The 46029-nt window shown below is 38.8% G+C and carries 47 protein-coding genes; 13 read left to right on the top strand and 34 right to left on the bottom strand.

Annotated features, from left to right (window positions below):
* From ACWITO_RS10225 to ACWITO_RS10195, 7 genes are all read left to right on the top strand, one after another.
* On the top strand, positions 1-759 hold a 759-nt coding region (locus ACWITO_RS10225; protein ID WP_448529895.1), incomplete at its 5' end, for a PD-(D/E)XK nuclease domain-containing protein.
* Positions 743-1528 (top strand): alpha/beta fold hydrolase, encoded by a 786-nt coding sequence (locus ACWITO_RS10220; protein ID WP_448529894.1) that lies wholly within the window; start codon positions 743-745, stop codon positions 1526-1528. The genes ACWITO_RS10225 and ACWITO_RS10220, both read left to right, overlap by 17 nt.
* A gap of 84 nt (positions 1529-1612) precedes the next feature.
* A complete protein-coding gene (gene yihA, locus ACWITO_RS10215; protein ID WP_448529893.1) occupies positions 1613-2206 on the top strand; it encodes a ribosome biogenesis GTP-binding protein YihA/YsxC in 594 nt (197 codons plus the stop codon).
* Between the two features lie 61 nt (positions 2207-2267).
* Positions 2268-2990 (top strand): DUF5606 family protein, encoded by a 723-nt coding sequence (locus ACWITO_RS10210; RefSeq protein ID WP_448529892.1) that lies wholly within the window; start codon positions 2268-2270, stop codon positions 2988-2990.
* Positions 2991-3041: 51 nt separating this feature from the next.
* Entirely contained in the window at positions 3042-4658 is a 1617-nt protein-coding gene (locus ACWITO_RS10205) for a DEAD/DEAH box helicase (RefSeq protein ID WP_448529891.1), read from the top strand.
* 66 nt (positions 4659-4724) lie between these two features.
* The gene (locus ACWITO_RS10200) at positions 4725-5117 is read left to right on the top strand and encodes a hypothetical protein (RefSeq protein ID WP_448529890.1); all 393 of its coding nucleotides are present in this window, start codon (positions 4725-4727) and stop codon (positions 5115-5117) included.
* A gap of 271 nt (positions 5118-5388) precedes the next feature.
* Positions 5389-9315 carry an ATP-binding protein gene (locus ACWITO_RS10195; RefSeq protein ID WP_448529889.1) on the top strand — a complete coding sequence of 1309 codons (3927 nt, stop codon included), beginning with the start codon at positions 5389-5391 and terminating at the stop codon, positions 9313-9315.
* A 54-nt stretch (positions 9316-9369) separates the two neighbouring features.
* Here ACWITO_RS10195 and ACWITO_RS10190 read toward each other — a convergent pair whose 3' ends face one another.
* Genes ACWITO_RS10190 through ACWITO_RS10180 form a run of 3 tightly spaced genes read right to left on the bottom strand, consistent with a single transcriptional unit; the run spans position 9370 to position 11727 of the window.
* Positions 9370-9996: a class I SAM-dependent methyltransferase gene (locus ACWITO_RS10190; RefSeq protein WP_448529888.1), complete on the bottom strand. Its 627-nt coding sequence runs from the start codon at positions 9994-9996 to the stop codon at positions 9370-9372.
* A gap of 33 nt (positions 9997-10029) precedes the next feature.
* The gene (locus ACWITO_RS10185; protein WP_448529887.1) at positions 10030-10980 is read right to left on the bottom strand and encodes a glycosyltransferase family 2 protein; all 951 of its coding nucleotides are present in this window, start codon (positions 10978-10980) and stop codon (positions 10030-10032) included.
* A gap of 24 nt (positions 10981-11004) precedes the next feature.
* Positions 11005-11727, bottom strand: coding sequence for a WbqC family protein (locus tag ACWITO_RS10180; RefSeq protein ID WP_448529886.1), 723 nt, complete (start codon positions 11725-11727; stop codon positions 11005-11007).
* Positions 11728-11867: 140 nt separating this feature from the next.
* Between ACWITO_RS10180 and ACWITO_RS10175 the strand changes: the two genes are divergently transcribed.
* Entirely contained in the window at positions 11868-13400 is a 1533-nt protein-coding gene (locus tag ACWITO_RS10175; RefSeq protein WP_448529885.1) for a magnesium chelatase, read from the top strand.
* Between the two features lie 109 nt (positions 13401-13509).
* Entirely contained in the window at positions 13510-13722 is a 213-nt protein-coding gene (locus ACWITO_RS10170) for a hypothetical protein (RefSeq protein ID WP_448529884.1), read from the top strand.
* 121 nt (positions 13723-13843) lie between these two features.
* Here ACWITO_RS10170 and galE read toward each other — a convergent pair whose 3' ends face one another.
* The 3 genes from galE to ACWITO_RS10155 form a co-directional block, all read right to left on the bottom strand.
* Positions 13844-14863 (bottom strand): UDP-glucose 4-epimerase GalE, encoded by a 1020-nt coding sequence (gene galE / locus ACWITO_RS10165; RefSeq protein ID WP_448529883.1) that lies wholly within the window; start codon positions 14861-14863, stop codon positions 13844-13846.
* 54 nt (positions 14864-14917) lie between these two features.
* Positions 14918-15643, bottom strand: coding sequence for a YARHG domain-containing protein (locus tag ACWITO_RS10160; protein ID WP_448529882.1), 726 nt, complete (start codon positions 15641-15643; stop codon positions 14918-14920).
* A gap of 150 nt (positions 15644-15793) precedes the next feature.
* A complete protein-coding gene (locus tag ACWITO_RS10155; protein WP_448529881.1) occupies positions 15794-21298 on the bottom strand; it encodes an alpha-2-macroglobulin family protein in 5505 nt (1834 codons plus the stop codon).
* Between the two features lie 324 nt (positions 21299-21622).
* Between ACWITO_RS10155 and ACWITO_RS10150 the strand changes: the two genes are divergently transcribed.
* Positions 21623-22012 (top strand): YidH family protein, encoded by a 390-nt coding sequence (locus tag ACWITO_RS10150; RefSeq protein WP_448529880.1) that lies wholly within the window; start codon positions 21623-21625, stop codon positions 22010-22012.
* Positions 22013-22129: 117 nt separating this feature from the next.
* Here ACWITO_RS10150 and ACWITO_RS10145 read toward each other — a convergent pair whose 3' ends face one another.
* The 22 genes from ACWITO_RS10145 to ACWITO_RS10040 form a co-directional block, all read right to left on the bottom strand.
* Positions 22130-22744 carry a Tll0287-like domain-containing protein gene (locus ACWITO_RS10145; protein ID WP_448529879.1) on the bottom strand — a complete coding sequence of 205 codons (615 nt, stop codon included), beginning with the start codon at positions 22742-22744 and terminating at the stop codon, positions 22130-22132.
* A gap of 7 nt (positions 22745-22751) precedes the next feature.
* Positions 22752-23114 (bottom strand): CZB domain-containing protein, encoded by a 363-nt coding sequence (locus tag ACWITO_RS10140; protein WP_448529878.1) that lies wholly within the window; start codon positions 23112-23114, stop codon positions 22752-22754.
* Between the two features lie 32 nt (positions 23115-23146).
* The gene (locus tag ACWITO_RS10135; protein WP_448529877.1) at positions 23147-23824 is read right to left on the bottom strand and encodes a class I SAM-dependent methyltransferase; all 678 of its coding nucleotides are present in this window, start codon (positions 23822-23824) and stop codon (positions 23147-23149) included.
* Positions 23821-24180 carry a CZB domain-containing protein gene (locus ACWITO_RS10130; RefSeq protein WP_448529876.1) on the bottom strand — a complete coding sequence of 120 codons (360 nt, stop codon included), beginning with the start codon at positions 24178-24180 and terminating at the stop codon, positions 23821-23823. Before ACWITO_RS10130 ends, ACWITO_RS10135 begins: the two co-directional genes overlap by 4 nt.
* Positions 24181-24183: 3 nt before the next feature.
* Positions 24184-24876 (bottom strand): carbonic anhydrase, encoded by a 693-nt coding sequence (locus ACWITO_RS10125; RefSeq protein WP_448529875.1) that lies wholly within the window; start codon positions 24874-24876, stop codon positions 24184-24186.
* Positions 24877-24959: 83 nt separating this feature from the next.
* Positions 24960-25460 carry a DUF6691 family protein gene (locus ACWITO_RS10120; protein WP_448529874.1) on the bottom strand — a complete coding sequence of 167 codons (501 nt, stop codon included), beginning with the start codon at positions 25458-25460 and terminating at the stop codon, positions 24960-24962.
* A gap of 24 nt (positions 25461-25484) precedes the next feature.
* A complete protein-coding gene (locus ACWITO_RS10115; RefSeq protein WP_448529873.1) occupies positions 25485-26051 on the bottom strand; it encodes a YeeE/YedE family protein in 567 nt (188 codons plus the stop codon).
* Positions 26052-26121: 70 nt separating this feature from the next.
* A complete protein-coding gene (locus ACWITO_RS10110) occupies positions 26122-26544 on the bottom strand; it encodes a DsrE family protein (RefSeq protein ID WP_448529872.1) in 423 nt (140 codons plus the stop codon).
* Positions 26545-26557: 13 nt separating this feature from the next.
* Positions 26558-27943 (bottom strand): OprD family outer membrane porin, encoded by a 1386-nt coding sequence (locus ACWITO_RS10105; protein ID WP_448529871.1) that lies wholly within the window; start codon positions 27941-27943, stop codon positions 26558-26560.
* A gap of 7 nt (positions 27944-27950) precedes the next feature.
* Positions 27951-29177, bottom strand: coding sequence for an MFS transporter (locus tag ACWITO_RS10100; protein ID WP_448529870.1), 1227 nt, complete (start codon positions 29175-29177; stop codon positions 27951-27953).
* A gap of 71 nt (positions 29178-29248) precedes the next feature.
* Positions 29249-30319 (bottom strand): c-type cytochrome, encoded by a 1071-nt coding sequence (locus ACWITO_RS10095; protein WP_448529869.1) that lies wholly within the window; start codon positions 30317-30319, stop codon positions 29249-29251.
* A 75-nt stretch (positions 30320-30394) separates the two neighbouring features.
* Entirely contained in the window at positions 30395-32080 is a 1686-nt protein-coding gene (locus tag ACWITO_RS10090; RefSeq protein ID WP_448529868.1) for a bifunctional metallophosphatase/5'-nucleotidase, read from the bottom strand.
* 56 nt (positions 32081-32136) lie between these two features.
* Positions 32137-32844: a DUF2490 domain-containing protein gene (locus tag ACWITO_RS10085; RefSeq protein WP_448529867.1), complete on the bottom strand. Its 708-nt coding sequence runs from the start codon at positions 32842-32844 to the stop codon at positions 32137-32139.
* A gap of 70 nt (positions 32845-32914) precedes the next feature.
* Positions 32915-34111, bottom strand: a complete 1197-nt coding sequence (locus ACWITO_RS10080; RefSeq protein WP_448529866.1) for an FAD-dependent oxidoreductase — start codon at positions 34109-34111, stop codon at positions 32915-32917.
* Between the two features lie 189 nt (positions 34112-34300).
* Positions 34301-34660 (bottom strand): hypothetical protein, encoded by a 360-nt coding sequence (locus ACWITO_RS10075; protein WP_448529865.1) that lies wholly within the window; start codon positions 34658-34660, stop codon positions 34301-34303.
* Positions 34661-34762: 102 nt separating this feature from the next.
* Positions 34763-35056: a thioredoxin gene (gene trxA, locus ACWITO_RS10070; protein WP_448529864.1), complete on the bottom strand. Its 294-nt coding sequence runs from the start codon at positions 35054-35056 to the stop codon at positions 34763-34765.
* Positions 35057-35124: 68 nt separating this feature from the next.
* The gene (locus ACWITO_RS10065) at positions 35125-35301 is read right to left on the bottom strand and encodes a DUF6132 family protein (RefSeq protein ID WP_448529863.1); all 177 of its coding nucleotides are present in this window, start codon (positions 35299-35301) and stop codon (positions 35125-35127) included.
* A gap of 25 nt (positions 35302-35326) precedes the next feature.
* On the bottom strand, positions 35327-35644 hold the full coding sequence (locus ACWITO_RS10060; protein ID WP_448529862.1) for a rhodanese-like domain-containing protein: 318 nt from the start codon (positions 35642-35644) through the stop codon (positions 35327-35329).
* Between the two features lie 13 nt (positions 35645-35657).
* Positions 35658-36071, bottom strand: a complete 414-nt coding sequence (locus ACWITO_RS10055; RefSeq protein ID WP_448529861.1) for a rhodanese-like domain-containing protein — start codon at positions 36069-36071, stop codon at positions 35658-35660.
* 70 nt (positions 36072-36141) lie between these two features.
* Positions 36142-37569, bottom strand: coding sequence for an MBL fold metallo-hydrolase (locus ACWITO_RS10050; protein WP_448529860.1), 1428 nt, complete (start codon positions 37567-37569; stop codon positions 36142-36144).
* A gap of 155 nt (positions 37570-37724) precedes the next feature.
* A complete protein-coding gene (locus ACWITO_RS10045) occupies positions 37725-38534 on the bottom strand; it encodes a sulfite exporter TauE/SafE family protein (RefSeq protein WP_448529859.1) in 810 nt (269 codons plus the stop codon).
* Between the two features lie 82 nt (positions 38535-38616).
* The gene (locus ACWITO_RS10040; protein ID WP_101359393.1) at positions 38617-38919 is read right to left on the bottom strand and encodes an ArsR/SmtB family transcription factor; all 303 of its coding nucleotides are present in this window, start codon (positions 38917-38919) and stop codon (positions 38617-38619) included.
* 189 nt (positions 38920-39108) lie between these two features.
* Between ACWITO_RS10040 and ACWITO_RS10035 the strand changes: the two genes are divergently transcribed.
* Both ACWITO_RS10035 and ACWITO_RS10030 read left to right on the top strand, forming a co-directional pair.
* A complete protein-coding gene (locus tag ACWITO_RS10035) occupies positions 39109-39240 on the top strand; it encodes a hypothetical protein (RefSeq protein ID WP_448529858.1) in 132 nt (43 codons plus the stop codon).
* Between the two features lie 219 nt (positions 39241-39459).
* A complete protein-coding gene (locus ACWITO_RS10030) occupies positions 39460-41241 on the top strand; it encodes a T9SS type A sorting domain-containing protein (RefSeq protein WP_448529857.1) in 1782 nt (593 codons plus the stop codon).
* 83 nt (positions 41242-41324) lie between these two features.
* Here the strand turns inward: ACWITO_RS10030 and ACWITO_RS10025 are convergent, their stop codons facing one another.
* The 6 genes from ACWITO_RS10025 to murI form a co-directional block, all read right to left on the bottom strand.
* Positions 41325-41747, bottom strand: a complete 423-nt coding sequence (locus tag ACWITO_RS10025) for a PaaI family thioesterase (protein WP_448529856.1) — start codon at positions 41745-41747, stop codon at positions 41325-41327.
* 91 nt (positions 41748-41838) lie between these two features.
* Entirely contained in the window at positions 41839-42756 is a 918-nt protein-coding gene (porD, locus tag ACWITO_RS10020) for a type IX secretion system protein PorD (RefSeq protein WP_448529855.1), read from the bottom strand.
* A gap of 38 nt (positions 42757-42794) precedes the next feature.
* Positions 42795-43814 (bottom strand): uroporphyrinogen decarboxylase, encoded by a 1020-nt coding sequence (gene hemE / locus ACWITO_RS10015; RefSeq protein ID WP_448529854.1) that lies wholly within the window; start codon positions 43812-43814, stop codon positions 42795-42797.
* Positions 43815-43839: 25 nt separating this feature from the next.
* Positions 43840-44046, bottom strand: a complete 207-nt coding sequence (locus tag ACWITO_RS10010) for a type II toxin-antitoxin system HicA family toxin (RefSeq protein ID WP_448529853.1) — start codon at positions 44044-44046, stop codon at positions 43840-43842.
* Positions 44043-44273: a type II toxin-antitoxin system HicB family antitoxin gene (locus ACWITO_RS10005; protein ID WP_448529852.1), complete on the bottom strand. Its 231-nt coding sequence runs from the start codon at positions 44271-44273 to the stop codon at positions 44043-44045. The genes ACWITO_RS10010 and ACWITO_RS10005 overlap by 4 nt, the downstream gene beginning before the upstream one ends.
* 48 nt (positions 44274-44321) lie before the next feature.
* Entirely contained in the window at positions 44322-45137 is an 816-nt protein-coding gene (gene murI, locus ACWITO_RS10000; RefSeq protein WP_448529851.1) for a glutamate racemase, read from the bottom strand.
* A gap of 33 nt (positions 45138-45170) precedes the next feature.
* Between murI and ACWITO_RS09995 the strand changes: the two genes are divergently transcribed.
* A complete protein-coding gene (locus ACWITO_RS09995; RefSeq protein WP_448529850.1) occupies positions 45171-45884 on the top strand; it encodes an outer membrane beta-barrel protein in 714 nt (237 codons plus the stop codon).
* The last annotated feature ends 145 nt before the right edge of the window (positions 45885-46029 follow it).

Genomic DNA, 46029 nt, shown 5'->3' with positions numbered 1-46029 from the left:
CTCAAACAGATGTTCAAAGTAGCGAATTTGCAGGCAAACTTGCAGGTTTTGGAGGAAGTTTTAGAAAAAGGCATTGTAGAAAGCGAGCAGATATATCAGTTTCATTTTGAAAAAGACTTCGGCAAGAAGGAATTTGTAAATTTTTTGTTTTACTTAGGAAATCTTACCTTGCAAGAAGTGTATTCTAATGGGATATTGGCTTTCAGAGTTCCCAATAAGGTGATAGAGGAATTATATTGGAAGTTTTATTCGGAAGTTTTGCAAGGGTATGCAGGTTTGAGCTACTTTCAGGACGAAGTACAAATGGCAGTATCGGAAATGGCTCTTACAGGTAATCCTGAAAAGTTTTTTGCTTTGATAGAAAAGTTACTGCAAAAACTTTCAAATCGCGATTTTATTCGTTTTGATGAAAAACATATCAAAATGATTTTTGTGGCTTATTTGGTGCAGTCAAATATTTTTTGGGTGCAAAGCGAAAGAGAAATTGAGGGTGGCAAGTATATTGATTTAGAACTTTTTATTCGTCCCAACAACCCCAATACGCATCATCAGTTTGCATTAGAACTGAAATATTTGAAAAAAGAACAAGAAAATTTGCTGAAAGCTACAATGCAAGAGGCAAAAAAACAATTATGGGCGTATTACACTGATGATGAAGTTTTACAAGGTAAGGAGCTATTGCATTTGTGGGCTATAGTGGTAGTAAAGAATAAAGTATTTTTTGAAAAAATCCCCTTGATAAATGCCTCAAACGGGTGAGTATTTGCAAATAGAAAATCTACAATGCCTGCAAATTGGCACAGGTAAAAAATGTATGCTGGCTTTTCACGGCTTTGGGCAAAACCCGCAGGTATTTGAATACTTGGAAAATACTTTGCCCGAATACACAATTTTTAGCTTTGATTTGCTTTCGTTTGGTAGAGAGCCTTCCAAAAGCCAAGTGTTGAAACTTTTTGAAAAATTTTTCCAAAAACAACAGATAGAAAAATTTAATCTGCTTGCTTTTAGTATTGGGGCAAAGGTGGCTTTGGTTATTCTTGAAAATTTTAGTGAGAAAATTGAGAAAATTACGCTTGTAGCTCCCGATGGCTTCCAGAAGCGTTTTTGGTATAAATTTGCCACTTCTTTGTGGGGAAAACCACTTTTTTGGCAATTTGTACGCCACCCTCAATGGATTTATCCCATTGCTAATTTTCTAAGTAAAATATCTTTGATTTCCAAAGTAAAATATAGACAAATTAAAAACTTTACAGATACGCCTCCCAAACGCTTGCTTTTATGGAAAACTTGGCTTTCACAAAAAAATTTTTCTCCACAACTGAAAAATATTAGTCAGATTTTGGCTCAGAAAACAATGAAAATGCAAATTTTTTTGGCACATCAGGACGAGCTTTGTCCCGAACAGCCTATTATAGCTTTTGCTAATAGCCAAGAATCGGTTTTTTTGCTTTCTACTTTGCACAAACATCACCGAATTTTGCAAGAAGTTTTGAAAGATAGTAGATTTGCAGAATTTATGAATAGCTGAGTTAGGTCTAATTTGTGTTAGAAACGGGAAGCAAGATGTTAGACACTATTCTTTGAATTTATTGAACTCCAATCCTTTGAAATTATGGAAGCAAAATTTGTGAAAAGTAGCGTTAGTTTAGAGCAATGTCCGCCCGCCAATAAACCCGAATATGCTTTTATTGGACGTTCTAATGTGGGCAAATCTTCATTGATAAACGCTTTGGTGGGGCAAAAAAATTTGGCTAAAACTTCCCAAACACCTGGCAAAACACAGCATATCAATCATTTTCTTATAGAAAACGCTTGGTATTTGGTAGATTTGCCTGGATATGGCTATGCCAAAGTGAGCCAAAAAGAACGCGAGCATTGGGAAAAAATGATAAAAAATTACTTGCTAAAACGTGAAAATTTGCTTTGTACGCTTGCACTCATAGATTTACGCTTGCCTCCACAAGCTAATGACATTGAGTTTTTGCTTTGGCTTGGGCAGAATGCTTTGCCTTTCGTTATCGTTTTTACGAAAGCAGATAAACTTTCTCAATTGCAACAAAGCAAACAAGAAAATTTGTACAAAGAAGAACTTTTGCAATATTTTGAAACATTCCCTCGTTATTTTGTTACTTCGGCAGAAAAAAAGCAAGGATTGGAGGAGCTAAAACTCTTTTTGTACGAATTAAATCAAAATTTCAACAGATAAATTTGTCTTTTCGCAAGGAATGTTTTAGCTTTGTAGCCCTTTTTGAAAAAATAGCGTAATTATGGAATTAAAAGAAATCGCCGCAATTTCGGGAAAAGAAGGTTTATTTCGTATCTTAAAGCCTGCTCGTTCAGGGGTAATTGTAGAAACTTTAGACGCTCAAAAACGTAAAATGGCTGTGGGCGTTTCCGAAAAAGTTTCTATCTTGAAAGAAATTTCTATCTACACTACTACCCAAGAAGGCTCTGTTGCATTGGAGGAGGTTTTATTCAAAATACACGAAAAATATCAAGGCTCTTTGCCTATCAATGCCAAAGCCGATAGTGCCGATTTGATGGCTTTCATTGAGGAGGTTTTGCCTGAATACAATAGCGAAAAAGTATATCCCTCTGATGTGAAAAAACTCGTAAAATGGTACGAAATTCTCTTTCGCGAAGCCCCCGACGTATTGGTAAAGAAAGAAGAAACACCCGTAGAAAGTACAGAAACACCCGCAACCGAAACGGAGGTTCAGGTAGTAGATAATACACCCGCTCAAACCACCGAAGTTGAAAATAAAGTAGAGGAGCCTGCAATCGAAGAGAAACCCAAGAAAACACGTTCTACCAAAAAGAAAACAGAAACCACCGAAGTTGAAAATAAAGTAGAGGAGCCTGCAACCGAAGAGAAACCCAAGAAAACACGCTCTACCAAAAAGAAAACTGAAACTACCCAAGAGCAAGAAACTACTTCGGAAACAGAAAAGCCTAAAAAGAAATCTACCAAAACCAAAAAAGAAGCATAACCCTAAAAGCGAGAGTTAGCCTCTCGTTTTTTCATTTAATATAGCAAGATGATGAAATTCACAGAATTAAACCTTTCTGAAAGCCTATTAAAGGCAGTTGCCGATATGGGCTTTACAGAGCCTTCTCCTATTCAGAAGGAAGCTATTCCTTTGGCTTTACAAGGAAAAGATATAGTTGGAATGGCACAGACAGGCACGGGGAAAACCGCCGCTTTCGCTATTCCTTCCTTAGAGAAAATTAACGAAAAAAGTAAAAATCCGCAGGTATTGGTACTTTGTCCTACTCGCGAGCTGGCTTTGCAAGTAAGTGAAGAGTTTGAAAAACTCGCCAAATACAAAAAAATTCGTGTCGTTACGCTGTATGGCGGAGACCCTATCGACCGCCAAATTCGTGCTTTGAAAGCAGGAGTGCAGGTGGTAGTAGGTACGCCCGGGCGTATCATTGACCACTTGGAGAGAGGAACTTTCCAAACCGAGCATATCCATACCGTTGTGTTGGACGAGGCAGACGAGATGTTGGATATGGGTTTTAGAGAAGATATTGAAGCCATTTTGGAAGAAATGCCTTTTGAACGCCAAACTTTGCTTTTTTCGGCTACTATGTCCAAGCCTATTTTGGCTATTGTACAGAAGTTCCAGAATGAGCCACAAATTGTAAAGGTTATTCGCAACGAGCTAACTGCCGAAAATATTGAGCAACTCTTTTATGAAATCAAAGCTACTGCCAAATTGGAGGTGATGTGTCGCTTGATAGATTTTTACAATTTACAGCAAGTGATTGTTTTTTGCAATACCAAGAAAAAATCTGATGAAGTGGCTTTGGAACTGGTAGAGAGGGGCTATAAAACCGAAGCCATACACGGCGATTTGAGCCAAAGACAAAGAGAAAAAGTAATGAAGCAGTTTCGTGATGGAGCTATCAATGTTTTAGTGGCTACTGATGTAGCGGCTCGTGGCATTGATGTTTCGGGGGTTGATGCCGTTTTCAATTATGATATACCCTTAGACCCTGAATATTATGTACATAGAATAGGTAGAACGGGTAGAGCAGGCAAATCGGGGAAGGCTTTTACCTTTGTAGTAGGCAGAGAGTTTTTCCGCTTGCGTGAAATTCAGGATTTTACTAAAAAGCAAATCAAAAGAGGGGTAGTACCTTCTATTGAAGATTTGATAGGTATCAAGCAAGCCCAGTTTGTAGAAAAAGTTGCGTCTATCGCACAAAACGAAGATTTAAGCACTTTTGAACCTTTGCTCACACAACTTCGCCACGCAGGCTTAAAAGACGAAGCCATTATCAAAGCCCTGATACAAATGCAATGGCAACATCAAAAAACAGAGTATCTGGATATAGAAATCCAAGATTTTAAGGCAAGTAAAGAAAATTCAAAAGAAAAAAGTTTTGGCAAAGAAAAAGAAAGACGAACAGCAAACAAAAATATGGTTCGTTTGTTTTTGAATGTAGGCAAAATGGATAGGGTACGCCCTAATGATATTGTTGGGGCTTTTACAGGTGAAACAGGGATAGCTTTCAAAAATATTGGGCAAATTGATATTTTGGAAAAGTTTTCTTTTGTAGAAGTAGCCAAAGAAGATGCTCCCAAAGTTATCAAGAAGATGAAAAATGCAACCATCAAGGGCAAACCTGTAAATATTGAACTGGCAAGATAAAATTGCCTTTTTTGCGGATTTTGTTTTCGTATAAATTTTTTGTAGATTTGCTTCAAAATGTTTAGTATGTTGCGAAAGCTTGGGATTTTCGGTGTTTTGTTCTACATAGTGGTAGCTTGTCAGAAAAAAGAGGAAATAAATGTATGTAGAACTACTCAACCTTTTGTAGTAGAGCGTATTACAGACCCCAGCGGTTTGCCTTTTGTACCCTATGCCATACAAGAATGGTCTTTGTTTTTAGCAGAAAAAGACTATGAATGGAAAGACAAAAATCAAGTAATACAAGAATTTGGGGAGTATAAATTTGATGCAAGTACTCTGGATTTAACTTTTATTCCTGCAACACGCAGTTTTTTCACCGATACCACTAAGGCTTATCGTTTTAAGGCAGAATACAATTGCAACGAATTAGTTTTGCGTTCCGATTCGCTTGCAGTTTTCGTGTATTTGAAAAGATAGAGGAGTGTATTTGCCTCAAAGTCAAATTATTTATATGGAAAGCTGAATGTATTTTGAACGCAAGTTTATTTGTAGGTTCATAAGTTTGAGGTTTTAGGGTATAATAGTTCAAAAATCTCAAACTTGAAAACCTAAACTTTTTCAAATCTGCTTTCATAAATAATTTTGTAATGCTTCTAAATCAAGGCTGAAATATTTTGCAAATTCATTTAGGATTTGTAAATTTCACAAGATTTTTGTTTTCGTTCCACACAAATAAAAATTTATTGTTATGAAACGTTTTAGAACTACATACATTGTAGCTCTTGTGATTGTAGCTGTTTTCGTGATTTTAGCGGAGGTAGCTGTACAACTCGGTTTTACGGCTTCGGAAGAAGATGCAAAACTTATCAACATAGCCAGCAGGCAAAGGGCTTTGGTGCAAAAAATTGCCAAAAGTTCTGTTATTTTATCTCAAACTAGTAGTATAGATACTTTCCAAACCTACAAAAAAGAGCTTTCTGAAAGTTTGGATTTGTGGCAAAAATCTCATCAGGCACTTTTGAAAGGAGATATGGTGATAGGCATCAAAAGCCCCAAAAATTCTCCTGTTACTATGCAAAAGTTTCAAGAGTTGCAACCTTTTTATGAGCAAATCCAAACTGCCGCTACGGCTATTGCCGCCAACGATTATTCTTTGGTAGTAAGTGATGAAACCAAAAAACTTGAAATAAAAAATAATGCAGGAATTATTTTGGAAAATGAAGCCAAGTATTTCCCCATTATGAATGAAATTGTGGGGCAGTACGAAAAAGAAGCCAAAGGACGTACGGATACAACTGCTCTAATAGCTTGGAGTGTGGGAGTTACCATTTTAGGCGTCTTGTTACTTTTGGCAATATTTTATTTTGCTCCTGTAACTCGCAAAATGGAGGAGTTTATTGATGAATTGGAAAGGAAAAACAAGAAAATGCTTCAATCGGAAGAAGAACTGCGTAAGATTACAGAGGAGCAATTGAAACTGAACGAGGATTTGTTTGTAGCTCAAAAGCAAGTACAAGAACAAAACGAAAAGTTGAAAAAGGCAGAAGAGGAAACTCGTTTGGCTCTTGAACGTCAGGAACGTACTAACCAGAAACTTTTAGTTGCTCAAAGAGAATTACAAAAGACATTGATTGAGCAAAATCGCATCAATCAGCAACTTATTGCCGCCCAAGAAGAAGCTCAAAAGAAAGCAAGAGAACTTGAAAAAACGGAGCAAGAAATGAGGCAACTCATTGACGCCCAAATGGAAATGAACGAAAAGTTATTTTTGGCACAAAAACAAGAAGAAAAAACTAAAAATGAACTGGCTACCACGGTTCAGAAGCAAGATGCTCTGAACAGAATATTGCAAAAGTCAATTCTGACGAATAGCTCTAATTTCAACGAATTTTTAGAATTTACCATTGATGTTTTGAGTGAAATCAAGTTTTTGGAGCTTTTGCCTGGGGTAGGTATTTTCTTAGAAAAAGAAGGTGAAAGCGAAACGTATGAGCTCGTAAGGCAAAAAAATATTAGCCCTAAAATCCAAGAACTTTGCCACAACATCAAAACAGGACAATGTTTGTGCGGTTTGGCTATCAAAACCAAAGAAACCCAATATGCTCATTGCGTAGATGAACGCCATACTACTCGTTTTGAAGGCATTAAAGAACACGGACACTACAATATCCCAATTCTCTATCAGGAGGAGGCATTGGGAGCATTGGTGGTGTATTTACCTCACGGACACAAACGGGAGCAAAGTGAAATAGATTTCTTGGAAGCTGTTACGAATATTGTTGCTTCTACTTTTATCAAAGTAAGAAATGAAAAAGAACTGCAAGCTACTATGGAAAGAGTAGCTCGCTCTGAAAAAGAAATGCGTCAGCTTGCGGAAGCTCAATTGGAAACGAATGAAAGGCTTTTACTTGCTCAAAGAGAAATTGAAAATTCTAAAAAGGAATTAGAAGAAGCTTTGTCAAAAGCCGCTCGCTCAGAGCAAGAGATGCGTTTGCTTGCGGAAGCTCAATTGGAGGCTAATGAAAGGCTACTTTTGGCTCAAAGGGAAGCAGAAAAATCTAAAAAAGAGTTGGAAGAAACTCTTGAACAGCAAAAAGTGATTACTAGCAGTTTGGCTCTTGCTCAAAAAGAATTGAGCAGACGTGCCGAAGAACTTGAAAAAGCCGAACGTGAAATGAGGCAACTCGCTGAAGCTCAATTGGAGGCAAACGAAAAACTTTTGCTTGCCCAAAAAGCTGAAAAAGAGCGTCAGATAAAATTAGAAAAATACAATACCATCCTCACCAAACTTTCAACTAAGCCTTTTGATAAATATGGTAGCTTGGAAAAAGCATTTCAAGCAATTACAGAGGCGGCGTCAGAAGGCTTGGGTATTGAAAGAGTAAGTATTTGGGACTATACAGGTGCAAGTATTATCTCTCACGATTTATTTGAAAAAACAAAAAATCAGCACTCGGCGGGTGTGGAACTCTTTGCCAAAGACTTCCCTGCTTATTTCGAAGGGGTACAAAGTGGTTTGGCTATTGTAGCTAATGATGCTCACACGCACCCATATACTTATGAATTTTCGGAAGTTTATCTCAAACCTTTGGGTATCAACTCTATGCTTGATGTACCTATCCGTGTAGCAGGGCAACTGAAGGGGGTGCTTTGTTGCGAGTATGTAGGCAAAGATTTCAAACAATGGACTTTGGAAGATGAAAACTTTGCTCGTTCTATTTCTGAAATTATTTCGCTAATGATAGAGGCGGATAAGCGTAAAAAAGCAGAGGAGGAGTTACAGATTGCTTTTGAAAACCTTAAAAAATCTCAAAAAGAAATTGAACGCTTGGCTCTTGTGGCTTCCAAAACGGATAATGCCATTATTATCACTGATGCCAATGGCTTGATAGAATGGGCAAATGAAGGTTTTGAAAGACTGACAGAATACAAGTTGGAAGAAGTAAAAGGCAAAAAACCGGGTTCATTTTTGCAAGGTGAAAAAACAAATCCTGCTGATGTATTTGCCATTCGTCAGGGAATTGCTTCGCTCAAATCTTTCTATCAAGAAATTTACAACTACTCCAAATCGGGTAGGGGCTACTGGTTGGGCATCAATATTACGCCTCTCTTTGATGAACAAAATAATCTTACAGGTTTTATTGCTATTGAAAGTGATATTACTGAACGTAAGCAGGCTGAAATAGAACTTCAAAATGCTCTGGAAAAAGCTAAAAAGGCAGAAGATGATATGCGTTCTTTGGCAGAGGCTCAATTAGAAGCCAATGAAAGGCTGATGATGGCTGAAAAACAACTCAAAGAAACCTTAGAGCTTGAGAAAAAGCAAAAAGAAGAGCTTGATAGACTGGTGGCACAGCTCAAAGAAACCCAAGGACAACTTGTACATAACGAGAAAATGGCTTCGCTAGGGCAACTTACGGCGGGTATTGCCCACGAAATCAATAACCCTATCAATTTTGTGTATAATGGTATTGATACCCTCAAAATTTCTTTGGACGACCTGATGGAGATTGTCAAAAAGTACAATGAATTAGACTCCGCCAACGGCAACAAAGAGGAAATTATCCAAGAAGCCAAAGAACTTAAAGACCAATTAGGCTTTGAAGATTTGACGCAAGATATTGAGCATCTGGTTGCCGACATCAAAAAAGGTGCAATACGCACTATGGAAATTGTGAAAGGCTTGCGTATATTCAGCCGTCTTGATGAAGAAGAACGCAAAATGGCAAATATCAAAGAGGCACTTGAATCTACGCTTATTCTGCTCAACAACAAAATGAAGGGTAGAATAGAAGTCAAGAGATACTATGATGAAACAATGCCTGAAATTCTTTGCTATCCGGGTCAGCTCAATCAGGTATTTATGAATATCCTTAACAATGCTATTCAGGCGATACCTGAAGATAGAAAAGACGGCGAAATTACCATTTACACCGAAAATCAGGCTGAAAATGTGATTATTCGTATCAAAGACAATGGCGTGGGAATGAGCGAACAGGTAAAACGCCGAATTTTTGAGCCTTTCTTTACCACCAAGCCTGTTGGGGTAGGTACGGGTTTAGGGCTTTCTATTACTTTTGGTATCATTGAAAAGCATAATGGGCAAATATTCGTAAATAGCGAGGAAGGTAAAGGAACAGAATTTGTTATTCAATTGCCCAAAGAGAGAATTTAGACCTCTTACTTCAAATATGAGCAACAACATCACTATTGGGTGATGTTGTTGCTTTTATTTTCTTACCAAAATAGTGAAATCAAACATTTGGTAATCGTGCAGAAGGGCAACATCACGAGAAAAATTCCGCATACAATAGTCAAACATAAAGCAAGGATTGGCATAGTATAGGTCGGGGCGTTGTTTTTCTTTATCCGAATAGCTGGTAAGCATATTGAAAGCAAAACCTTTAAGGCTCTTTTCGTGCATTATATCCAAAGTTTCTAAGATATAGCCCAAAAATTCGTATTCTTTCAACTCTAATTTTTTATTAAAAATACCACTTGCTACGATATAATCTGCTTCTTTCATTTCTTTTGGGTGCTGAATAAGCTGAAACGTAGCAAAATTAAGGTGGGCATAGGTTTTGTGAGCTTGCTCAATCATAGCAGGGGCAAGGTCGTAGCCGTAAAAGGTAAAATTTTGAAAGCCTTTTTTTTGCATAAATTCGGCTAATGCTCCATAACCACAACCCAAATCTGCAATGCTGAAAGGAGCATTGGGTGGCAAAATTTTCAGCAGTTGTTCAAATCTGCCTATTTGGGCTTTTTCATCTTTCCAATTTACGCCTTGGGCAGTAGAGCCGTGCAAAGCAAGTTGCTCGGCATAAAACTCGTTCAGTGTTTCTAATATTTTTTGCATAATTTTGGTGATAAATTTCAAAAAATCTCAAATTTAGAGGCTCTTGCTTTCAATTTCTACGCTATGCCTTTCATACACATTCCTAATAATGCTTCTGGGTCTTTGTTTGATTTCCAAGAAAATTTTTGCCAAATAAATACCCAAAATACCGATACTGAAAAGAATTAAGCCTCCAATAGCCCAAATAGAAACGGCAAGACTTGTCCAACCCTCAATTTTTTCATCATAAGCAAAATACTGATAAAAAGCCCAAGCAATATAGCCCAAAGCAAAAAGTGTAATAAACAAGCCCAAATAAAAAACAAAATACAAAGGCTTATGACTTACAGAAGTTATGGTATTGAGAGCAATCTGAAATTTGCGTTTGAGCGTATAGGTAGAACTGCCCTTGAAACCTTTGCTTACAACCACAGCCTTTTGTTTGAAGCCCGCCATCTGAAAAATACACCACAAATCCATTTCTCGTTCGGGATATTGCAAAAGAGCTTGCACGTATTTTCGGCTCATTAGGCGGGCAGTGAGCGTATTGGCGGGGTATTCAATATCCGAAATAAGGCTAAATAGTTTGTAATACACTTTGCCGCTTGTTTTTTCAAACCAATTGCCCTTCCGTTTTTCTTGAACACCATAAATAACATCAAAATCGGGATTTTGCTCCAAGGTTTGCCAGTAGGTTAGTAGCAATTCGGGGGCTTCTTCAAGGTCGCTATCAATCAGAAAAATCCAATCGCCTGTGGCGTTTTGCAGGGCAGTAAGCAAAGCAGGGTGATGACCAAAATTGCGAGAAAGTTCTATGACTTTTACATTTTCGTCTTTTTGGGCAAGCAAAATCGCCTTTGCTAGTGAGTTATCAGGCGAGCCATCATTGACAAAAATAATTTCATAGGCACAAGGGATTTGTTTGAGGCAAGCAAGGGTTCGGTTGTAAAATTCTTGTATGTAGTTTTCGGAGTAATAAAGCGTAGTAAGAACAGAAATTTTCATAAACAAGAAAAATGAATTGAAAACTCAAAATACAGGTGCAAAATTTCTTTTTTCTGAAAAAGATTTCATAAAACGGGGGGCATTGAAACCTTCATTAAAAAGCAAATCTACAATGGAAACTTCGTGAATAAAATCGCCGTAAAGTTGAGTATATTCGGGATAGCCGCTGTAATCCAGATAGCAAACCTTGATGCCACGAGCATTGAAAAGAGTTTCATCAAGATAATTTTTGGCTGAAGCCCCTGTGTAATACTCGGTAGCATTGAGTTGCTGACAAATATCAATCAATCTTTCATTTTTGCCATTTTGGCAAATAGGAAAATCTTTTGAAAAATAAATAGGGGTCTGTATGCCTAATATTTTACAAACCATACGAATAAGCTCTACGTTGATTTCAGAAAGCATTAAATGCTGGGTATTTAGGTAAAATTCTTGCAAAATAGGAGCAATTTGCTCAAAACATTTGGCTTTCTTGTAGTTGTGTTCAAGGGTTTTCCAATGTTTTTTTGCCCAATCTTTTTCGCTAATTTCTACTTCTTGTATTTTCTGAAAAAAATTACCTTTCACTTTCACAGGAACGGTGAGCCAATGGGTTCCTTGGGGTGTTTTGATGATATTGCGGTTTCGCCAATCGCGTTTGGTGTATTGAGCTTCATCATACAAAACAACTACATCAACTTGGTGGATAGCATCAAAATAGCCCTTCCAAGGAATGTAATTGGATTGCGTAATGATGACTTTACACATACTTGTAAAAAAAATTAAGTGAGCAAACAATAAATTTGAAATTTTTTCGTTGCACAAAACTTTTGCAAGATAGTAAATTTTTGCTTTTGAAAAACAATCTTTGCACAAATGCGTTTTAATGGAAATAATTAACAATTCCGATGAAATCTACACAAAGTTTGCTTTCCTTGCAGACTCTCGGCGAACTGAAAGCCGCAGGGTATCAGGTGCGTTCTATCAAAGAAGAATTACGAGAAAATCTTATTCGTAAAATTCGCCAACACGAAAACCCATTTGAAGGCATTTGGGGCTATGAGGAAACCGTTATTCCTGATATAGAGCGGGCAATTCTCTCCAAACATCATATTATACTTTTGGGCTTGCGTGGGCAAGCAAAAACACGCATTGCCCGCCTAATGGTAAATTTACTTGATGAGTATATCCCTGTGGTAGCAGGTTCAGAACTCAACGATGACCCTTTCAATCCTATTTCTCGTTATGCCAAAGACCTTATTGCCGAAAAAGGCGATGCAACGCCCATCGCTTGGCTTCATAGGTCGGAACGTTATGCCGAAAAATTAGCTACGCCTGATGTATCGGTAGCTGACCTTATTGGCGATGCTGACCCTATCAAAGCCGCCAGCCTCAAACTTCCTTATTCCGATGAGCGTGTCATTCATTTTGGGCTTATACCTCGCTCACATCGCTGTATTTTCGTCATCAACGAACTTCCCGACTTACAGGCTCGCATTCAGGTTGCTTTGTTCAATATTTTGCAGGAAGGGGATATTCAAATCAGAGGTTTTAAGATGCGTTTGCCGCTAGATATTCAGTTTGTTTTTACTGCCAATCCCGAAGATTATACGAACCGAGGCTCTATTGTTACTCCTCTCAAAGACCGCATTGATAGTCAAATTCTCACGCATTATCCCAAAAGCATTGATATCGGAAAGAAAATCACCGCCCAAGAGGCACATCTTGCCCGAGAGCAAAAAGATAGAGTGCAAGTGAGCGAGCTACTACGTAACCTCATTGAACAAGTTGCCGTAGAAGCCCGACAAAGTGAGTACATTGATGCTAAAAGTGGTGTTTCGGCACGCCTGACGATTTCAGCTTTGGAAAATCTGGTGAGTGCCGCCGAAAGACGCTTGCTTTTGAATAATGAAACACAGACTTATGCTCGTATTGGCGATTTGATAGGGGTAATACCTTCTATTACAGGTAAAATTGAGCTTGTTTATGAAGGTGAGCAAGAAGGTACGGCAAATGTAGCCCAACATCTTATATCCAAAGCTATTCGCACTCAATTTGTGCAGTATTTTCCTGAACCCGAAAAAGCCAAAAAAATGAAAGACAAAAATCCATATCACGAAATTTTGGAGTGGTTTGGTGCAGGAAACACTTTGGATTTACTCAACGAGGCTTCTAATGAAAGCTATCGCCGCGAATTACGAAAAGTAAAAGGTTTGGAAAATTTAGTGCAAAGCACTTTCAAGAACCTTATAGAAAATGAAAAATTTTTGATGATGGAATTTGCTTTACACGGACTTGCCGAATATTCGCAACTTTCCAAGAAAATGCTTACCCGAAGCCTTCAATTTTCAGATTTGCTTTCAGGAATGTTCAATACCAAAGATTTCGGCAAGTTTGATGATGAAGATGATGATGAATTTGATTGGAAAAAAAGAAAGTGAAGTAGGAAACATAAATCAAGAAATTAGGAGAGATTGGGATTTCAAATATCAAATCCTCACTCTAAACTTTCTGAAAGTAAATTTTTACACCTAAAAAATGCTTATTATTATGCGAAAAATTCGTTTGCCCTTGCTTATATCCACGCTGTATGTGTTGGTATATGCTACAACGCCCTACTGGACGCCTGAATATGTTACCGCTACAATGTATTTTCTTTCGCCTTTTGTAGTGTTGTATTTGGTTTGGGTGGTTCTTACCAAAGGCGAGCCTTCTCATCTGACCTTTGAAGAGGCTTTTTATGAGGATTTTGCAGGAAAGTAGTAATAAAAACAGGAAACAAGAAGCAGGAAACAGGATACAAGACTAAAAAATCTATAAAGTTTTGATTTTGAAACTTCAATCTCCCAGTTTCTTATTCTTATTTTTACGCTTGCTTTCCGTTTTATAGTGTTTGCTTATGGATAGCTTGTTCCCAACGCCAAGCATCGGCAAGGGCATCGGCAAGGCTTCTTTGGGCTTTCCAACCCAAAATTTTTTCAGCTTTGCGGGCATCGGCATAAATGGCTGTAACATCACCACTGCGGCGAGGAGCAAACTGATAGGGCAAAGTTTTACCACTTACTTGCTCAAAAGTTTGAATAACCTCTAATACCGAGTTACCTGTGCCTGTACCTACATTGATAAAATCAATGAAACTACCCTTTTGATTTTGCAAAAATTGAAGTGCTTTTACGTGGGCTTCGGCAAGGTCGCATACGTGTATGAAATCGCGTATGCACGTGCCATCAGGAGTGGGGTAATCTTTGCCAAAAACATTCAAGAAGGGGCGTTTGCCAATCGCTGTTTGTGTAATATAAGGTACGAGATTATTTGGCACGCCACGTGGCAACTCTCCGATAAGTGCCGATGGGTGAGCCCCAATAGGATTGAAATATCGCAAAGAAATGATTTGCAAATCCGCTTGACTTCTTACTACATCTTGCAAAATCTCCTCACCAATTTGTTTGGTATTGCCATAAGGCGAAAAAGCAGGTAGCACCGCGTTGTTTTCATCTACGGGCAACTTTTCGGTTTGTCCGTATACGGTGCAAGAAGAAGAAAAAACCAACTTCTGCACCGAAAATTTTTGCATTATTTTCAGCAGATTGATAAGCGAGAAAAGATTGTTTTCATAATATTTGAGCGGCTCGGCAACCGATTCGCCAACGGCTTTGTAAGCGGCAAAATGAATAACCCCTTCAAGGCTATGCTCTTGGAAAACTTTTTCCATTGCCGCATAATCGTTGCAATCGGCTTGGTAAAACGTAACTTTTTGTTTGATAATTTGCTCAATGCGGTCTTTGATAAATAGCTCTGAATTGCTCAAATTATCCACAATAATAGGCGTAAAGCCTTCTTCTACCAAAGCCACTACCGTATGCGAGCCAATGAAACCCAGCCCGCCTGTAACGAGTATGTTCATAGCGAATTTTTTGGACAAAAATAGCTAATAATTTGAAAAGAGAAGATAGATTGGCTAACGTTTTTTACTTTCTACAGCCCGAATAGTCGCCAAGTTTTTCTTTTCAATATCGGTAAAAAAGACTTCTGAATTAGATACAAAATTGAGCGAGCCTCTTTCTGTAAAATACTTCTTCCATTTAGGATTTTGAAAATTATGATTATATTGAGCAAATAGTTCGTTTCGCATAATTTCAAGTTCCGCTTTGCTGTAACGTGCCAAGTCTTTTTCGGAAAGAACTTTTTCAGAGGTGAAAGCAAACTGCCTTTTGAAGTTTGGGGCTTTCAGCAAGCTGAGAAAAAAATCGTTAGCATTGCTATAATTGTGCTTTTTAGTAACTGAGCAACCCTCTTCGCCTATTGTTACGAGCATTTTGGTTGATAAAGATTTAGGATTTTTGTTGAGCTTTGCCTCGTATGAGTCGTAAATGGTTTGGGCGGCTACCATAACAACTTGGGCATTGGGGGCTGGAACAAACTCCCACATATAATCGTAAGTAATTTCAGTTTCCCCTTTGCTATTGGTATTCCAAGTGCCTTTGGCTACGCCGCCTGTTAGGAGGCTAGCTTCTTCGCCCAAAGCCCAAACGGCTATTACTTGCTTATCAGAGAAAAAGTAGTAGTCGTAATCGCCACTGGCACAATGAGAACCCACAACTACCAGCCCAGCGGGTGATTTTTGGGAATAGCCAAATAAACTAAAAACAAAAACAAATACCAATAGCATTGTAAGATTTTTCATCGTTGAGGTTTTGGTGGATTAGACTTTGATTGTGTGTTTAAGTTGATTTTATATCAGCGAAAGCATTGCTATCCGCAACGCTCTCGCTTTATTTTTACGCAAATTAAAAGTTTTTGGAAAAAAATGCTAACTTATATGGCAAAAACTTTTTTATTTCCTTGCTTCTATTTCCTCGTTTTTGTTTGGGAACTTTAGTTTTTTGCTGGAAATTTTTATTTTTCTTGCTCCCGAATAAGAGTGATATTCGTCAGCGTACATTGCTTCGGCGGCGATAGCCCCCATCTGGAACTCTCCGAGCGAAACAGCTCGCACCATATAGTAGTAGTTTTTCACCTTGCCTGTGGCTTCGCAGAAAATATGAATTTTATCGTCGCGAATGTCTGCATAATCGGCTTGCGAAGCATCTTTTATCCAAGGTAGCTGGATAGCCTCTATTAGGCGAGGGTTTTCAATTTCAAAACCCGCAGGCAGTAGGTCTGAAATGGCTACATTAGGGATATTTTCGCCTTTTTCGGTTTGTATGCTGACTTTAATAACTACCAAGTCGTTTTGCTCAAACTCACCATTTTTGATTTCTTGCCCTGCTCGGTTGTAGAAAGTGCGTCTAACCTTCAAATAGCTATCTCTTTCTCTGATTTGAGGGCTTTTCTCCAAACCTTGCACTTTCCAGAAATAATACAAATTACCCTTGCCCGAAACATTGGCACTGATATTTTTAGGGGCAAAGCTACTAAATTCCAAAGCCAAATCTTCGCCTGCAAATTGGGCAATCTCTTTGCCATCAAGTTTCAAAGAGGCTTTCAAATCTGTTTTTTCGGCTTGTTTGGCAAGTTTTCCAAGAGCCAGCAAAGCAAAAGCTGTTTCTTGGGTGTTCATAAATTTCTGAGAACGCAAAACATCAGATATTCGCTTGCTCATTGTAGGCACTTGGGAATTTTGAGGCTCTACTTCTAAAAGAGCATTCAAGGCAATGGCTTCATCACGAACAAAAGAGTAAAAATTGCCACTCAAAGCGTTTTGAGAGCGTTCTCCTGAAAAACTCTTTGGCAGTAGGGCATTATACGAAGCCTTGTCGCCCATTAGCAGGTAGCTTGCGGCAAGCAGGTAGCGGCTATCCAGAGCCAGCATTGCACTATTGGCTTTGCAATAATTCATTATTGCAATATCGCCCCTACGCATTAGGGCAAGTACATAGAGCGTGTAAGGAACGTCCTTGCTAATGATAGTACGATTTTGCAAGCGGTTTTGCTCATCATAATATAGGTAACGTTCTGTATGTTTTTCTCGTACTTTGACTTGCAGATATTTGCTTAGTCGTTCTAAAAAGGCTTCATTTACATTGTAGCCTGCCTTTTGGGCTTCGTACAAGAAATGTGCCGCATAAGCACTGCCCCACCAACTTTCATAATTGCCCCCAGGCCAGTAGCTCAATGCTCCGTTAAACATTTGCATTGTTTGCAAACGCATAATGGCTTCTTGTACGTAATAGCGACTTTCTGATGCGGAACTGCCTGCGTATTTGCCCGATTTTTTGAGCTTGCGAGAAAGTTCGGCAAGGTAGAGTTGCGGGAAAGCCGTAGAAATAGTCTGCTCTACACAGCCGTAGGGGTAGGCAAGCAAGTAGTCCAAGTTATCGGAAAATTCTGCTATGGGTGATTTGGAAAGTACCAAAGTGGCTTTTGCAGTAGAAGGAATAAAAGGGTGTTGTAGGCTGATGCCTTGATTACCTGCTTGCAAAGTTCCGAAACCCACTTTTTTCTGCAAGGGTACAGCAGAACGCACTGCAATATCTGTTTTTTCTTCAAATTTGCGGTTTTGGTTTGCAAAACTTATAGTAATTTGGGTATTGCCTACAAAATCGGTAGCCCTGACCTTGAAAAAGGCTTGATTTTCGCTATTGGCATCAATACCAAGAGCAACTTGCGAGTTACCTATAATCTGCAATCCTTCGCCTACACTTATTTGAGCCGTACCTGTGAAGGTTTGTGTAGTGGTATTGGCAAAAGTAGCAGGAATAAGCACTTCGTCGTTGGGGGCAAGGAAGCGAGGAATCCCCGAAGCAATCACGATAGGGTCGGCAACTTTCATTGATTTGGCATTGCCTCCAAAGCGAGAACCCTTGTAAGCTACTGCCATAATTCGCAAACTACCCGAAAATTGGGGTATCTGAATGGTATAACTTGCTTCGCCTGCCGAGTTGGTTTTCAGAATACCACTCCAAAAAGTAGTGAGTTTAACACGTTTATTGGAAAGAGGGTTGTTGGTGTTTGTCTTGACTTTCTGCTCCATTAAAGCCTCGCCACCACCTCCTACACTACTTTTATTGGGTTTGAGTTCGGGGAAAAGGCGAGGGTAGAGGTCATAGGCTTCTACTTCTAAGGCTCTTTTTTGGAAAAAGTATTCCAAAGGATTGGGGTTTTGGAAATTTTTGATTTGTAAAATGCCCTCATCTACAACAGCAAGCACTACTTCGGCATTGCTTTCAGAAGTTTTGACCTTGATGGTTTGCAAGGTATTGGAATATGAACTTTCTTGTGCCTGAATACTGACATCAATTTTGTGGCGAGTAGGTTCTACTTTCAGAGGCAAATAGCCGTGAGCCACTGTAAGTGGCAAAGTGGAATTGGAAAGCGGTTTAATCAACGTTGCCGAAATGTAAATATTGGGTAAATAATCGTCAGCTACTCGCAAATTGAAGCTGGCGGCTTTTTTTTCGGTTTCCAAATAAAAATGTTGAAGCACCTTGTTGCGTTCAATGGTTACAAGCAATCTGCCTTCAAAAGGCGTTTTGAAAAGTAATTTGGCGGTTTCTCCAATTTTATAGGTTTCTTTATCGGCGGTAATATCTACTTCTCCTTCTTTGTTGATTTCAAAAGAGGTGTAATCGGTCATTCCCCAAGCGTAGGCGTAGAAATGATGTGATACATAACTGCTACTGTTTTCATTGCGTACTCGCAACTCGTACTCTCCCGAATGTACAAGACGTAGCGGGTAGCTTGCTTTTCCTGTAATGCGAATTTTCTGCTCACTAATAACTTTTTCCTTTTTGTTGGAAACATAGCGAACATTTTCCGAGTAGTAATCTCTTTCCAAGGTATTTTGCCATTCGTATCGTACTACTTGCACCACCGCAGAAGTTTCAACGCTCTTGCCATTTTTATCCAAAGCTACAAGCGAGATATTTTGCTCCTGATAGGCATCAAAGTATTCGCTGGCTCTTTCAATACCTAAAAAAACATCTTGCGTAGGAACTTCAACTACTTCGCCCTTACGGACAGGTCTGCCTGTTTCATCAAAAACGGTGGTATAAAGATACCCTTCTAAAAGTCCTTGATTTTCAAGGGTTTCAGAGATTTCAAATTCAGCTTTTAGCTCGCCTTCTGGGGTAGTAATTCCTTCTGCAAGTTTTGAGCCCAAATAGCTATCTTTGCCAGTGGTTTCAAACTTGTATTTTTCGTAACCTTTGGGGGTAAAAACTTTTCGTTTTACAAGAAACTCTACCTGATAGCTACGACCAGCGGCAGGCGTGCCGTAGAGGTTCAGGGCAGTGCCTTGCAAGATAACTTTATCGCCTGCTCTGTAAAAGGATTTATCCGTTTTCTGAACAATTTTGAGCCTATCGGGCATAAATTCTTCTACGCTGATATTTTGCGAATTGAGCAGAATATCATTGAAGGTCATTACTTCCATTTTGTATAAGCCTGTGAGGGCATCTTCGGGCAGACGCAAACTGCCTTCCCAAGCACCCTCTTGGTTGAGTGTGCCTTTGAGGGTAGCAAGCTCTTTGCCGTTGGGCATTGTAAAACGCACTTTCAAAGGCATTTTTTCCACTTTCCACTCTTCGTTTCGTACAAGCACCAAAAAGTTGATTTTTTCGCCAGGGCGATACAAATCTCTTTCCAAGTTTACAAAAGCCTGATAGGGGGCTTCATTGCTTCGTAAGCCACCTACATCATAGCGAGAGGTTTCTACGCGACTTTTTTCTAAATTCAAGAAAGTGAAATCATCATCATTGAGGGCGGTTATCATTCCCAAGCGAAAATCGGGGTATTTCTCTTTCAGGTTTCCTACTTTGGCAATGCCGTTTTCATCGGTTGTAGTTTCGGCTAATGTTTGGTTATTTTGGCTCAAAACTTTAATTTTTACGTTTTTGAGCGGCTTGGCATCTAAAATACTATTGGCAAAAATCCAAACTTCGTCGTTATTTTCTTTGGCAATTAAACCAACATCAGAAACTGCTACCAATTTGAAAGCCTTTTCATACTGGTTTTCTTTGGAGCCTACTACTACTGCATACACTCCTTTGAACTCTTTGAGTTTTTCGGTACTGATATTGAGCAAATGAATACCATTCTGGGTTGCAGGCAAGCGTTCTACTTCATAGCTTTGTTTGGAAATAAGTGTTCCATATCTTTCGTAAGGGTTGCTATTGCCGTAGCCGTAATTGTAAGTTGTTTCACTTTCAAGGTTATACTGATAGTTTTCCAAAAAAGCAAGCAAGTTGTTTTCGTAGATTTTGTAAATTTCAACCTCAATTTCAGGAATATTCACCACTTTTACACCAATATTTTTCTGCCCTTTGGAAGAAAGGTACATTGCTTTTTTTTCTGTAAAAGTTACTTGGGGTTGTATTTTGCCAAAAGAAATGGTTTGGCTATAATCTTGTTCTAAAAATCCGCCTGCAATACCTTTCAGCTCGGAGCTGATGCGTAGTTCATACGTTTTGGCTGTTTCAAAATTACCTGTAATTTTTAAGCCCTGCGGGTGAGGTGTGAAAGTGAGTTTTTCGTAAGGAATAGCTGTTGTGGGTGTTTCTTCTGCATCTGTTTCCCAATAATAGGAGGTTGGCTTTTGTTGGGCTTGCAGAGTAATGTATTTGCTAAAATTATCTGTGGCGAGGGCTTGGTTAGTTTTCACCAAAATAAAAGGCTCTAATCCTTCAAATTCGCTTTCAACACTTAAAATTTCTAAGTTTTCTTTGCGGGTGAGTGTGATATTTTTTTTAAAAACTTCTTGGGTTTTATAGTCGCTTTCGCCGCAGGAAAGACCTTTATCAATTTTTACATTTACTTCGTTGCCACCGAGTTCTTGCAGGGCTACTTCAATGAGCCTATCGGGAGAAAGCGTAACCAAACGATAGGAGAGAGCCTTGTTTTGGGCAGAAACGGTGAGCAACTTTTGCAACTCTTGCGGATTGACTTTGTAATTGAATTGCAAATGCAAACGCATTTCAGGCGAGCCGTTTTGGTTGCCCCAGAAAGAGCTAACTTCGTTGAGGGTGAGTAGTGGTGTATGGAAATCCAGAGATTTGGTTTTCAGGCTTATTTTTTCGGCAGATTTGAAATGTTTTTCCTGAAACTCGGCTTGGTATTTGGTAGAGCTCTTAAAACCTGTTTCAGGGGAAAATAAAAGCTCATTTTTTGCCACCCATTTGAATTTTCCTCTGACAAATGGCGAAAATTTAATATAGGCAGTGGTATCCCACCGATTGAGCAGGGTATCGCTGACTATATCCTTATTGAACTTGAAAATTAGGTTTTGTTGCTGACTAATTTCAGCGTCAAAGTTTTTACCGCTAATTTTTACTTGATTGCCACCGCAAGAGGCAAGCCCTGCCAGAAGCACAATAAACAATAAAAAACGCTTGAAGTTCATAATTTTGAAGGTTTTGAAAGGGAAAAGCTATGCTTAAAGAAATATTTGCTTGAATTTAAGCAAAAATCGTGAGAAATGAAAATTTTTTCTGTTTTTTGTGGGAATTTCTTGTTTTTGCAGAGAAAAAAATTTCAAAGAGCCGTAAAATTGATTTTTTTGAAAGGATTACACTAAATTGCAGTCCGAATTTACATTGAAATTTTTGTAAAGCGATTGGGAAATAAGAAGCAGGAAACAGGATTTAGAACAATGGGATATTTAGAGTAAAACTTTTACCCCAAGCCTTTCAACTTTTGAACGTAAATAATTACAAGCAATTTTGATATGGAAAAGCCCAAAGACCCCCGAGAATTTTTAGCCAATGAACGCACTTTTTTGGCTTGGCTACGTACAGGTATAGCCATAATGGCGTTCGGATTTGTGGTTGTAAAGTTTTCGCTATTTCTCAGACAAATATCTATACTTTCGCCCCAAAGTCAGCAGATTTTAGCGGAACATCATCAATCTCGTGGGTATTCTAACTGGATTGGTTTTTTTATTCTGTTGATTGGGGCGAGTGTCATACCACTGGCATACTTGCGATTTGTGCAAGTAAATAAGCAACTCAATCAGTACAATTATTCTGAAAAGCACAAACTGCCTGTGCTTATTACCTTACTGACGATATTGATAGCTGTGGCTCTGCTGATTTATGTGCTTGGGGTAGCTCTTTGAATATTGGGTCTTGGTCTAAATTTTTCAGCAAGGAAACAAGAAGCAGGAAACAGGATTTTGGGTAGTCGTTCCTTAAAAAATGTTCAACAATTTGACAAAAATTACCTATTGAAGGCATTAGAACTTCACCACCCACATACCTCTGAAATCTTTGAGTTTGTAGCCTTTGGCAAGGTCGTTAGGGTAGAGCTTTTCAATGGTGGCAAGGGTTTTGGGTGCAATGTCTTTATTTTTATCGCCGTGGCATTTCAGGCAAGTTTCCATTCCCACCATAATAGGTTTGAAATAATAGGTGTTACTACCTTCTTGGAGTGTGAAAGGCTCTAATTTTTCTTGTTTTTGGTACTTTTCCAAGAAAGTTTGAAGGGCTTTTTCTTCGGTTTCGTTTTGGGCTTTATCTTGCGGATTGCGGTACTTATCCGATACTCGCCTGATTTGGCAGTTATGCACTTTGGAAAGGGAATCCACGATAGCCAAAGCCTTCAAATTGCAATATTCTACTGCACCGTGAGCCTCTTTTTCTGCAATAGCTTTGGAAACGGTTTGCAAGAGAGCTGTTTGAGTGGCAGTTGTAATTTCATCACCTTTTTCCAAGTAATTTACTTGGGGTTTTTCTGTTTGGGTGGTGGTACTCAGAGTGTTACTCGTGGAGTTATTTTCAGGCTTTTGTTGGTTTTTTTCGCAAGCCCAAAGCATAAGCAAACTGATGGTGTAGGAAGCAAGCCTTTTCATAAGGAATTTAGTTTGGGTTTTTCTTTTCCAAAATTTCCAGAATTTCAATGAGCTTTTGAGAAAGTTGCTGTAAAGTTTCGTATTCGGCTTCTACAGAGGTTAGCCCATTTTGGTAATGAGATAAAATGTACTGACCAACGTGGTGAAGCTGTGTGTGAATAGTGTTCAATTCTTGAATTTCAGGGCATTTTTTGTATTTTACAAGTCCTTCTTTATCAAGCCAACGCCCCAATTCGCAGCAATGTGGCGAAACAATTTCATCGGGGGTAAGCGTTGGCTCACCTTCCAAAAAAGCCAGTAACTTGATACGCCAATCTACGTGTTTGAGTTTGGCAAGCAGAAAATCAAAGTTAGGTTTTTCGGTAGTCATAGTTTTTTCTGCTTTTGCCCAAAGATAATCAATTATTTTTTCATTTTCACCATATACTGGTAAGGCAAAGTTTTAGTATCAAGGGTTACCTTTTTGAAGCCCGCATTTTCCAGTTCTTTTACTACGTCATTTTCAGATATTTTCATACTATCGGGCGGACCTTGCGGAAAATCGCCTTTTTTGAAATCAACGATTACGAGCAAACTACCTTTTTTGAGTTTTTGATACAACTCAGAAAAATACTCTTTGCGGCTTTCAATATGGTGATACACATTTACGCTGAATACAAGGTCGGCTTCGCGTTCTTGTACGGGGGGCTTTTCGTATTCAGCTTTACGTAAAATAAGGTTTGTAAAGCCTTTTTCTTCGTTTTTTTTACGCATAAAATCCAAAAAGCGTTCATCAACATCGGCGGCAATGACAGCCTTTGCCAAAGGAGCAAGGCGAAAGGAAAAATAACCTGTACCTGCCCCAATATCTACGATAGTTTTGCCTTTCAGATTTCCCAAAAACTTAATAACTTCCTCAGGCTTTTGCCATTTTTCACGTTCAGGGTTTTCAAAACGTTCTACAAGCGCTTCAAACTTGCTTTGGTTCATATACTCATTTGCCTGCCCCTGCTGATGATGCTGGTGGTGTTTGTGTTTGTGTTCTTGTGCTTTTAGCATAATACTGGCACTCATTAAAAGTAGGCTAAAAAAGAGTTTCATAAATATTTTTTTTCATTTTCGTAGAGAAAATCCAACATTTTCATAAGAACATCAGAAACTTCACGCATTAGCTCGTATTCGTCTTTGGCTTCTTTAAGCATATTTTTGTCCTTAAATTCAATGACGCGATGTATGGTTTCGTGTAGTTCTTTATGTGTTTTTTCTAATTCTTGCATTTCTGGCAAATTGACATATACTTTGAGCCCTTCCGAATAAATCCACTTGCCGAGTTCGCATTGCTCGTGAGAAAGAACTTCTGCTTGTGTAAGTGTATTTTGTCCGTTCAAATAACCTAATAGTTTTACTCTCCAATGTAAGTGAGCAGACTTTGCTTTTAGAAAATCAAATGCACTCATAATTTATATTTTCTCAGGATATACTTTCAAGACTTTTACCAATCCGCTTTTGTGTTCGTATTCGGCTTCTACTACTTGCAACTTACCTTCTTGTACTTTTTCGGCAATAATTTTGGAATGTTGCAATAAAAACTTGGCTTGGTGTGTAACATTTGCCAAAACACAAGAATTTATTCTGATAGATTTAGGGGTTTTGAGAGCCTCTTGCTCTTCGGGTTCGTTGCGAAGGCTATCAATAATGGCTTGAATATGCCCATCTTCGTGGCTTCCGCTGACGAAAGCCTTAATAGCACCGCAGTCATCGTGTCCCATTACCATAACTACCTGAACGCCGAGATGTTTTACAGCATATTCCAGACTTGCAACTTCTATTTCACCAATTACATTCCCTGCGGTTCTGACAATAAACAAATCCCCAATACCTGTATCAAAAAATAGGGTAGGGGAAATGCGAGAATCGGAGCAAGTAAGCACTGCGGCAAAGGGGTGTTGCCCTGAAAGCGTTTGCAGTCTGCGTTCTTCACTGCGGTTGGGGGCAATAAAATCGCCTTTTACAAAGCGTCTATTACCTTCAATGAGCCTTTCGAGAGCTGTTTTGTTTTGGTAAGGGTTTTCTTTTTTCTTTTCGCCTTTGGGAAATAGAAAAAATGCAATAGGAACACTGACGGCTATAATAGCCAAAAATATCTTTCTCATACAATAAAAATTTATTGCGTAGTGAATATTCTAATAGCTTGCCAAGAACCTATACGCTCTTGGCAAAGCCCAATAGTTTTACCTTAATGAGGTAATTTTTCGCGGAAATATCCATATACCCAAGTACCTAAAATGGCACTGAGTAGCGTGATAAGTACCACACCGAAACCAGCTCCAATTTGAGCATACAAAGGACCAGGGCAAGCACCTGTAAGAGCCCAGCCCAAACCGAAAATCAAGCCACCAATAATTTGCCCTTTGTTGAATTTTTTGTTATCCAGTGTGATAGGCTCGCCATAGATAGTTTTGGCTTTGGTTTTCTTGATAATCATCACCGAAATCATACCCACCACAACAGCCGTACCAATTACGCCGTACATATGGAAAGAAGTGAGTTGAAACATCTCTTGAATTCTGTACCAGCTAATAATTTCGGCTTTTACGAAGGCTATCCCAAAAATGATGCCCACTACCATATACTTGAAATTGTACCACCAAGGGTGTTTGAGTTGGGATTCGTTAGTACAAATTGCGTCCTGATGACGTACATCTATTTGGGAGTCTTGTGTTTGAATAGTAGCCATAGTCGTACAAAGTTTTAGGCGTAATTAGAACAATTTGAATAATAAAGGTAGAATTACATTAGCAGAGAAAAAGCCACCAAGCATAAAGCTAATAGTAGCTACAAGGGAGGTCCATTGCAAATTGGAAAGTCCCATAATGGTGTGTCCGGAGGTACAACCACCTGCATAACGCGTACCAAAACCCACTAAAAAGCCACCTACTACAAAGAAAACAAAGCCTTTGAGTGTAAGCAAAGTATCAAAGCTGAAAATTTCGGAAGGCATAAGCCCTTGAAAGTTGCTAATACCCCATTCGGTAAGTCTTTGTTGGGTTGCTTCTGCAATTTGAATAGGCTCGGGATTGCTTAGGAAAGTTGAAGCGAGAAAACCACCAATCAGGATACCTACTACAAAATACATATTCCATATTTCCTTTTTCCAGTCGTATTTGAAAAAAGTAATGTTGGCGGGCATACAAGCCGCACAAGTGTGGCGAAGCGAAGAAGAAATCCCCAACTTTTTGTTGCCCAAAATGAGCAAAGTAGGAACGGTAAGTCCGATAATGGCACCAGCTACTGCCCAGTGCCAAGGTTGTTTTAGAACTTCTAACATAGGTGTATTAGGTTTAAGTTATGATTATGTAATTATGTTCAACGTAAGAGTTTCTCTATAAAATTTTTTTCTAAAAACCTCCTTTGAGGTAGTGATAACCATTTTCTTGTCTTGTAATGATTTCTATCAAGCCGTAGGGCGTGTAGAAAATACCTTCCAGCATATCTTCCTTGCTTAGTTTTTGTTGTTGCATCGTAAATTCACAAGCCAAGAATTTTACACCTCTGCTTGATAGTTGCTTGATTTCTTCGGATATATTGGAGGTGTTTTTTTTGAGCATATTGATACCTTTGTTATGTACTACTACTACTACATCAGCATTTTGCCAAAATGAGGTAAGGTTATTGAGTTGTTTGGATAAAGCTCTGTAAGCTGCTGTATCGGGGGTGGTAAGCTGAATGACTACTTTATGCTGTTTAACTTTTGACTTTTGAGCCCAAACTGCACCGAGTCCGAACATTAAAAAGAGCGTAAGTAAAATACTACGTTTCATAATGGATTTGTGTTTAGAAATTATAGTTGAAAATCAAGTTATACAAGTGCATATTTACTTTGTTGAATTCTAAACGTGGGTCTTCGTATAATTCGCCTATTTCTCCTTTATACACGTACAAAAATTGTCCCTGCAAACCTTTGAGAACCCCTCTGAACTGATGAACAATATTCACATTGATTTGATTGTAACTGGGGAAGGCGTATTTGTTCAGCGAAGTGTTGCGGGCATCAGGCAAAAGATAATGTCCGTAAGCCAGCTCTATTTTGGTTTTCGCTTTAAGAATATTTTGGCTATACTGTATCATAAAGGCATTTACATCTCCAAAACCTTCATTTCTTTCTCGTGATAAGAAAGTATAGTAAGGGTCTCGGCCCCACTCTCTTGGGAACAGAAATCTTCCTAAATTACCTATACGTGTGTAGTTGAAAGTAATTTGTGAGTTTTCATTTTTCCAGCCTATTCTACTGCTCAAAGCCCAATTTTGCTGATTTTTAGGAATATATGCCAAATTAGGGTCAGGGTTTCCGCCATCATTGAGGGCGGCTTGGTAGTGCAGTTGCAAACCTAACAGAATTTTATGAGAATTTTCTTTTTGTAAAGCAAATTCTGCTTCGGTTTGCCAAAAAGTAGTGTTGAAAATATTTTCAATAAAATAATTCCAAAGTTGGGTTTTGATTTGGGGAGAAATAGTATAAGTTACTCCTACAATGCCCAAACCTGCACTCGAAAGATTATTAGCGTAACCTGAACGTACTCCGTCGGGGGTTACTCCTGATGAATATTGCCCTATGCTATTGGCAATAGAAGGCCAGTTTTCAGTAGAACGCACCAAAAAACGATAGAGCCAAGCCATTTCTATACGCAAATTTTTTACATCTTGCCAATCAAGGTAAATTCCTTCCTGAAAATTGGGACGCATACGCCCATCTTGCGGATTCACCCAAGGAGTAATGAGCTTTTGCTTACCAAAAATTACTTTGGATTTACCCCAAGTATAGCTTAAATAAAGTTCATCAATTGTGCCGATAAGAGCCTGATAGGGCTTTGCTAAATCAAAAAGACCTATTTCATAACGATTGAACTGCCGAGTAAGGCTATCGGGCTTACCTAAATCCGAAGAAGCTGTATTATAGACAAAGCTGGTAGTAAAACCTGCGTTAAAGCCTTTCCATTGGGCTGTTTCATAATGAACGTCTAGCCCCAAAGCATTCGCATAATAATCGGTAAGAGCTTTTCTACCATTATCGGTAGCCATTAGGTAGTTTCGGATATGTCCTTGCCATTTGCCATTTTTGAGATAGTAAAGCAGTGTATTGGTATCTTTGATGGATTCTTTTTCTTGTGCCCAAATACTGCTACTTATTACCCAAAAAATCATAAAAATTATACGTTTCATAGTCTTGTTAGTTTATGTTCATACGAATTTGAATAACCAAAGCTGAAAAGATAGTTATCAGACCTACGCTCAAAATTGCCCAATCTATGCTCCAAATATCTGCAACAATGCCCGAAAGCAAAGCACCAGCGGCATAGCCCATATCTCGCCAAAAGCGGAAAGTTCCAAGACTTTCTGCTCTTTGGTTGGGGTGAGCCAGCGAGGCTACCCCTGCTAAAAAAGTAGGATACACCCAAGCCGTTCCCAAACCCAGTAAAATGGCTATCATTGCGATAGGAATAAAGGTATCCAAAGCGGGTAAAGCAGAAATAGCTATGCCCTGAGCTAACATTCCCCAAAAGAGCATTTTCTTTTTGGAATAAAGGTCGGCAAGCCTACCTGTAAAAAGTTGAGCTATTCCCCAAACCGCAGGATACAAAGCTACCAAAAAACCTATTTGAGCATTTTCAAAGAATAGTTTTACCAAAAATATTGGGAAAAGCCCCCACATCATACCATCATTAAAATTATTCACAAAACCTGCTTGTGTAATGCTACTTAGGTTTTTATCTTTGAGGGTAGTAGCCCAAAAAATATTCTGATGATGATTTTGCTGGCTTTGCTGAGCTTCTATCTTGACAAAAGGTGTGGTATCTTTTACCCAAATAGCACTCAGTAGCAAGCCAATGGTAGCAATGGCAATGCCCAAATAAAAAGGGTAGGGCTTTATGCCATATTCGGTAGCTACCCAAGCACTTGTCCAAGCCATAGCACCTACCGAAAAGTAGCCTGCAAATTCATTGAAGCCCATTGCTAGCCCACGCTGTCTTTCGCCAACAAGGTCTATTTTCATAATAACAGCACTGCTCCACGTAATTCCCTGACTGACACCCAAGAGTATATTGGCAAGTATCACCCAAGACCAATTGGAAGCCAAAATCAGTAAAAAAGGAATGGGCAAGGCTAAAAGCCAGCCTATTACCAAAATCTTTTTTCTACCAAAACGACTAACGAGTTTGCCTGTAAAATAATTGGTTATGGCTTTGCTTACACCAAAAGCAATGATAAAAGAGAGAACAGCCGTTGTAGAAGTAATACCAAATATTTTCTCTGCAAAATCAGGGAAAATACTTCGCTCCAAACCAATCATTGCTCCTACAAAAGCATTGACTACCACAAGCAGGGCAAACTGCTTCCAGTTGGCTCGCAAGCCAAGCTGAAAATTATTTGTCTGTATGTTTGCGGCAGTCATCATTGCTTTTTATGTTGAATGTTTGAAGGTTTGATGTTCAAAAGTTAAAGAGAACTGAAAATTACTCTTATTATTTACTTTCCACCTTTTTTCATAGCTTCCCTTTTTTCCTTGATAGGTTTGAAAGGACCAAACTTGTGTTGTTTATCATCAAAGCCATCAGCAAAAGGACCAAAAGGGTGGTCGAGCGGTTTTTTGGAAATGTCAGGCCAGTCTTTGCTCAAATCTTTGCCCGGACGAGGCATAGAATTGACATAAGCGGCAACGTCCCAAGCCTCTTCGTCAGTGAGTTGTGATTCGGGATAGCTCACTCCCAAAGGCATATTATACTTTACATAGCCTGCAAAGCGAGAAATTCTATACAAACCAGCTCCGTGGTTATAGCTTTTAGGTCCCCAAAGAGGTGGATATGCCCACTCTTTGCCATCGGGTTTTAGCTCTCCACTGCCGTCTTTTTTGTGGCAAGAAGCACATTTTTGCTCATAAACGATTTTTCCTTTGGCAGGGTCGGCGGGTCTATCTAAGAAAGGCAAATCTACAATTCCCGAACCTTTTGCTTCTTTACCTTTGGGCACTTCTTTGCCAAGCCATTCTATGTAGGCTTTGATAGCCTGCATTTCTCTGCCGTTAGTATCTAAGGGTTTCCCGTTTAGACTGCGTTCAAAACAATCATTGACACGTTTGTAGATATTTTCCATAGAGCCAGACCTTGCCCTAAACTTGGGATACGTAGAAGCTACTGAGCCGTAGTTATTGCCATAAGGTTTTGTTCCTGCGTCTAAGTGGCAATTTTGGCAGTTCATTCCGTTGGAAATCTGCATCACCGAACCTTCTGGTCCCAGATATTTAGCGGTATGAGCAATAAGCTCTCGTCCGTATTTAATGAGTTCTCCTTCGGGGCTATTAGGAATAGTAGCTACATCAGGGGCTACCCAATAGTCGGGTTTAGCTTCTTGTTTTTGTGCCGAGCTATCAGTTGCAGTTATTTCAGGCTGGTTGAAGGCTTTGTAGAGGGCGTGTGTATTAGCTTCTATAATGCCAATTACAACTACCAAAATAGCCAGCACAAACAAGAGTACAATAGCTTGCGTAGCTTTTACAATGGTAAGAATGAGGTTATCGTTGTTTTGATTGTCGCTGTTCATAGTTTTTATCAGTTAAGTTCAAGCCTTGAATGTTCAAAAATTTAAGGGTTGAAAATTGAATTGCTATCCTGCATTTTATCTGAAAGTGTAATCTACGCCTGTTACTTGTGTGAGCAAAGTATCAGGGGCATCAAGAGCGATAGCATTTTTTTCAGGTTTGGGGGTAACAGGCGAATTCTTTTTCAAATAATCTCGCATAATCTGGTGCAAGGTTTTAGGTAAAATTCTTGGTTCAGAAACTCCCTTAATTCTACACAAAATATCAGCAGGGTCGCCATCTCTTTCGCAAGCCATAATAGTATAAGTTTTTTGTAAATCAATAGGCTTGCCTTTGATAGTAATTTCTTGCACTCTTTTTCCTTTTTCGCCAAAGGCATAGAATTTTACTTTCATACCTTTAAATTTTACTACCCAGCCTCCAAAACGCTCGTGAGCATTTTTGGCAAAAACATTGTTAAGTTCTGTTTCCAGCCAATTCTTGATTTGCTCTCCTGTAACTTTGGCTGTTTTGGCATTGCTATCCACAGGGAACATATCAAAGAGGTAAGAACTTGTAATAGGAATATTGCCCGTATGGTCTTTGGTTGCCAAAGGTGGGCAGAAACGAAAACCATTGGATAGCACTATATCAATTTCAGGAAAATTCCAAGAAAGTGCATTGAGAATCATTGTATCAATGGGGTTTTCAATAACAAAATAACGATATAAAGGAATAGTGCTGTAGCCGATTATTTCTCTTAAATCCTTTTTGAACTTTTCTTCTGCTTCTTCAACCAGTTTTTCTACATTGGGTTCGGGCTTGATTTTAGGGCTTTCTACTTCTACAAGTTCATATTTCGTATCCACAATTTTACCATTTTCTACAAATAAATCCAAACGCCCTACAAAAGAACCAAAAGCACCGGGTTCTACTACTTTGGCATATTTGCAAACAATAGGCTCACGCACACGCTCGTGTGTATCGCCACCCAAAATATAATCTACGCCATCGCAATCTACATTGTTGGCAAGAGCTATTTGCTGAGAAAGCCCTAAATGAGCAATGATAGCAATAAAATCACATTTTTCGTGTTCGCGTAATGTATTTACGTAGTGTTTAAGATTTTCTTCGGGCTTGGTGTAAATGATACCTTTGCTGTAATTGGGAGATTGTCTTAAAGGCACTAGAGGGTCTGTATAGCCTAAAAAGCCAATTTTTAGACCTGCGACATACCAAATGTAGTAGGGGGGGAAAATGAGTTCGCCTTTTTGCCCATTTCCTAAATCGTGGTACATATTGGCACAAACTTTGGGGGCATTGAGCGAGCCGAGTAGGTGTCGCATATTTCGTTTTCCATAAACTACTTCCCAGTTGCCGGGCAAATACAAATTGTAGCCCATAGCATTGAGGATAGGCACAAGAGCTTGTCCCGTAGTTTTTGAAGATAGCTCACTGCCCTGAAACATATCACCTGTATCTATGAAAAAGCTATTAGGATTTTCTTTCCGCCAATTATCAAAGAGCGTTTTGATGTAGGCATAGCCTCCTGTTTTGCGAAAAACAGCTTTGCCATTTTCCCAAAAAAGCTCATCGTGAGGGTGTACTTGGCAATGCACATCAGTAGTTTGAAAAATACTGATTTTGGTGCGTTCTGTGGTTTCTTTTTCGGAAGGAGTGTTTTGCTTTTTTTCATCAAAGCTAAACGAAAGCGTAGGCATACCCAAAGCCGAGAGGCTCGTAACTACACCCATTTTTTTCAGAAAGTCGCGACGGTTGTTCATAAATTGCAAATTTTTATATTTAACAAGCGTAAAACTCTTTATTAAGTGCTTTGAAATTAAAGTACAAAATTGGCTGAAATATGCCACTGATTTCGTCTTATCCAATCTTCACGTACCTTCTGCACACTTTTCTGCAAACCTACATTCAGCTCTACAAAATTGTATCTGAACTGCAAGGCGTTGTAAAAGCGGTTTTGTTCAAAAAATGTACGATTTTCTTGGTTTGCTACAAATATTTCATCAAAAACAAGGTAGTTTATTCTGAAATTTTGATTTATTTTCCAAAGAGGAATCGTAGCTTGCAACTGCCAGCGAGGGCGATGTTGCAAGGTCATATTAGGGCTATCTATCCTCAAAAAACGCATCTCGTACTGCAAACGATTGCGTAAATGAATTTTTTTCAAAATAGTATATTGTTGCATTATTCCTACTACCCATCTGTATTCTCTTTGGTCTGTGCTATTGCCTTCACTATTTATATCAAAACTTCTGAAATACACAATGGGTGAAGCGATAAGCGAGAGCTTGTGCTTTTCAGAAACTTTGTAAAATGCTGTCAGGCGAATACTTTGCAACAAATCGTTTTCAAAGCGTTGGTTATTTGGCAAATGGTAATTTTCCTGACTTCTGTATTGAACATCTCCACCCAAATTCCACTTTTCATCAATTTTTTTGCTTATAGTAAGCCTAGACCAAAACTCTTGACGAGTTTGAGCCGTAGAGAAAATCGGGAGCAAAGTTAGTAAAATTATACGAATTAACATATAAAAATATTAGCATTTTTTTTAACAAAAGCATACCCAAGAGGGTATGCCTTTTGTACAAGTATGCTTATTAAGCTGTCCCTTTCAAGATTTTGTTCCAATATAACCAAGGAAGCACGTGTCTTTTGAGTTGGTACATAGACCAACGCTCTTTGGACTGGTCGAAGGGGAAAGTTTCCTGTGGCTGTTGGTTATAGTCAAATTCGGCAAGTACGAGTTTTCCGTAGCCTGTAACCAAAGGGCAGGAGGTATAGCCGTTGTAAGAAGCTACCAGTGGCTTGCCTTCCATTGCACTCATCAGATTGGCTACCAAAATAGGAGCTTGTTTGCGTATGGCGGCACCTGTTTTGGAAGTAGGAAGCCCCGAACTATCGCCCAGAGAGAAAATATTTTTGTACTTATTGTGCTGTAAAGTATTGACATTGACATCTACCCAGCCGCCTGCATTAGCCAGAGGGCTTGTCTTAATGAAATCGGGGGCAGATTGAGGAGGGGTAACGTGAATCATATCGTATTCTACCCAAGTTTCTTGGTCTTTGTTATTTTCCCCAATGCCTACAAAACGGGCTCTTTTGTTTTGAGCATCAATCTCCTCCAATTTTTGCATAAAATTGAGCTTGATGTTGCCACGTTTTACTACTTCCAAAAGTGTTTTTTCGTATTTGGGTACGGCAAAAAGTTTGGCGGCACCGCTCCAATATTGAATATCAATTTTATCCAAAACGCCGTGCTTGCGGAAATAATCGGCGGCAAGATACATTATTTTGTGAGGAGCACCTCCACATTTCACAGGCGTATGAGGGTTGTGGAAAATGGCTTTCCCTTGCTTTAAATTCTTGATGCACTCAAAAGTATAGGGGGCAGTTTCATAGCTATAATTACTGCACACACCATTTTTGCCCAAGGTTTCTTTCAAGCCTTTTACCTTATCCCAATCCAGTTGAATGCCTGCCGCTACAATAAGAAAATCGTAAGTTAGTTTTTCGCCATTGGCAAGTGTTATCTGATTTTCTTCGGGCTGGAAAGAAGCACAACGTTCTTTTATCCATTTTACTTTGGGGGGCATCACACTTTCCATAGGGCGAACGGTTTTGAGTATATCAAAATCGCCGCCTCCTACCAGCGTCCAAGCAGGTTGATAGTAGTGTTTATCCGAAGGCTCAATAATGGCAATATCCAAGTTGCCATTTCTACGCAAAAGTTGGGCAGAAACCGAGATACCAGCGTTCCCGCCACCTACTACGATAATTTGATGATGTTTTGCCATACAGATTGAATTTTTAAGGTTAATAAGCAAAAATGGTGTTTAGTACAGAGTAATGAGTATTGAGTATAAAAGGTTTCGAGAGTTTGAGGAAAAATTCTGCTCCTTCTAAATCTCCAATGTTCTAAATCCTGTTTCCTACTCTTGTTTCCTGTTTCTACAAATTAGAACCACACAATTACTCGCGATATTTTAATGTTCCTGTTGCTTTTCTTGTAAAAATCTTTTGAAAGGCAAGCAATATTTTTCCTCGTATTCTTTGTACTTTTCTCCAATCTCTAATAAAGAGAACCCTTTTTTTCTCATTTCTATCAGCTTTAGAGCAAAAATTTTTGTGTTTTCATAGTTAGTGGTCAATGTTTGAGCTATTTCAGGATTATGCTCTTTGAGCTGTTCTAAAATCTCTAAAAAAGTGTTTTCCTCTTTACTACCACTTTTCAAGTAGTTTTCCCAACTATCTTCGCCCAAAAGAAAAGAGCGAAGTTTTGAATTCCAAAGTTCTAATTGCCATTCCAGTTTTCGCCAAAGAAATTTCTCTGATGTCGCTACCATAAAATTTGAGAGTTATGAAAATACATTTATACAAATGTATGCTAAAAAACGCATATTTAACTATGCAAATATATTAAAAAATATTTTTGTTTGCAAGAAATTTTAAGCAAATTTTTGTAAAACGTTCAGCAAAAGATTTTTAGGAACCACCCCACTTTGTCGCCAAAGAATTTGTCCTTTTTTGAAAAGAATGAGCGTAGGCACTCCCATAATATTGTAGTATTGGGCGGCTTGTGGGTTTCTATCTACATCTACCTTAATGATAGAGGCTTTATCGCCAATTTCAGCCTTTACTTCTTGCAAAATAGGAGCAAGCATACGGCAAGGTCCGCACCATTCGGCAGAAAAATCTACAAGCACGGGTTTTTCGGAGTTGATAATTTCTTGGAAAGACATAGTTTTTTAGTTTGAGTACCTAGTATTGAGTAGTTAGTATAGAGTAATTAGTACAGAGTATTGGGTATTTATTTCTGACTATCTGATTTATCAAAAATCCCCAGAAAAAGCATACCCATTACCGAGCCGTATAGCGTGCTATTCAGGGGTTTGGAAGTGATAGCACAAGTACCGCTATGGCAACCTACATAGTACCAGTATGCCCAACCTGCCAAAGCCCCTAACACAGCACCAAGAATGTACAATTTATATTTTTTTAGATATACCATCTTATTTCGTGTATTGAGCAACATTTTGCCAAGTGCCACCATTGATTACATTCTGAAAGCCATTTCTTTCCAAAAAGGCTTTTGCCTGAGCACTACGATTGCCACTACGACAAAATACAACAATTTTATTCTTCCCCTTAAATCTTTGCAGATTTGCCTGCAAGCTATCCAAAGGAATATTTACTGCTCCTTTGGCACTGCCCGACTTGAATTCGCCAGGGGTGCGAACATCTACCAAAAAAGCACCTTCTGCTATGGCTTGTGCCAAATTTTCTTGGCTTCCGCCACCTCCAAAAATATTTTTTAGGAAATCAAACATAGTTGTAGTTTTTTTAACGTTCCAAAGGTTTTCCGTTGCTAAGCCAAGCTCCAATGCCTCCGTTAAGGTTATAGACTTTGGTAAAACCTTTGCTTACCATAAATCCTGCGGCACTACTGCTTCTATTGCCGCTACGGCAATACACATAATAAGTTTTGTTTCTATCCAGTTTTTCAATTTCGCTGGCGAAATCTCTGCCATAAATGTCTATCAATTTGGCATTCTTGATATGCCCTTCGTTGTACTCCATAGGGGTACGTACATCAATAATCACTGCATCAGAGGCAGTCATACCTTTTTCAAATTCACTTGCACTTAGGTTTTTATACATAGTTGTAGAGTTTTGATTATCTGATTTTCTTTGGGCTTCGCTACAAGCACTCAGAAGCATTAGCAAAGCAAATGATAAAATAGCGATTTGTTTCATAAAACTCTTAGGGTTTATTTTTGGGTTAAGGAAGCAGGAGAAACTCCTGCCTCCGAAATCCTATTTTATCTTATAGTTGTGTCATTGTTGAAGCACACACATAGTCAGTAACAGGGATTTGACTTTGCTCGGAAATAGCTTTGAAACCACCTGCAATATTTACTATGTTGTGGATACCTCTGGCTTTGAGGATAGAGCAAGCAATAGCCGAACGATAGCCACCTGCACAATGTACATAGTTGGTTTTATCGGGGGCAAAATCTGCCATATGCTCATTGAGGTAAGCCAAAGGAGCGTGTGTAGCATCTACTACGTGCTGAGAGTAGTATTCGGCGAGCTTACGAACATCAATGACTTTGGCTTTGTCGCCTTCTTTTTTCAAGCGTTCTTCAAGCTCCTGGGCAGTGATGGTTTCAATTTCATCAACTTCTTTGCCTGCTTGTTTCCAAGCCTCAAATCCTCCTTTCAAATATCCTAAAACGTTCTCATAACCTACACGAGCCAAGCGGGTGATAGACTCTTCTACCTTGTCATCATCGGCTACGAGTACAAGAGGCTGTTTGATGTCTGTGATAAGTGTTCCTACCCACACAGCAAAATCGCCATTCAAGCCGATATTGATAGAGCGAGGTACAAAACCTTTCACGAAGTTATCGGGTTTGCGGGTATCAAGTACCAAAGCTCCGTGAGCCTCTACTACCATTTCCATTTCATCGGGGCTGAGTCCTTTCAAGGCATTTTTCATCACATCATCAAAGCTGGTATAGCCTTTGATGTTCATTACTACGTTCTGAGGGAAGTAGTAGGGAGGAGGTAGCAATCCTTCGGTAACTTTTTGGATAAACTCCTCACGGCTCATAGGTTGTAAAGCATAGTTTACTTGTTTCTGATGACCGAGAGAGTCAAAAGTTTCTTTACTCATATTTTTACCGCAAGCCGAACCCGCACCGTGAGCAGGATATACAATGATGTCATCAGGCAAAGGCATAATTTTATTGCGAAGCGAGTCGTACAAATAGCTAGCAAGTTTTTCTTGGGTGAGGTCGTCTTTTACTTTTTGAGCCAAATCAGGACGACCTACATCGCCGATAAATAAAGTGTCGCCTGTGAATAGAGCATACTCTTTGCCTTGCTCATTGTAAAGTAAGAAGCAAGTAGATTCCATTGTATGTCCGGGGGTGTGAATTACTTTGATTTTGGTATTTCCCAAAGGTAATTCTTCACCATCTTGGGCAATATAAGCCTCGTAAGCAGGCTTGGCATTAGGACCAAAAACGATTTTAGCTCCTGTTTTCTTTGCCAAATCCAAGTGTCCTGAAACGAAATCGGCGTGGAAGTGCGTTTCAAGTACATACTTGATTTTCGCACCATTTTTTTCAGCTTTTTGAATATAAGCATCTACTTCACGAAGAGGGTCAATGATAGCCACTTCGTTGCCAGATTGGATGTAGTAAGCACCTTGGGCCAAACATCCTGTGTAAATTTGTTCTACTTTCATACGTGTAGAGGTTTTAGGTTAAAATTTATAGGTAAAATTGCAAAAATTTCGTAATTACTAACATTCAAAAGTTGCAAAGGGTTTAAGGTTCAAAAGTTTGCGTTGATATAGTTTTACCTAAATATCTATGTTTCCTTTCCCCCTGCTTTTCTTTATTATTTCAAAAGTTCTTTGAGTAAAATATACACGCCCATTACTGCCACAAACCAACCGAAAGCCTTTTTGAGTTTTGCTCCGGGGATAAAGTTTGAAAGATACGAACCCACAAAAATACCTACCGTTGCTATCAGAGAGAATATGATGAGCAAAGTCCAATCTATGGTTAGTTCGGGGTTCATTACATCTCCTACAAAGCCAATGAGCGATTTGGCGGCAATAATAAGTAATGAAGTTCCGACAGCCATTTTCATAGGCAGTTTAGCAAATACTACCAGTGCAGGAATAATCATAAAACCTCCACCTGCACCTACAAGTCCCGTAATAGCCCCTACCACCAAGCCCTCAACAAATATAAGCGGAAAATTGAATTTAGGTTCTTGATTTTCATCAGTATTTTCACTGCTTTTTTTCTTATCTTTTATCATTGAAACTGAAGCGAAAATCATAAGTAGGGCAAAAATTACCATTAAGAAAATATCTTTGGTCAGTGTAAAACTCCCGATATGTAAAATTTCTTTGGGAATAGCAGGTACTACATATTTTCTTACTGCAAAAACAGAAACAAAAGAAGGTACAGAAAAAACTACTGCGGTTTTCAGGCTAATCAGTTTCTTTTGGAAATAAGTGAAAGAGCCTACCAGTGCTGTAATGCCCACTATAAATAAGGAGTAAGCCGTAGAAAGCGTAGGATTGACACCCATCACATATACCAGCACAGGCACGGTAAGTATTGAACCACCTCCACCAATTAAACCCAATGATATTCCAATTAAAGAAGCTAAAATGTAACCGATTATTTCTTGCATATCTATTTATGTTTATCTGTTTATATGTAAAACTCAAAAGAATTTTCAAAAGTTCATTTTTCAATGAAATTTTTTCAAAAGATTATATTTTACACTTTCTAATGCAATCCAAAACGCCTACAATGGCAGTTTCTTTGATAAAATAATAGATATTTTTTCCTTCTCTTTCACAACCCAAGATACCTTTATCTTTCATATTGATAAGGTGGTGAGAGAGCAGACCTTGGTCAATACCAATAATTTCTAATAGCTCCGATACATTCATACGCTTGTTTTCATTGAGCAAAGCAATGATTTGAATACGTACAGGGTGAGCAATCGCTTTTAGAATGTAAGCGGCTTTTTCTAATTTTTCGGGCTCAAAATTCAAAACTTCTACTAACATAAAATTTGGGTTGGAGTTGTGATGAAATTCTGATGCAAAGATAATATAAGTTTCCGATATATGCAAATATTTATTTATGTTTTTTGGCAATATTTTTTCAAAATATTCATTTTCAATGTTTTATTTTTGAAAAGTAGTAGGTAATAAGGTTTTATTGTAGTCGCTCCTTAAAAAATTCTATGCAAAAAAATGAAGTTTCGGGTAATTTTTTGGAATGCAAGCGATGATGTTGCTATGAGCGACATCATCGCTTGCTACATTTGTGGGAATGTACATAATTACAAAAAAAACAATACTATAAGTTTGTATATTTTGGTTTAATTTTTGAGTATGTATTACAAGTTTGCTTGCATACTATTTATATGGGTATTTTGCATTATTTCATTATTTTTTGATTTTTTTTGAGAAAAAAATGAAATTTTTTTTGGAAGTTTGAAAAAATACTTGCAATTTTGGAGCGTAAATTACACAAAAGCCAATTAAACCCAAACAAATATGTTTGCTCTTCGCACAATCTTCGTTTGCTTATTGATTTCAACTGTGGCATTTGCCCAAAAAGAGATTCAGTTGCCTGCCCCTTCCGAAATGCTTGCAGTACAAGGCGGCTCAACAGGAGGTAGCAACGACGTTGGCACTATTTATTATGGTGCAGTACCTGCCAATCACGGTACCAAACCTGTGCTTGTGTTTATACACGGCTACAATAGCAGTGCCAGCACTTGGTGGCAAGATAACGATATGTACAGCAAAGCCTTTGCTGATGGCTATCGTACGGCATTCGTTTCCGTTCACCCCGACCAAAATATGTGGACAAACGGACAACTTTTTGCCAATATGCTCAATACTATTCGCAATCATTATCGTGTGAATAGAGTAGTAGTAATTGCACACAGCAAAGGTGGTGTAGATAGCGATGCGGCTCTTGTTCATTATGGGGCTTGGAATAGAGTAGAGAGAGTAATTACCTTGGGTTCGCCTCATTGGGGTACGCCGCTTGCTGATTTGGCTTCCAGCGGTTGGACTTCTTGGCTTGGAGCTATTTTCGGACAAAACAACAACGCAACCAAATCTTTGCAAACAGGCAATATGGCTAATTTCAGAAGCCAAACCGATAATCACCCCAATCGCCCGAATACCAATTTTAGAACTTATGGAAGTTGGAATTATTATGGTTCTTTGTGGGTTTCGGGTGTGTATCTGAGCTGGAATGGTGGAGGTAGCTCTCAGTGTGGCAATGATGGTGTTGTAAATTACAATAGCACTCGCCGCCCTAACTCGGCTGTTATTTTTAGCTGTAACGATTCACGCGGCAATGTACATCACTTTGATATTGCCAAAGGTACGCCTATGTGGAATCATATCAAACCTCAATTGCCCAGTTCTTTGACAAGAGAGATAGATAACAGCGAAGTAGCTACCGAAAAATATAATCCTTTTGCCGTAGTACAAAGCAGTGGCGAGTTTTTGAGTGCTGACCAAGGCAATAGAAGTGTAATCATTCACAATGCAAGCAAAGTAAGAATTCGCGTGTATCAGGAAAATGGCTTTGTTATCAGAATTGCTACCAAAGGAAATGTTGAGGCTACCACAGACAATGTGTATAGCTCTCCTGAAAAAAATGTAAAAATCTACGATTTTGAGCAATATAGCCCTTCGGCTACTTATGAGTTAAGTTCTGATAAGCCTTACTTTGCTGTTGTAGAAACTGATAGAAACATTACAGCTACACTTCGCACCGATTTGAGCAATGAAAAATATACTTACGAAGAGGGTGAAAATATGAATTTCTTTGTAAGCCTTGATGGTGCTGAAATAGAAAGCGTTTCAGGTACTTTGATGAGAACACTGAATGCTGATGGCTCTGATGATAATAGCCAAATCAGCAGTGCCTTGAAATTTACAAAGAAAAATGGGCAATTCGTTGCTCAGCAAAGAGGTACATTACCTGCGGGTGTGTATAATGTGGCTATTCAGGTAAAAGGCAAAGATGTTACGCGTTCTATTGTTACGAGTATCGCTATTGTGCCTTCTGAAAAAGGTGTACAAGTAGAAAACAACTTGGACGGATTGGTGGCTTATCCTAACCCTGTGGTAAGCGATAAAGCTCAAATTCATTTTGAAATACAGAAAAAAGGCGTACATTTCCTCAATATCTACGATTTTACAGGAAAGAAAGTGTATAGCGAGAACCTTTCACATCTGGACGCAGGCAAGCACGAAATTACTTGGCAAGCTGATGCTTCTTTGCCCAATGGCATCTATATTTACGAACTCATCAGCAACGACAAAAAAACCGCTAAAAGATTAGTGCTGAAAAGATAAGTTTTGAAAATTTGATAAACCAAAAGCCCTTGTCAAGTATAATGACAAGGGCTTTTGATTTGGAGCTTATGACAAAATGAACTTTACCCTTTCCTTTCCAGCACTGCCATTGTGAGGCGACTGATGCAGGTAGTTTTACCTTCTTCGTTGTGCAAGCGAATTTCCCATACTTGGGTAGTTTTACCTAAATGCAGGGCAGAGGCTTTCCCATATACCCATTCACCTTTTTTTACACTGCGAATGTGATTGGCATTGATTTCCAAACCTACACAATAGTATTTTTCTCTATCTACTGCAAAGTTTGCGGCTACACTGCCCAAAGTTTCTGCAAGTACCACAGATGCCCCTCCGTGCAAAATGCCCATCGGTTGGATAGTTTTTTCGGTTACAGGCATTTTGGCACAAAGATAATTTTCGCCTACATCTGTAAATTCTATACCTAAATATTCCGACATCGTGTTTTTTTGTCTTTCGTTGATAGCTTTTAATATTTCTTCTTTGCTCATAGCGTAAAATATTTGGTGAAAGGTTCAAAATTTAGTTTTGAAAAGTTTGAATTTTTGGGGTTAATGGTCTTTTTTCCTTGTTTCTTAAGCATTACTGCAACAATCTCGCATAAAAATTGGCTCTTGAAGGGTCTAAGCGGCTTAAAAGGGTATAGGCTTCTTGTTTTTCTTCGCGTGAGCCATCTTTGAAAATATTGTAAAACTCTTGGAATTTGGCATCAAAGATAACATTTATCAGTAAGGCATTTGGACGCACTTGGGCAACTTTGTTCATTTCTTGCAGGAGTTCTGTGGTAGCTTTGCGGGCTTCGCCTCTTTTTTCTTGATAAATGTCTAATCCTTTGCGGTGGTACTTGTAGAGAGCCTCGCGTATGGTTTGCATTTGTTGGCTTTGCAGATTTTCTACAAGCCAAAAGCGGTCGCGAATATCGCCTTGTCCCCAGCCTTCGGCACCTGCTCCTTGGGCAGTATTGGCAACAATAAAGGCTTTTTCTACATAATCTTTACCACCATTTTTGGAAAAGCTGTCGTAATCCATTGCCAAAATGATGTAGGCATAATAGCCTAAAAGCGAGCTTAAATTGCTGAAATATACGTTTTCATTAAAGTTCAAATCCAGCGGTTGCGAAGCAAGAAAATTGAAATTAAAGTTTCTATCTACATAGCTGAAAAGAATGGTTTCGTAAGCAGAATTATAGACAGGTCGTAAAGCCTGAATTTGTGCATTTGCCTTGAAAATTCCACTTGCAAAATCTGCTTGTACCAAGTTTATTTGCAATCTGCCTTTGATTTTTTCGTTGGCTTCGTAACTATCATTTGTCCATTTGCGGTTATTAAAAAAATCGGTGATGTTTTTTTGTAAAGTCTGAACAACTTCCTTATTATTCACACCTACCTGCGAAGTAGCGACTTGCCTGTCGTTGATAATTACTTCAAACTGCAATTCTTGGGCAAAAAGAGATTGCAAGCAAGCAAAAAGCAGGAAAAGCAATATTTTAAGCGGGTACATTCTTGATATTTTTTCTTGCAAAATCACAATTTCCGTGCCTAAAATACGAAATTTTTGACAGTTTCTACAAAACATTTTACTTTTTCTCGTTCAATGTCGGGGTACAAGCCGTGTCCGAGATTGGCAATGTAGCGATTTTTGCCAAAAGCCAAAAGCATTTCCTTAGTAGCTTTTTCAATTTCACCAAAACTGCCATACAAAGCACAAGGGTCTAAATTTCCTTGCAGGGTTTTATTGGGAATAAGTGTTCGGCTTTCCTCAATGGGCATATTCCAATCCAAACCTACTACACTGCAAGGCAAGACGTTCATTTCGGCACGAGCAAAAAATGCTCCTTTGGCAAACACCGTAACAGGCACTTCGGTAATTGCCTCACAAATTTTACGAATATAAGCAAGCGAAAACTCACTATACTGACTTGGCGATAAAATTCCTGCCCAGGAGTCAAAGATTTGTACCAAATCTGCTCCTGCACGGATTTGTGCTTTTAGGTAGGCTATGGTACTTTGGGTAATCATTTCCAAGAGTTTATGCGAAAGGCTTGGCTCGGTGTAAAGCATTTTTTTTGCTTTGGAAAAAGTTTTAGAGCCTGCTCCTTCGGTCATATAGCAAAAAATAGTGAAAGGAGCTCCTGCAAAGCCAATAAGCGGAACTCTATTCGAAAGCCCTTCTTTGGTAAGGCGAATGGCTTGCAGAACATACTGCAAGTCGTTTTCGGGGTCGGCGAGGCGTAGTTTTTTTAGGTCGGCTTCGCTTTGGATAGTTTGCGGAAAATAAGGACCTTTTTTTTCTTGCATTTCATAAGGCAACCCCATTGCTTCGGGGATAACCAAAATATCCGAGAAGATAATAGCGGCATCTACACCGAAAATTTCTACGGGTTGGATAGTTACTTCGGCGGCGGCTTGGGGATTTTTGACAAATTCCACAAAGTTTTTGAATTTATCCCTGACGGCTCGGTATTCTGTAAGAACTCTGCCCGCCTGACGCATTAGCCACACAGGCACACGAGAAACCGCTTCGCCACGAGCGGCTTGGAGTAGTAAATGTTTAGACATAACTGATTGGGAGAGAATGTTAGATTTACTCTATTTCATTTTTTTCAATACCTGCCTGTTTAAGAATACTGAAAAAAGTTCCTTTTTTAAGGTCTTTGTTTCCGTGAATTGGAACAACGACCGTTCTATTAGTTTGTGCATTGTAATATATGTGATGAGAGCCTTTTGAACGTCTAAATACAAATCCATTTCTCTCTAAAACCTCAATCAAATACTTTGGACTCAAATTCATACTTTTTCTACTTCTAAACTCAAAGAATATTCAAGGGTATTGCTATCGTCAGGAATTGGCTCACCTCTGTCTTTAAGTTCTTCAATATAGACTTCAATGGCTTCTTTTGCCATTTCAATAGCTTCATCTATGTTCTCGCCATAAGTGATACAGCCAGCTAAAGCTGGAACAAAAACGGTATAACCTCCTTCAGGCTCTTTTTGTAAGATTATTCTGTAAGTGTACATAGTTTCTGAGTTTTTACAAAGCTACCAAATTTTTTTCAAAATGGCAATTTACTCCCACAAAGGATAATGCTCTAAACGCACGTTTTCGCCAAAAAAGAGTATGGCGGCGTCTTCAAAAGATTGTGTATAATCTGAAATAAAAAAACTGCTTTTGCCTGTTTTTTGTTGTAGATTCAATAGTTTTTTGCTTTCCAGGAGGTTTTTTAGACTTCCTGCAACTGCCTGCGAAGAGTCTAAAACAGCTACTTTTCCTTGATAAAAATCTTCTATCTCTTTGCGTATCAGGGGGTAGTGCGTGCAACCCAAAATGAGAGCCTCAATGCCCGAAAGTTCGGGGCGAGAGAGGTAGTCGGCAAGGGTTTGGTGCAAAATGGGGTTATTGAGGTAACCTTCCTCAATCATAGGGGCAAGCAAAGGGGTTGCTAATGATTTTAGCGTAATGCCCAAGCCTAAATCATTGATTTTTTTTTCATAAACTTTGGAATGTATAGTGCGTTTTGTGCCAATCAGTCCGATAGTTTTGCCAGCGTATTTTTCAGCCACGAGGCTAATCATTGGGTCAATTACATTTAGTACACTTGCTTTGCTACCTACGTATTCTTTGAGAAGTTTGTACGCCGCCGCCGAAGCCGAGTTGCAAGCAATCAGTATGACTTTACACTCTTTGGAGAGTAAAAAATTAACAATTTTAATAGAATAAGATTGAATTGCCTCAGTAGATTTATCGCCATAGGGCAGGTGGGCGGTATCGCCAAAATAAATAATATCTTCATTAGGCAAAAGTTTTCTGACGGCTCGCATTACCGTCAAGCCACCAATACCGCTATCAAAAATCCCGATGGGTTTTTGCTCTGCTAATTGCATTTTCTTAAATTTGGCACAAAACTATAAGATTTTATGCTTCCGAGATATTTTTTTCTTGCTTTTTTTGTGCTATTACTTTTCCAAACAACTTTTGCCCAAGATACCATTCAATATTGGGATAAGGGTAAAAAAATCTATGAAGTATATTTTGGCGAAAAGGATAGTGTAGATATGCGGATAGTCTTGCCACGTGTAAGTGTAGGTTTGCATTTTCCGCAAGGTGATTTTTATTCTTTGGAAACCTTGAATAGTCGTTTTTGGAGTGTAGGTTTGCTTTACTCGCATCAGATTCGGAAAATTCAGGGTAATATTGCTTTGGGGATAGAATTTACTTGGAACAATTTGGCTTTTGCCGAAGATAGAACCCTTGTGCGTACTCGTGATAGTATTGCTTATTTGCCTATTAGTGGCACAAATATCAGGCAAAGCAAACTGACCATAGCGAATTTGAGTATTCCTTTGATGTTTTACAAAAATTTTAGACCTTTTTGGAGAGTAGGGATAGGAGGCTATGCAGATATTCGTTTGAGCAGTTTTACCAAATTACGCTATGAGGATAGTGCAGGCGAAAAGATAAAAATCAAAAACTTTTCAGATTATCATTTACGACCTTTGCGAGTAGGGGGGCAGGTAGAAGTTTTTTTCAAAATTTATCGCCTTTTTGCCCGCTACGACCTTACAACGCTCTTTTCTAATCAAAAAGCACCTGATTCGCAACTACTTGTGATAGGAGTAGGGATTTTTTAGCTGTTTCTTGATGCAAAGAGATAGAAACTTGAAAACTAAATTGTCGTCCCTTAAAAAGTATCTAATAGTTTGATAATCAAAATTTTATTCGTAAAAAAACGCAAAAAAATTTGCAAGAAAATTAAGCAAAATGACAAAAAACTTG

The sequence above is a fragment of the Raineya sp. genome (assembly GCF_053497555.1).
This window is presented reverse-complemented; position numbering and strand designations above follow the sequence as displayed.

What these genes read in the sequence shown, in the direction of transcription:
- ACWITO_RS10220 (WP_448529894.1), top strand. Translation starts at nt 743, where the DNA reads ATGCCTCAAACGGGTGAGTATTTGCAAATAGAAAATCTACAATGCCTG.
- yihA (WP_448529893.1), top strand. Translation starts at nt 1,613, where the DNA reads ATGGAAGCAAAATTTGTGAAAAGTAGCGTTAGTTTAGAGCAATGTCCG.
- ACWITO_RS10210 (WP_448529892.1), top strand. Translation starts at nt 2,268, where the DNA reads ATGGAATTAAAAGAAATCGCCGCAATTTCGGGAAAAGAAGGTTTATTT.
- ACWITO_RS10205 (WP_448529891.1), top strand. Translation starts at nt 3,042, where the DNA reads ATGAAATTCACAGAATTAAACCTTTCTGAAAGCCTATTAAAGGCAGTT.
- ACWITO_RS10200 (WP_448529890.1), top strand. Translation starts at nt 4,725, where the DNA reads ATGTTGCGAAAGCTTGGGATTTTCGGTGTTTTGTTCTACATAGTGGTA.
- ACWITO_RS10195 (WP_448529889.1), top strand. Translation starts at nt 5,389, where the DNA reads ATGAAACGTTTTAGAACTACATACATTGTAGCTCTTGTGATTGTAGCT.
- ACWITO_RS10190 (WP_448529888.1), bottom strand. Translation starts at nt 9,996, where the DNA reads ATGCAAAAAATATTAGAAACACTGAACGAGTTTTATGCCGAGCAACTT.
- ACWITO_RS10185 (WP_448529887.1), bottom strand. Translation starts at nt 10,980, where the DNA reads ATGAAAATTTCTGTTCTTACTACGCTTTATTACTCCGAAAACTACATA.
- ACWITO_RS10180 (WP_448529886.1), bottom strand. Translation starts at nt 11,727, where the DNA reads ATGTGTAAAGTCATCATTACGCAATCCAATTACATTCCTTGGAAGGGC.
- ACWITO_RS10175 (WP_448529885.1), top strand. Translation starts at nt 11,868, where the DNA reads ATGAAATCTACACAAAGTTTGCTTTCCTTGCAGACTCTCGGCGAACTG.
- ACWITO_RS10170 (WP_448529884.1), top strand. Translation starts at nt 13,510, where the DNA reads ATGCGAAAAATTCGTTTGCCCTTGCTTATATCCACGCTGTATGTGTTG.
- galE (WP_448529883.1), bottom strand. Translation starts at nt 14,863, where the DNA reads ATGAACATACTCGTTACAGGCGGGCTGGGTTTCATTGGCTCGCATACG.
- ACWITO_RS10160 (WP_448529882.1), bottom strand. Translation starts at nt 15,643, where the DNA reads ATGAAAAATCTTACAATGCTATTGGTATTTGTTTTTGTTTTTAGTTTA.
- ACWITO_RS10155 (WP_448529881.1), bottom strand. Translation starts at nt 21,298, where the DNA reads ATGAACTTCAAGCGTTTTTTATTGTTTATTGTGCTTCTGGCAGGGCTT.
- ACWITO_RS10150 (WP_448529880.1), top strand. Translation starts at nt 21,623, where the DNA reads ATGGAAAAGCCCAAAGACCCCCGAGAATTTTTAGCCAATGAACGCACT.
- ACWITO_RS10145 (WP_448529879.1), bottom strand. Translation starts at nt 22,744, where the DNA reads ATGAAAAGGCTTGCTTCCTACACCATCAGTTTGCTTATGCTTTGGGCT.
- ACWITO_RS10140 (WP_448529878.1), bottom strand. Translation starts at nt 23,114, where the DNA reads ATGACTACCGAAAAACCTAACTTTGATTTTCTGCTTGCCAAACTCAAA.
- ACWITO_RS10135 (WP_448529877.1), bottom strand. Translation starts at nt 23,824, where the DNA reads ATGAAACTCTTTTTTAGCCTACTTTTAATGAGTGCCAGTATTATGCTA.
- ACWITO_RS10130 (WP_448529876.1), bottom strand. Translation starts at nt 24,180, where the DNA reads ATGAGTGCATTTGATTTTCTAAAAGCAAAGTCTGCTCACTTACATTGG.
- ACWITO_RS10125 (WP_448529875.1), bottom strand. Translation starts at nt 24,876, where the DNA reads ATGAGAAAGATATTTTTGGCTATTATAGCCGTCAGTGTTCCTATTGCA.
- ACWITO_RS10120 (WP_448529874.1), bottom strand. Translation starts at nt 25,460, where the DNA reads ATGGCTACTATTCAAACACAAGACTCCCAAATAGATGTACGTCATCAG.
- ACWITO_RS10115 (WP_448529873.1), bottom strand. Translation starts at nt 26,051, where the DNA reads ATGTTAGAAGTTCTAAAACAACCTTGGCACTGGGCAGTAGCTGGTGCC.
- ACWITO_RS10110 (WP_448529872.1), bottom strand. Translation starts at nt 26,544, where the DNA reads ATGAAACGTAGTATTTTACTTACGCTCTTTTTAATGTTCGGACTCGGT.
- ACWITO_RS10105 (WP_448529871.1), bottom strand. Translation starts at nt 27,943, where the DNA reads ATGAAACGTATAATTTTTATGATTTTTTGGGTAATAAGTAGCAGTATT.
- ACWITO_RS10100 (WP_448529870.1), bottom strand. Translation starts at nt 29,177, where the DNA reads ATGATGACTGCCGCAAACATACAGACAAATAATTTTCAGCTTGGCTTG.
- ACWITO_RS10095 (WP_448529869.1), bottom strand. Translation starts at nt 30,319, where the DNA reads ATGAACAGCGACAATCAAAACAACGATAACCTCATTCTTACCATTGTA.
- ACWITO_RS10090 (WP_448529868.1), bottom strand. Translation starts at nt 32,080, where the DNA reads ATGAACAACCGTCGCGACTTTCTGAAAAAAATGGGTGTAGTTACGAGC.
- ACWITO_RS10085 (WP_448529867.1), bottom strand. Translation starts at nt 32,844, where the DNA reads ATGTTAATTCGTATAATTTTACTAACTTTGCTCCCGATTTTCTCTACG.
- ACWITO_RS10080 (WP_448529866.1), bottom strand. Translation starts at nt 34,111, where the DNA reads ATGGCAAAACATCATCAAATTATCGTAGTAGGTGGCGGGAACGCTGGT.
- ACWITO_RS10075 (WP_448529865.1), bottom strand. Translation starts at nt 34,660, where the DNA reads ATGGTAGCGACATCAGAGAAATTTCTTTGGCGAAAACTGGAATGGCAA.
- trxA (WP_448529864.1), bottom strand. Translation starts at nt 35,056, where the DNA reads ATGTCTTTCCAAGAAATTATCAACTCCGAAAAACCCGTGCTTGTAGAT.
- ACWITO_RS10060 (WP_448529862.1), bottom strand. Translation starts at nt 35,644, where the DNA reads ATGTTTGATTTCCTAAAAAATATTTTTGGAGGTGGCGGAAGCCAAGAA.
- ACWITO_RS10055 (WP_448529861.1), bottom strand. Translation starts at nt 36,071, where the DNA reads ATGAAACAAATCGCTATTTTATCATTTGCTTTGCTAATGCTTCTGAGT.
- ACWITO_RS10050 (WP_448529860.1), bottom strand. Translation starts at nt 37,569, where the DNA reads ATGAAAGTAGAACAAATTTACACAGGATGTTTGGCCCAAGGTGCTTAC.
- ACWITO_RS10045 (WP_448529859.1), bottom strand. Translation starts at nt 38,534, where the DNA reads ATGCAAGAAATAATCGGTTACATTTTAGCTTCTTTAATTGGAATATCA.
- ACWITO_RS10040 (WP_101359393.1), bottom strand. Translation starts at nt 38,919, where the DNA reads ATGTTAGTAGAAGTTTTGAATTTTGAGCCCGAAAAATTAGAAAAAGCC.
- ACWITO_RS10035 (WP_448529858.1), top strand. Translation starts at nt 39,109, where the DNA reads ATGAAGTTTCGGGTAATTTTTTGGAATGCAAGCGATGATGTTGCTATG.
- ACWITO_RS10025 (WP_448529856.1), bottom strand. Translation starts at nt 41,747, where the DNA reads ATGAGCAAAGAAGAAATATTAAAAGCTATCAACGAAAGACAAAAAAAC.
- porD (WP_448529855.1), bottom strand. Translation starts at nt 42,756, where the DNA reads ATGTACCCGCTTAAAATATTGCTTTTCCTGCTTTTTGCTTGCTTGCAA.
- hemE (WP_448529854.1), bottom strand. Translation starts at nt 43,814, where the DNA reads ATGTCTAAACATTTACTACTCCAAGCCGCTCGTGGCGAAGCGGTTTCT.
- ACWITO_RS10010 (WP_448529853.1), bottom strand. Translation starts at nt 44,046, where the DNA reads ATGAATTTGAGTCCAAAGTATTTGATTGAGGTTTTAGAGAGAAATGGA.
- ACWITO_RS10005 (WP_448529852.1), bottom strand. Translation starts at nt 44,273, where the DNA reads ATGTACACTTACAGAATAATCTTACAAAAAGAGCCTGAAGGAGGTTAT.
- murI (WP_448529851.1), bottom strand. Translation starts at nt 45,137, where the DNA reads ATGCAATTAGCAGAGCAAAAACCCATCGGGATTTTTGATAGCGGTATT.
- ACWITO_RS09995 (WP_448529850.1), top strand. Translation starts at nt 45,171, where the DNA reads ATGCTTCCGAGATATTTTTTTCTTGCTTTTTTTGTGCTATTACTTTTC.